The 55,054-nt window shown below is 58.7% G+C and carries 56 protein-coding genes, 1 tRNA gene and 2 pseudogenes; 33 read left to right on the plus strand and 26 right to left on the minus strand.

Annotation, left to right across the window (positions count from 1 at the left end; genetic code table 11):
- Positions 1-101: 101 nt before the first annotated feature.
- From NW830_RS07030 to pstS, 5 genes and pseudogenes are all read right to left on the minus strand, one after another.
- Positions 102-959, minus strand: a complete 858-nt coding sequence (locus NW830_RS07030; RefSeq protein WP_414361521.1) for a TlyA family RNA methyltransferase — start codon at positions 957-959, stop codon at positions 102-104.
- Positions 960-1,066: 107 nt separating this feature from the next.
- The gene (gene pstB, locus NW830_RS07035; protein ID WP_414404628.1) at positions 1,067-1,894 is read right to left on the minus strand and encodes a phosphate ABC transporter ATP-binding protein PstB; all 828 of its coding nucleotides are present in this window, start codon (positions 1,892-1,894) and stop codon (positions 1,067-1,069) included.
- A 66-nt stretch (positions 1,895-1,960) separates the two neighbouring features.
- Positions 1,961-2,860: a phosphate ABC transporter permease PstA gene (gene pstA / locus NW830_RS07040; RefSeq protein ID WP_414404629.1), complete on the minus strand. Its 900-nt coding sequence runs from the start codon at positions 2,858-2,860 to the stop codon at positions 1,961-1,963.
- 6 nt (positions 2,861-2,866) lie between these two features.
- Positions 2,867-3,838 carry a phosphate ABC transporter permease subunit PstC gene (gene pstC / locus NW830_RS07045; RefSeq protein WP_414365798.1) on the minus strand — a complete coding sequence of 324 codons (972 nt, stop codon included), beginning with the start codon at positions 3,836-3,838 and terminating at the stop codon, positions 2,867-2,869.
- 24 nt (positions 3,839-3,862) lie between these two features.
- Positions 3,863-4,939: pseudogene (pstS, locus tag NW830_RS07050) on the minus strand (phosphate ABC transporter substrate-binding protein PstS).
- Positions 4,940-5,344: 405 nt separating this feature from the next.
- Here pstS and rplI point away from each other — a divergent pair.
- The 8 genes from rplI to glmS all read left to right on the plus strand — a co-directional run bounded on the left by rplI (position 5,345) and on the right by glmS (position 14,938).
- Positions 5,345-5,809, plus strand: coding sequence for a 50S ribosomal protein L9 (gene rplI / locus NW830_RS07055; protein WP_414361512.1), 465 nt, complete (start codon positions 5,345-5,347; stop codon positions 5,807-5,809).
- A 137-nt stretch (positions 5,810-5,946) separates the two neighbouring features.
- On the plus strand, positions 5,947-7,704 hold the full coding sequence (dnaB, locus tag NW830_RS07060) for a replicative DNA helicase (RefSeq protein ID WP_414361535.1): 1,758 nt from the start codon (positions 5,947-5,949) through the stop codon (positions 7,702-7,704).
- Positions 7,705-7,835: 131 nt separating this feature from the next.
- Complete coding sequence (locus tag NW830_RS07065) at positions 7,836-8,732, plus strand: universal stress protein (protein ID WP_414361510.1); 897 nt, start codon at positions 7,836-7,838, stop codon at positions 8,730-8,732.
- A 20-nt stretch (positions 8,733-8,752) separates the two neighbouring features.
- On the plus strand, positions 8,753-9,565 hold the full coding sequence (larB, locus tag NW830_RS07070; RefSeq protein WP_414361508.1) for a nickel pincer cofactor biosynthesis protein LarB: 813 nt from the start codon (positions 8,753-8,755) through the stop codon (positions 9,563-9,565).
- Between the two features lie 235 nt (positions 9,566-9,800).
- On the plus strand, positions 9,801-10,634 hold the full coding sequence (locus tag NW830_RS07075) for a TerC family protein (RefSeq protein ID WP_414361506.1): 834 nt from the start codon (positions 9,801-9,803) through the stop codon (positions 10,632-10,634).
- 147 nt (positions 10,635-10,781) lie between these two features.
- The gene (locus NW830_RS07080; protein WP_414361505.1) at positions 10,782-11,729 is read left to right on the plus strand and encodes an ABC transporter ATP-binding protein; all 948 of its coding nucleotides are present in this window, start codon (positions 10,782-10,784) and stop codon (positions 11,727-11,729) included.
- Entirely contained in the window at positions 11,729-12,901 is a 1,173-nt protein-coding gene (locus tag NW830_RS07085) for an MlaD family protein (RefSeq protein ID WP_414361503.1), read from the plus strand. The genes NW830_RS07080 and NW830_RS07085 overlap by 1 nt, the downstream gene beginning before the upstream one ends.
- Positions 12,902-13,090: 189 nt before the next feature.
- Entirely contained in the window at positions 13,091-14,938 is a 1,848-nt protein-coding gene (gene glmS, locus NW830_RS07090) for a glutamine--fructose-6-phosphate transaminase (isomerizing) (RefSeq protein WP_414361502.1), read from the plus strand.
- 8 nt (positions 14,939-14,946) lie between these two features.
- On the opposite strand, the gene kaiC is transcribed toward glmS, so the two are convergent.
- Genes kaiC through NW830_RS07105 form a run of 3 tightly spaced genes read right to left on the minus strand, consistent with a single transcriptional unit; the run spans position 14,947 to position 17,950 of the window.
- Positions 14,947-16,548, minus strand: a complete 1,602-nt coding sequence (kaiC, locus tag NW830_RS07095) for a circadian clock protein KaiC (protein ID WP_414361500.1) — start codon at positions 16,546-16,548, stop codon at positions 14,947-14,949.
- 23 nt (positions 16,549-16,571) lie between these two features.
- The gene (kaiB, locus tag NW830_RS07100; RefSeq protein WP_414361499.1) at positions 16,572-16,874 is read right to left on the minus strand and encodes a circadian clock protein KaiB; all 303 of its coding nucleotides are present in this window, start codon (positions 16,872-16,874) and stop codon (positions 16,572-16,574) included.
- 2 nt (positions 16,875-16,876) lie between these two features.
- Complete coding sequence (locus tag NW830_RS07105; RefSeq protein WP_414361498.1) at positions 16,877-17,950, minus strand: circadian clock protein KaiA; 1,074 nt, start codon at positions 17,948-17,950, stop codon at positions 16,877-16,879.
- A gap of 42 nt (positions 17,951-17,992) precedes the next feature.
- Between NW830_RS07105 and NW830_RS07110 the strand changes: the two genes are divergently transcribed.
- The 5 genes from NW830_RS07110 to NW830_RS07130 are packed head-to-tail and all read left to right on the plus strand — an operon-like array spanning position 17,993 to position 21,926.
- On the plus strand, positions 17,993-18,925 hold the full coding sequence (locus NW830_RS07110) for a nucleoside hydrolase (RefSeq protein ID WP_414361496.1): 933 nt from the start codon (positions 17,993-17,995) through the stop codon (positions 18,923-18,925).
- A 57-nt stretch (positions 18,926-18,982) separates the two neighbouring features.
- Positions 18,983-19,510, plus strand: coding sequence for a CDP-diacylglycerol--glycerol-3-phosphate 3-phosphatidyltransferase (gene pgsA, locus NW830_RS07115; RefSeq protein WP_414361533.1), 528 nt, complete (start codon positions 18,983-18,985; stop codon positions 19,508-19,510).
- Positions 19,467-19,994 (plus strand): crossover junction endodeoxyribonuclease RuvC, encoded by a 528-nt coding sequence (gene ruvC, locus NW830_RS07120; RefSeq protein ID WP_414361494.1) that lies wholly within the window; start codon positions 19,467-19,469, stop codon positions 19,992-19,994. Before pgsA ends, ruvC begins: the two co-directional genes overlap by 44 nt.
- Before the next feature lie 52 nt (positions 19,995-20,046).
- Positions 20,047-20,694 carry an LON peptidase substrate-binding domain-containing protein gene (locus NW830_RS07125; protein ID WP_414361493.1) on the plus strand — a complete coding sequence of 216 codons (648 nt, stop codon included), beginning with the start codon at positions 20,047-20,049 and terminating at the stop codon, positions 20,692-20,694.
- Positions 20,695-20,738: 44 nt separating this feature from the next.
- Positions 20,739-21,926, plus strand: a complete 1,188-nt coding sequence (locus tag NW830_RS07130; protein WP_414361491.1) for a GNAT family N-acetyltransferase — start codon at positions 20,739-20,741, stop codon at positions 21,924-21,926.
- A gap of 128 nt (positions 21,927-22,054) precedes the next feature.
- Here the strand turns inward: NW830_RS07130 and NW830_RS07135 are convergent, their stop codons facing one another.
- A complete protein-coding gene (locus tag NW830_RS07135) occupies positions 22,055-22,729 on the minus strand; it encodes a response regulator transcription factor (protein WP_414361489.1) in 675 nt (224 codons plus the stop codon).
- Positions 22,730-22,867: 138 nt separating this feature from the next.
- Here NW830_RS07135 and NW830_RS07140 point away from each other — a divergent pair, with 138 nt between their 5' ends.
- Positions 22,868-23,608, plus strand: a complete 741-nt coding sequence (locus tag NW830_RS07140; RefSeq protein WP_414361487.1) for a rhomboid family intramembrane serine protease — start codon at positions 22,868-22,870, stop codon at positions 23,606-23,608.
- A gap of 33 nt (positions 23,609-23,641) precedes the next feature.
- The gene (locus tag NW830_RS07145) at positions 23,642-24,232 is read left to right on the plus strand and encodes a Uma2 family endonuclease (RefSeq protein ID WP_414361485.1); all 591 of its coding nucleotides are present in this window, start codon (positions 23,642-23,644) and stop codon (positions 24,230-24,232) included.
- Between the two features lie 49 nt (positions 24,233-24,281).
- Here the strand turns inward: NW830_RS07145 and NW830_RS07150 are convergent, their stop codons facing one another.
- Positions 24,282-25,895 (minus strand): NAD(P)H-quinone oxidoreductase subunit 4, encoded by a 1,614-nt coding sequence (locus tag NW830_RS07150; RefSeq protein ID WP_414361483.1) that lies wholly within the window; start codon positions 25,893-25,895, stop codon positions 24,282-24,284.
- A gap of 310 nt (positions 25,896-26,205) precedes the next feature.
- Between NW830_RS07150 and NW830_RS07155 the strand changes: the two genes are divergently transcribed.
- Positions 26,206-27,240, plus strand: coding sequence for an adenosine deaminase (locus NW830_RS07155; protein ID WP_414361481.1), 1,035 nt, complete (start codon positions 26,206-26,208; stop codon positions 27,238-27,240).
- Positions 27,241-27,291: 51 nt separating this feature from the next.
- The gene (gene yidD / locus NW830_RS07160; RefSeq protein WP_414361479.1) at positions 27,292-27,606 is read left to right on the plus strand and encodes a membrane protein insertion efficiency factor YidD; all 315 of its coding nucleotides are present in this window, start codon (positions 27,292-27,294) and stop codon (positions 27,604-27,606) included.
- Between the two features lie 108 nt (positions 27,607-27,714).
- Here yidD and NW830_RS07165 read toward each other — a convergent pair whose 3' ends face one another.
- Complete coding sequence (locus NW830_RS07165; protein ID WP_414361477.1) at positions 27,715-28,029, minus strand: hypothetical protein; 315 nt, start codon at positions 28,027-28,029, stop codon at positions 27,715-27,717.
- Between the two features lie 131 nt (positions 28,030-28,160).
- On the opposite strand from NW830_RS07165, the gene lepB reads away from it, so the two are divergent.
- Positions 28,161-28,847: a signal peptidase I gene (lepB, locus tag NW830_RS07170; protein WP_414361476.1), complete on the plus strand. Its 687-nt coding sequence runs from the start codon at positions 28,161-28,163 to the stop codon at positions 28,845-28,847.
- A 7-nt stretch (positions 28,848-28,854) separates the two neighbouring features.
- On the opposite strand, the gene sds is transcribed toward lepB, so the two are convergent.
- Positions 28,855-29,826 carry a solanesyl diphosphate synthase gene (gene sds, locus NW830_RS07175; RefSeq protein WP_414361474.1) on the minus strand — a complete coding sequence of 324 codons (972 nt, stop codon included), beginning with the start codon at positions 29,824-29,826 and terminating at the stop codon, positions 28,855-28,857.
- Positions 29,827-29,939: 113 nt separating this feature from the next.
- Here sds and NW830_RS07180 point away from each other — a divergent pair, with 113 nt between their 5' ends.
- Positions 29,940-30,335 (plus strand): metal-sensing transcriptional repressor, encoded by a 396-nt coding sequence (locus NW830_RS07180; protein ID WP_414361472.1) that lies wholly within the window; start codon positions 29,940-29,942, stop codon positions 30,333-30,335.
- Here the strand turns inward: NW830_RS07180 and NW830_RS07185 are convergent.
- Positions 30,332-30,829 carry a DUF533 domain-containing protein gene (locus NW830_RS07185; RefSeq protein ID WP_414361470.1) on the minus strand — a complete coding sequence of 166 codons (498 nt, stop codon included), beginning with the start codon at positions 30,827-30,829 and terminating at the stop codon, positions 30,332-30,334. The two genes, NW830_RS07180 and NW830_RS07185, sit on opposite strands and share 4 nt — an antisense overlap.
- Before the next feature lie 193 nt (positions 30,830-31,022).
- Between NW830_RS07185 and rpsP the strand changes: the two are divergent.
- The 5 genes and pseudogenes from rpsP to cysQ all read left to right on the plus strand — a co-directional run.
- Positions 31,023-31,268 (plus strand): annotated as a pseudogene (gene rpsP / locus NW830_RS07190) (30S ribosomal protein S16); the annotation flags it as partial.
- A gap of 177 nt (positions 31,269-31,445) precedes the next feature.
- Positions 31,446-31,706, plus strand: a complete 261-nt coding sequence (locus tag NW830_RS07195) for a KH domain-containing protein (protein WP_414361468.1) — start codon at positions 31,446-31,448, stop codon at positions 31,704-31,706.
- Positions 31,703-32,806, plus strand: coding sequence for an ArsA family ATPase (locus NW830_RS07200; RefSeq protein ID WP_414361466.1), 1,104 nt, complete (start codon positions 31,703-31,705; stop codon positions 32,804-32,806). Before NW830_RS07195 ends, NW830_RS07200 begins: the two co-directional genes overlap by 4 nt.
- Positions 32,807-32,856: 50 nt before the next feature.
- A complete protein-coding gene (gene hisF / locus NW830_RS07205; RefSeq protein ID WP_414361464.1) occupies positions 32,857-33,618 on the plus strand; it encodes an imidazole glycerol phosphate synthase subunit HisF in 762 nt (253 codons plus the stop codon).
- Between the two features lie 15 nt (positions 33,619-33,633).
- The gene (gene cysQ / locus NW830_RS07210; RefSeq protein ID WP_414361462.1) at positions 33,634-34,437 is read left to right on the plus strand and encodes a 3'(2'),5'-bisphosphate nucleotidase CysQ; all 804 of its coding nucleotides are present in this window, start codon (positions 33,634-33,636) and stop codon (positions 34,435-34,437) included.
- 12 nt (positions 34,438-34,449) lie between these two features.
- Here cysQ and NW830_RS07215 read toward each other — a convergent pair whose 3' ends face one another.
- The 6 genes from NW830_RS07215 to NW830_RS07240 all read right to left on the minus strand — a co-directional run bounded on the left by NW830_RS07215 (position 34,450) and on the right by NW830_RS07240 (position 39,004).
- Positions 34,450-34,914, minus strand: coding sequence for a pentapeptide repeat-containing protein (locus tag NW830_RS07215; RefSeq protein ID WP_414361460.1), 465 nt, complete (start codon positions 34,912-34,914; stop codon positions 34,450-34,452).
- A gap of 131 nt (positions 34,915-35,045) precedes the next feature.
- On the minus strand, positions 35,046-35,819 hold the full coding sequence (locus NW830_RS07220) for a PspA/IM30 family protein (RefSeq protein ID WP_414361458.1): 774 nt from the start codon (positions 35,817-35,819) through the stop codon (positions 35,046-35,048).
- A gap of 187 nt (positions 35,820-36,006) precedes the next feature.
- Positions 36,007-36,078 (minus strand) — tRNA-Val (locus NW830_RS07225).
- A gap of 67 nt (positions 36,079-36,145) precedes the next feature.
- The gene (locus tag NW830_RS07230; protein ID WP_414361457.1) at positions 36,146-36,934 is read right to left on the minus strand and encodes a hypothetical protein; all 789 of its coding nucleotides are present in this window, start codon (positions 36,932-36,934) and stop codon (positions 36,146-36,148) included.
- 230 nt (positions 36,935-37,164) lie between these two features.
- Positions 37,165-38,361 carry an LL-diaminopimelate aminotransferase gene (locus NW830_RS07235; RefSeq protein ID WP_414361455.1) on the minus strand — a complete coding sequence of 399 codons (1,197 nt, stop codon included), beginning with the start codon at positions 38,359-38,361 and terminating at the stop codon, positions 37,165-37,167.
- Positions 38,362-38,410: 49 nt separating this feature from the next.
- Positions 38,411-39,004 (minus strand): TolB family protein, encoded by a 594-nt coding sequence (locus NW830_RS07240; protein WP_414361454.1) that lies wholly within the window; start codon positions 39,002-39,004, stop codon positions 38,411-38,413.
- Between the two features lie 285 nt (positions 39,005-39,289).
- Between NW830_RS07240 and NW830_RS07245 the strand changes: the two genes are divergently transcribed.
- The 9 genes from NW830_RS07245 (at position 39,290) to NW830_RS07285 (ending at position 47,717) form a co-directional block, all read left to right on the plus strand.
- Positions 39,290-40,717, plus strand: a complete 1,428-nt coding sequence (locus NW830_RS07245; RefSeq protein WP_414361453.1) for a DUF697 domain-containing protein — start codon at positions 39,290-39,292, stop codon at positions 40,715-40,717.
- A gap of 288 nt (positions 40,718-41,005) precedes the next feature.
- Positions 41,006-41,140, plus strand: a complete 135-nt coding sequence (locus NW830_RS07250) for a hypothetical protein (RefSeq protein ID WP_414361451.1) — start codon at positions 41,006-41,008, stop codon at positions 41,138-41,140.
- A gap of 49 nt (positions 41,141-41,189) precedes the next feature.
- A complete protein-coding gene (gene glyQ, locus NW830_RS07255) occupies positions 41,190-42,176 on the plus strand; it encodes a glycine--tRNA ligase subunit alpha (protein ID WP_414361531.1) in 987 nt (328 codons plus the stop codon).
- 145 nt (positions 42,177-42,321) lie between these two features.
- Positions 42,322-42,846: an NYN domain-containing protein gene (locus NW830_RS07260; protein ID WP_414361449.1), complete on the plus strand. Its 525-nt coding sequence runs from the start codon at positions 42,322-42,324 to the stop codon at positions 42,844-42,846.
- Positions 42,847-43,171: 325 nt separating this feature from the next.
- Entirely contained in the window at positions 43,172-44,983 is a 1,812-nt protein-coding gene (gene lepA / locus NW830_RS07265) for a translation elongation factor 4 (RefSeq protein WP_414361447.1), read from the plus strand.
- Positions 44,976-45,617 (plus strand): bis(5'-nucleosyl)-tetraphosphatase (symmetrical) YqeK, encoded by a 642-nt coding sequence (gene yqeK / locus NW830_RS07270; RefSeq protein WP_414361445.1) that lies wholly within the window; start codon positions 44,976-44,978, stop codon positions 45,615-45,617. The genes lepA and yqeK overlap by 8 nt, the downstream gene beginning before the upstream one ends.
- Before the next feature lie 12 nt (positions 45,618-45,629).
- On the plus strand, positions 45,630-46,001 hold the full coding sequence (gene rsfS / locus NW830_RS07275) for a ribosome silencing factor (protein WP_414361443.1): 372 nt from the start codon (positions 45,630-45,632) through the stop codon (positions 45,999-46,001).
- A 436-nt stretch (positions 46,002-46,437) separates the two neighbouring features.
- A complete protein-coding gene (locus NW830_RS07280) occupies positions 46,438-46,758 on the plus strand; it encodes a hypothetical protein (RefSeq protein WP_414361441.1) in 321 nt (106 codons plus the stop codon).
- A gap of 47 nt (positions 46,759-46,805) precedes the next feature.
- Positions 46,806-47,717: a histone deacetylase gene (locus NW830_RS07285; protein WP_414361440.1), complete on the plus strand. Its 912-nt coding sequence runs from the start codon at positions 46,806-46,808 to the stop codon at positions 47,715-47,717.
- On the opposite strand, the gene NW830_RS07290 is transcribed toward NW830_RS07285, so the two are convergent.
- The 7 genes from NW830_RS07290 to trmFO all read right to left on the minus strand — a co-directional run bounded on the left by NW830_RS07290 (position 47,714) and on the right by trmFO (position 55,048).
- On the minus strand, positions 47,714-48,865 hold the full coding sequence (locus tag NW830_RS07290; protein WP_414361438.1) for an NAD-dependent epimerase/dehydratase family protein: 1,152 nt from the start codon (positions 48,863-48,865) through the stop codon (positions 47,714-47,716). The two genes, NW830_RS07285 and NW830_RS07290, sit on opposite strands and share 4 nt — an antisense overlap.
- An 81-nt stretch (positions 48,866-48,946) precedes the next feature.
- Positions 48,947-49,885, minus strand: coding sequence for a spermidine synthase (locus NW830_RS07295; RefSeq protein WP_414361436.1), 939 nt, complete (start codon positions 49,883-49,885; stop codon positions 48,947-48,949).
- 27 nt (positions 49,886-49,912) lie between these two features.
- A complete protein-coding gene (gene speD / locus NW830_RS07300; protein WP_414361435.1) occupies positions 49,913-50,371 on the minus strand; it encodes an adenosylmethionine decarboxylase in 459 nt (152 codons plus the stop codon).
- 183 nt (positions 50,372-50,554) lie between these two features.
- Complete coding sequence (gene gmk / locus NW830_RS07305; RefSeq protein ID WP_414361433.1) at positions 50,555-51,208, minus strand: guanylate kinase; 654 nt, start codon at positions 51,206-51,208, stop codon at positions 50,555-50,557.
- A 435-nt stretch (positions 51,209-51,643) separates the two neighbouring features.
- The gene (locus tag NW830_RS07310; RefSeq protein WP_414361431.1) at positions 51,644-52,108 is read right to left on the minus strand and encodes a hypothetical protein; all 465 of its coding nucleotides are present in this window, start codon (positions 52,106-52,108) and stop codon (positions 51,644-51,646) included.
- Between the two features lie 313 nt (positions 52,109-52,421).
- Positions 52,422-53,633, minus strand: a complete 1,212-nt coding sequence (locus NW830_RS07315; RefSeq protein WP_414361429.1) for an acetate kinase — start codon at positions 53,631-53,633, stop codon at positions 52,422-52,424.
- A gap of 59 nt (positions 53,634-53,692) precedes the next feature.
- Positions 53,693-55,048 carry an FADH(2)-oxidizing methylenetetrahydrofolate--tRNA-(uracil(54)-C(5))-methyltransferase TrmFO gene (trmFO, locus tag NW830_RS07320; RefSeq protein WP_414361427.1) on the minus strand — a complete coding sequence of 452 codons (1,356 nt, stop codon included), beginning with the start codon at positions 55,046-55,048 and terminating at the stop codon, positions 53,693-53,695.
- Between the last annotated feature and the right edge of the window lie 6 nt (positions 55,049-55,054).

Below are 55,054 nucleotides of genomic sequence, written 5' to 3' on the forward strand. Positions count from 1 at the left end.
TTGGGAAGGGCTAGGCTTTGGCATGATTTGCTCCCTAGAACCAGAATCAGTCAGAGGGTGCTATCCATCCCCACCGTATAGACCGTGGGGAATTCCGCACCTTACGTTAACCCAGGGCTGAGCTGGCGGCTAGGGGAGCAAAGAGCTGCTTTTGCCTGCTCGCTCAGCTGCTGTAAGGCGCTGAAGGTGGGAAGCGGGATCCCTTCTCCTTCCGCCAGCCAGAGCCAGTACTCGATGTTGCCAGCGGGACCACTGATGGGCGACCAGGTATAGCCCTGCACCCGCCAGCCGCGGGCCACCGCCGCCTGCATTACCGTCTGCAGCACGCGGGCATGGATGGCCGGATCCCGCACGACTCCCCTTTTGCCCACCTGGCCTCGGCCGGCCTCAAACTGGGGCTTGACCAGCAGCAGAGCCTCCCGCGGCGACCGCAACAGCTTCCACAAGGGATCCAACACCTTGGTTAGGGAAATAAAAGAGAGATCCACCACGGCCAGATCCGCCCAGCTGGGGGTGGGCACCTCAGTTCCGTAGAGATCGGCTGGCTGCAGATAGCGCAAGTTGGTTCTTTCCTTGACAATCACCCGCGGGTCGCTTCGCAAAGACCAAGCCAACTGCCCATAGCCCACATCCACCCCATAGACCCGCTGCGCCCCCTGTTTGAGTAGGCAATCGGTAAAGCCCCCCGTAGAGATGCCCGCATCCAAACAAACACGGCCCTGCACCTGAACAGGAAAGGTCTGCAGCGCCCCCTGCAGCTTTTCTCCCCCCCGCGAGACAAAAGCAGGCTTGGACTGGATGTGGACCATGGGATCCCCGCTCACCCAGGCTCCAGCCTTCTCCGCCCGCACCCCATTGAGGAAAACTTCCCCTGCGAGGATGGCGCGCTGGGCCTGCTGGCGGGAAGAGAAATATCCCCGCTCCACCAACCAGCTATCCAGGCGCACCCGCTCGGCCATCTTGCTGCTGTTAACAGCTCCTACCCGATTTTCCAATTTCTCAGGATAGGAGAGCGGGATCCCTCTCGACCAGATCTGGCTTGGCGCCAGCAGAAATGGGCGGGGGATTAGCCAAACCGTCCGCTCACGTATTCTTCCGTCTCGCGATTGGCGGGAGAGTTGAAGATCTTCTCGGTGCGGTCAAACTCTACTAGCCGCCCATAACGGAACCCTTCCTCGTCAACTTCGGTGTTGAAGAAAGCCGTGAAGTCGGACACACGTGCCGCCTGCTGCATGTTGTGGGTGACGATGATAATTGTGTAGCGACGCCCCAATTCCTTCATCAGCTCCTCAATGCGCAGCGTTGAAATGGGATCTAGCGAGGCACAGGGCTCGTCCATCAGGATCACTTCCGGCTGAATGGCCAAGGTGCGGGCAATGCAGAGGCGCTGCTGTTGTCCGCCGGAGAGGGAAAGGGCGCTCATCCTCAACTTATCTTTCACCTCATCCCAGAGAACAGCCTGGCGCAGCGTGCGCTCCACCAGCTCGTCTAGATCCCCCTGGTAGCCATTGATCCGTGGCCCAAAGGCAATGTTGTCGTAGATAGACTTGGGGAAGGGGTTGGGCTTCTGAAATACCAAGCCAACCCGCCGCCGCACCTCAGAGGGATCCACATCTGGGTCGTAGATATTTTTCCCGTGAAAAATGACCGAGCCTTCTACCCTTGCTCCCGGGATGAGATCGTTCATACGATTAAAGCAGCGCAAGATGGTGCTCTTGCCGCAGCCTGAGGGGCCAATAAAGGCGGTGATGTGATTTTTCGGGATCTTCAGGGAAACCTGCTTAACCGCTAGGTGGGAGCCGTAGTAGACGCTCAAATCCCGCGTCTCTAGTTCAACCTCCAAACGGGTGGATTTCTCAGGAGAGTCGGATTTGCCAGAGAGTGGAGAGCGCATAGGAGTACCGAAGGAGATAACGTCACTGCAAAGCCTAGATTGAGTTAAAGCAACACGTGAGAGGGATTAGATGGTGATGGTTTCCTGCCGACGACTGACGATGAGCCGAAAACTGACCGTGGTGATCAACACCAAAATCACCAGAGCCAAAGCCCCTCCCCAGGCAATCTTCTGCTGGTTTTCAAAAGGAACGAGGGCAAAGTTGTAGATCAACACAGCCAGTGAAGCTACCGGTTTCAACAGACCGCTGGGCCAGAGGAAGCTAAACAAAGCAGTGAAGATCAGGGGCGCCGTCTCACCCGCAGCGCGGGCAATGGCCAACGTCACCCCCGTCAGGATCACCGGCAGAGCTGCCGGCAACACCACGCGAAACACCGTCTGCACTCGCGAAGCCCCCAGCGCATAGGCAGCAGCCCGCGTATCTGCCGGCACCAGGCGCAGCGCCTCTTCACAAGACAAAATAATGATGGGCAGGGTCAACACCGATAGAGCCACCCCGCCGGCGAGGGCCGAGAAGGTCTTGGTGGAGAGCACCAACACCCCGTAGGCAAACACCCCGGCAATGATAGAGGGAACCCCTGTCAACACCTTGATGATGAAGCGCAGAAAGGAAGCTATAGGTCTGTTTTGGCCAAACTCCGAGAGATAGATGGCAGCAAACAGTCCGATGGGGAAGGTGATGGCGATAGCAATCGACACCACAATAATTGTCCCCAGCACCGCGTTGCCAAATCCGCCCACCTGATCGCCGGGAGGAGGGGGAAGTTGGGTCAGCGCTTGCCAGTTCAAGCGCTCGATGCCTCTGGTGAAAACGTAGTAGAGGATAAGAACCAGCACGAAAATGGCAAAGAGGCTGGAGAAAACTGTCAGCGCTGTCATTCCTACATCCAAGAAGACGCGCCGCCAGGACTTTGCTCTGCGCTTGAACAAATTGCCTTGCTCTACCGCCTGAACTTGCGTCGTCATGTTCCTCTACTCCCGCGAAGCTGTCAACGCGAACTTGACACGGCGTATCATCAGCTCCGCCGCAATGTTAACTACCAGAGTGATGGCCAACAAAATCAAGGCCACATACATGAGCGCTGCCACCTGCTCAGGGCCTGCTTCTGCGAACTCGTTGGCCAACAGGGCCGGGATGTTGCTGGCAGGAGCCAGGAGCGAGACGCTAATACCGCGGGCATTACCAATTAGCATTGCCACTGCCATCGTCTCCCCCAAGGCACGTCCCAAACCCAAAACCACCGCCCCTAGCATGCCGCCAATGGCCGCCGGCAGCACAACCCCAAAGATGGCTTCCCAGCGAGTGGCCCCCATCGCATAGGCAGCCGCCCGCAACTCCGGCGGAACGGCCACCAGCACTTCCCTGGCAATGGCAGTGATGATGGGGATGATCATGATCCCCAAGACAACCCCTGCCGTCAGCATCCCCGGCCCCACCGGTGGCGTACTGAAAATGGGCAACCACCTGAAGTTCTGGAACAGGAACATCTGAATCGGGCGAAAGAAGGGAATGAAGATAAACAACCCCCAAATGCCGTAGACCACGCTGGGAATGGCTGCCAGCAGCTCCACCACGATGATCAAGACTGTGCGCAAAGACTTGGGCAGAAAGTCCTCACTCAAAAAGATGGAGATGCCGAAGCTAAAAGGAACGCCCACGATCAGGGCAATCAGAGAAGTCACCAGGGTGCCGTAGATCTGGGGCCAAGCGCCGTAGTTGTTCTCAACAGGATCCCAGGTGGTGCCCCAGAAAAAGCCCAGCCCGAACTTCTGAATGGCAGGTAGCGACTGGATCCCAATCTCCAGGGCAATCCACAACAGCAGCAAAGCCGAGAAAAAGACGGCAATCCGCGTTGCCCAGATGAACAACCAGTCGCGCCGGCGCTGGAAGACGGGCCGGGGCCGAAATAGAGAACTGCTCTCTGAAGAAAAAGTAGTGGTCATCTGCCGAGTAGGAGGTACCAACTTTTACGGCGTGATGTTTTCCAGAGCAGCCAGAGCTTTCTGCCGCGTTTCTTCCGGCAAGGGCACATAGCCCAGCGGCTCCGCGAAGGATTGCCCTTCCGTGAGGCCGTAGCGGAGAAACTCCTTGACAGCTTTGGAGGTTTCAGCTTTGGGGTAGACTTTGTAGGCCAAGATCCACGTGTAGCCCACAATGGGGTAGGAGTCTTCCCCGGCGGGATCCGGGTCAACCCCCAACAGCCGCTCGTCAAGCTTGATTCTGGCCAGTGCCGCCTGCTCCGTCTCAACTTTGGGGGTGACGAACTTGCCCGACCGGTTTTCCAGGCGAGCGATGTTCAGGTTGTTGAGCTTGGCGAAGCCGAACTCCACATAGCCAATCGCGCCAGGGATCTGCTTAATCTGCTCGGAAACACCTTCGTTACCGCGAGCTCCTACCCCGGTTGGCCAGTTCACGGAAGAGCCACGACCCACTTTTTGCCGCCATTCCGGGCTAATGGCGTTGAGGTGGGTGGTAAAGATGTCGGTGGTGCCGCTGCCGTCGGAGCGGTGCACAACGGTAATCGGCAAATCCGGGAAAGTCACCCCTGGATTAAGGCCAGCCAGCAGCGGATCGTTCCAGTTCTTAATTTTGCCCAAGAAGATATTTACCAGCGCTAGGCGAGAGAGGCGAATTTCGGGGCCCACGCCGGGGATGTTGTAGGCTGCCACCACTGCCCCCCCCACCATCGGCACGGCCACCATGCCCTTGGGAGGGTTGGCTTCACTCTCGATCTGGCTGATCTCTTCGGGACGCGGCACACTGTCGCTGGCGCCGAAATCGACAGTGCGAGCCACAAATTACCGCCGCCCGGCACCGCTCCCCACCGACTGATAGTTGACTTGGATGTTGGGGTTTTTCTTGCCAAATTCTTGAGCCCAAGTTTGGTAGATGGGAGCCGGGAAAGTAGCTCCAGCGCCGTTGATGGTTACGGTCTTCTGAGCAAATACCCGCTGCCAATTTGCCTGGCTGGCCACAAACCCAGCAACCGTGGCAGAGACGGACTTCAGGAAAGAACGACGTCCCAAGGAGCGCAGCATCAACATACAGAAATCTCCCAGATGAAGATGGTGTCTCGATCCAACTCTGAGTGCTCTAACCTCAGAACCTGCTCAAGCCGGGCTGATCTCAAAAAAACAAGGGATCCCGTTAAAGACCCTTGCCACTCTGGTTCTTGTCGTTAATGTAATATAACGTTTATCCTTTTTGGTTAACGTGAGGTTAAAATCAGGTTATTTCTGTCTGTAGCTAGTCTCCCTTGTCGCTCTTTCCAGGGATCCCTTGCAGGGGAGAATACCCTCGATCGAGGAAACGCAGCGTGAAGACCCCCGGATTCAAGGGCCTACGGCTGGGCTCTGGGACCGGCTGAGTTTTCCGAGCTCTTTAGGCTGACATCAGCTTGGCAAATGCTTAGAATGGAAGACTGGCGAGAAAATTCAGTGCTTTCCTCCATGGCTAAACGTAACGTGCAGGTTATGCTGCGCCAGGCGGTCCCGGGCTTGGGCAGCCCAGGGGAGGTGGTGAGTGTCAAGCCTGGCTATGCCCGCAACTACCTTTTCCCGCGGCAGATGGCGGTGCGGCTTACGCCTGGGCTTCTCAAGGAGCAGCAGATGCGTCGGGAGCAGGAGGCTGCCCGCAAATTGGCGGAGAAGCAACAGGCGGAAAACTACAAAAAGGCTTTGGAGACCATCGGTCGCTTTGTCATCCGCAAGAAGGTAGGCGAAAAGGATTTGCTCTTCGGGCAAGTGACCACCACCGACATTGCCGAGGTGGTGCTGGCCACCAGCGGCCTGGATATCGATCGCCGCAACATTCTGCTCAACGAGGAGATCAAGAAAACCGGGGTTTACCTGGTGCAAGTGAAGCTGCACCCAGAAGTAACAGCCACGCTACGCATTCAGGTCACGCCTGAGTGAGAGAGAAATCCCAGGGGGCAATGGGAGATAGCAAGTAAAGCTTGGCCTGGCCGCTTAAGGTGCTCGGCCAAGCAGCTGGCGAGTGTGGAGCTGGGTTGGTTTTTCTATCCTGGCTGGTGGTGATTGGCGATTACGACCTGACAGGTGGGGATCGACTTCCGCCGCAGAACGTAGAAGCTGAGGAGGAGATCCTGGGGGGCATTCTCCTCGATCCCGAGGCAATGGCGCGGGTAGCGGAGTTCCTGCGTCCCGAGATGTTTTACCTCTCGGCCCACCAGGAGATTTATCGAGCCGCCCTGCACCTGCACAGCCAAGGCCAACCCACCGATCTAATGACGGTTTCTGCCTGGTTGGCAGATCACCACCTCCTCGAGCGAGTGGGCGGGACGGCGGCAATTCGTCGCCTGGTGGAGCAGACAGTTAGCAGTGTCAACATTGACCAGTACGCCCGCCTGGTGGTGGACAAGTACATGCGCCGCCGGCTGATTCAAGTCAGCAGCAACTTGGCGCGTCTGGCCTACGACACTAGCCAGCCCCTCTCTCAGCTCCTGGATCGGGCTGAGCAAGAGGTGTTCAGCCTCACCCAGGAGCGAGTGCAGCGCAGCCTTGTTCCGGCCTCGGAAGTTTTGGTGAGCCTCTTCTCCGATTTGGAGGAGAAATTCCAAAGTGGGGCCCAGTTCCCCGGGATCCCGACCAAATTCATTGACCTCGACAACCTAACCCAGGGCTTGCAGCGGTCGGATCTGGTCATCCTAGCCGGCCGTCCCTCGATGGGAAAAACCAGCCTGGCCCTTAATATTGCCCAAAATGTGGCTGCCTACGTCAAGCAACCGGTAGCCATCTTCAGCCTAGAGATGTCGCGGGAGCAGCTGGTGCAGAGGCTTCTAGCCAGCGAAGCCCGCATTGAGAGCAGTCGTCTGCGCTCAGGGCGCATCAGTGAAAACGAGTGGCAGCGCCTGGGTCAAGCCATTGGCTTTTTGTCACAACTGCCTTTGTTTATCGACGACACACCCAATTGCACTGTTACAGAAATTCGCTCCAAGGCGCGGCGTCTGCAGGTGGAGCAAGGGGGGACATTGGGACTGGTGTTGATCGACTACTTGCAGTTAATCCAGGGATCAGAGTCCGACAACCGGGTGCAGGAGTTGTCGCGCATTACCCGCGGCCTCAAGGCGCTAGCCAAAGAGCTGAGGGTGCCGGTGCTGGTGCTGTCTCAGCTTAGCCGGGCGGTGGAGTCGCGCTCGGACAAGCGGCCGCAGCTAGCAGATTTGCGAGAGTCGGGTTGCCTGGCCGGCGACACCCGCGTGAGGGACGTAGATCGCGGCAAGATCTGGCGGCTAGATCAGCTGGCAGCCCTGCCGCCTTCAGCGGAACTACCGCGCCTGCTTAGCCTCAACGGGCGCGGGCGCTTGGTGCCCCAACAGCCGGTGAAGGTATTTTGCAGTGGGCGACAGCCCACTTGTCTTCTGAGAACCCGCCTCAACTTCTCCATTCGCGCCACTGGCAACCACCCCTTCCTGACTCGGGAAGGCTGGAAAACCCTCGACGAGCTGCAACTGGAAGAGGAGGTGGCGGTGGTGGTGCAGGAGGGATTGATCTGGGATCCAGTCGTCTTCATCAGCGAGCCGGGGGAGCCGCAGCCGGTTTACGACATTGAAATGCCCCGCCACCACAATTTTGTGGCCAACGGTCTGCTGGTGCACAACAGCATTGAACAGGATGCCGACGTGGTGATGATGATCTACCGCCCAGAGTACTACGATCCCAACACCAGCGATCGCGGCATTGCCGAAGTGATCATCGCCAAGCACCGCAACGGCCCCACCGGCACCGTGCGCCTTTTGTTTGAAAGCCAGTACACCCAGTTTCGGAACTTGGCAGACCCCTATCGATAAGCAAAAGCTGCGGCAGAGGTGGATCCGGACTCCCTTTCAAGGGCAGGTCTAAGCCTGCGAGGTGTTAGCCTGAGATTGCCCCTGCTGGAGCAGGGCGCCGTTGCTGCCTACCCCCCTCTGCCCAAAGCCATATGTTCAAAAGCCTGCTGATTGCCACTGACTGCCGAGATGGACTGCAGCGTTTTGGCAAATGCCTGGAAGAGCTTCACCTGAATGGGATTGAACGCGTTGCCTTCGTGCACAGCATTGCCTGGCAGGACGACGACATAGGCCTTCCCGAAGACATCACCCCCGCCGTGCAGGCGCAACAGGCTCGCCTGCAGGAGGTGTTGAGCGCCATTCCTGGGGGGCTGGAAGTCAAGGTCTTGGTACAGGCGGGCAAGGCGGTGGATCTGATTTTAAAGGGGATCCAAACCTACAGCTCCGACTTGCTAATCACCGGCATGGGGATCCACAACCTGCTCACGGAAAAACTGTTTGGCAGCACCACTGTGGAGCTGCTGCCTAAGTTAACCATCCCCTTGCTGGTGATGCGACCGCAACTGCTGGCCGTCTTTACCCTAGAGGAGTTGCGTCTGCGCAGCCGCCACCTCCTTCGCAGCCTCCTGGTACCCTTTGACTTTGAAGAGCCGCGCCGGCAACTGCTTGAGCGTCTTGGTCAACTGCTGCCGGGAACTTCCCAGTGCCAGTCAGTTACCCTGCTCTATGTAGTGGATCCCAGCGCCCGCCGCAACCAGGGCATGGCGGTGGAGGTGCTCAAACGCAAGGCTGAGGCCGACTTGGCTCAGGTAATCGGGCCGTTGAACGAGCAGGTGCAGCCGCTGCAGGTGCGGGCCCTGGTACGGGTGGGATCGCCGCTGCAGGAGATCCTGGCCACTGCCGCTGCTGAGGACGTGACCGCCATTGCCACCGCCTCTCCGCGGGTGGGCAGCTTTTGGGAGTGGTCGGTTCGCAGCCTCACTGGCGAGATCCTGCGGCAAAGTTGGCATCCGGTGTTGTTTTTCCCACGCCGGTCTTTGGCCCAGTAGAGCTGCTCAATCCCCTAGCTATGGCCGACCCAACCCAAAGCTTGCGAGAACTGTTGCAGGCAGTGGCTCAAGGGAGGCTCTCTCCCGAACAAGCCCTGCAAGCCTGTCGCTTTCTGCCCTTCGAGACCGTGGGAGACTTCGCCCGCCTGGATCACCACCGTCCTTGGCGCACGGGCTTTCCCGAAGCAGTGTGGGGGCCGGGCAAAACCCCTGAGCAAATTGCCCAGATCCTAGAACGGCTCCACTGGCAGGGATCCCTGGCTTTGGCCACCCGCGTGGAGGCTTCTACCTATGACCAGATCCGCCGCTGGCTGCCCCAGGCGCAGTATTCTCCAGTGGCCCGTCTGTGTTGGCTCCCGGCCCAGCAGGCACCCCGCTATCCCGGTCAGATTAGTGTCATTTCCGCTGGCACCGCCGATGTGCCGGTAGCTGAAGAGGCCGCGCTTACCGCCGAGCTTTGCGGGTTTACGGTCAAGCGCCTTTGGGATGTGGGGGTAGCCGGGATCCATCGCCTGCTGCACCACCGCGCTGCCCTAGAGGCCGATGTGCTGATCGTGGTGGCGGGCATGGAGGGAGCCTTGGCTAGCGTAGTGGCCGGCCTGGCGGACTGTCCGGTGATTGCTGTGCCCACTAGCATTGGCTACGGGGCCAGCTTCCAGGGCTTGGCCGCGCTGCTGACCATGCTCAACTCCTGCGCTGCCGGCGTGGGAGTGGTGAACATCGACAACGGCTTTGGGGCGGCCATCCTAGCTGCCCAGATCCTGCGCTGTGGCCACCGCCTGGCATCGCGGTTGCCCTCCCCTGCACCTCCTGGAGAGAGCAGAGAAGGTTAAGAAATGTAAAACGATCCCAAGCCGGACAGGCTATACTCAGGCCATGCTAGGGCTTTGGAGGGGAGGTTGTGGCCAAAAATTGAGGGAGGGATCCCTTCTCCAGGTATCTTTTGTTAGGTGTCTTTGGGGCGCTTCCTCAACGACCATAAAAATCTCCTGGAAGGGGTTGTCGAGAGATCTGGGATAGCGGTCTGGAGTTGGCTGCACCGAACAACAATTTTTTTGACTGGGGTACGTGAAGCTTGCTGCTATGTCAATCGAGGCAATAGGTACCACTGTTGTTCAAGGGATAATTCAGTCCTTCACTTGGACGGACCTCTTTTTGGTGGTGGTCTTGGTGTTTTTGGAAGCGGCCCTCTCTGCAGACAATGCTGTCGCCCTCGCGGCTTTGGTCAAGCATTTGCCCACCCCTCAGCAACAACACCGGGCCCTACGCTGGGGCATCGTAGGTGCCTACAGTTTTCGCATCGCCATTGTGTTTGCAGCGGTTTGGTTGGTCGAGTACCCCCCTGCTCGATTTTTGGGGGCCTGCTACCTGCTCTGGCTGGCCTGGCAACATTTTCGCGGGCAGGAGGAAGGCCCGGCGCAGGACCTCACCCGCCAGGCCAATTTTTGGCAAACCCTGGTCATGGTGGAGCTCACCGATCTCGTGTTCTCGTTTGACAGTATTGCTGCTTCTGTAGCTGTCTCCCGCAAGGCCTGGGTGATTATCCTGGGGGGCATCCTCGGCATTACCCTAATGCGCTACATGGCCTCTTTGTTTTTGCGCTGGCTGGATGAGTTTTCCCGTCTGGAGGATGCTGCCTTTGCCATCATCGCGCTGGTAGGGATCCTCATGCTGCTGGAGGTGTTCTTCCCCCAAATTGAGATTCCGGAATGGGGGATGGTGGTGGCTGTGCTGCCTTTGTTTATCTGGGGCTTTTCGCAGCGTACCAGCTCCTGCGCGGCAGCCGAGGAACAGCCCCTGGCCCTGGCCGATCTCAAGGAGTTCCACCGAACCGAAGGGATCCCTGCCAGCCTAGCCCCCCTGCCTGAGGCCGAGCCTGCTCCCGAGCTACAGCCGGACTAAGGAGCCTCACGGACAGCTTGTTCCGGATCCCTGGACCTGGGAGGTCTGGTGGCTAAGAGACAAAGGCTGGCAGGTGCTCCGTAGCCTTAGCTGCTGGAGGCAACAGCAGCAAGTTGTTCGCGTAGTGCGACGGCTCTTAAACTAGCAATGGAACGCAAGCCACGGGAGGGAGGCACCCTGACCTTGCAGTTCTGCTGGAAGTGTTGGGCGAAGTGCTTCAGAAAGGACATTGGCACCAGCCTGAACGGCCAACAGCCGCCGCCAGCGGAGAGTCCCCAACCCCAGTCTGGAGCGGGGAAGGGAGATCCCGTACCCTTGGTGGAGCTACGGCAGGTTTCCAAGCGCTTTGGAACCACGCTGGTGCTTGACCAAGTCGATCTGAAGGTGCATCGGGGCGATGCTCTGGGGCTAGTGGGGCCTTCTGGCACCGGCAAATCAACTCTGTTGCGCATCATCGCTGGCCTGACAGAGCCGGACGCTGGCGAGGTGTTCTGGTGCGGCATCCCCCTGCCGGAGATTCAGCTCCACCACCGCACTCCCCCCTTGCGGGTAGGCATGGTATTCCAGCAAGCGGCCCTCTTCGACTCCCTGACGGTGGAGGAAAACGTCGGGTTTTTGCTCTATGAGCACTCGCGGCTGCCAAGGGCACGCATTCGAGAGCTGGTGGCAGCCAAGCTGGAAGCAGTGGGGCTGGCGGGTAAGGAGGACAGCCTGCCGGAGGAGCTCTCGGGGGGGATGCGCAAGCGGGTTAGCTTTGCCCGCGCCATCATGGAAGATCCTTCGCTGCCCCAAAACGAGCCCCAACTCCTACTCTACGACGAGCCCACAGCGGGCCTGGATCCGATTGCTTCCACGGTGATCGAAGATCTCATCCGGGATCTGCAGCGGGTGAAAAAAGCTTGCGAGAGCTACATCGTGGTGACCCACCAGCACAGCACCATCTACCGCGCTACCGACCGCATCGTGCTCTTGGCCCAGGGGCGGGTGCAGTGGGAGGGATCCGTGCAAGAGATTGAGACAAGCGACAACCCCTTTGTGCGGCAATTTTTCAGCGGTAGCGTAGAAGGGCCAATTCAAGTGGCAGGGCAGGTGTGATGCGTTCGCGAGCAATCCGAGAAGGGGCCGTGGGCCTGTTGATCCTGGCAGGGGCACTGGGCTTTGCTGGGCTGTTTTTGTGGATCTACAACTTGCGCTTTGGCAGCCGCGGCTTCCAGTTTACCGTCACCTATCCCAACGTATCTGGCCTGGCGGAAGGCTCCAGCGTGCGGCTGCGGGGGGTAGCCGTGGGCCGGGTGGAGCGCATCCTGCCCCAGGCGGCCCAGGTGGAGGTGCAGGTGGCCATCGACCAGCCGCTGGCCATCCCCCGCGATGCCCTGTTTGTTACCACCCAGACAGGGCTAGTGGGGGAGACGGTGATGGACATCCTGCCGCGGACGGCTGTTCAGGTAGCAGGATCTCCCTTGGCGCCCGACTGCGACCGCAGCCAAATCATCTGCAATGGCGATGTGGTGGAGGGCACAGCGGGGGTAGATTTTGGCCAGTTGTTGATCCAGCTGGATCAACTGGTGCGGCGCATCAACAGTGACGAGCTCTTCGATACCCTCAACGCTACCTTGGAGGAAGTCACCCGCGTTGCCAACAGCCTGTCCAGTCTCTCGGAAAGCGTGGAAAAGCGGGTGGAGGAGCTGGATTTATCGCAATTTAGCGCTGCCGCCGCGGCTATCCGGGAGACGGCTGTGGCGGCGAAGGGAACAGCTCAAAGTTTGCAAGCAGCTGCTGACCAGTTTGCCCTGCTGGTGGCCCAGAACCGCCCCTCCCTCTATGCTGCCCTGGCCAATATCCAGCAGGTCAGTGCCGATCTACAAGCCATGTCAAGCGCGGTTCGCCCCCTGCTTACCGATCCCCAACTGCAAGAGAATGTGCGCCAGCTCCTGGCAGGGGCGCGAGTAGCGGCGGAGAACGCGGCCAAGGCCACTGAGGATCTGCGGCAGATTACGGCTGCCCTCAACGATCCGGGCACCCTGGCCACCCTGCGCCAAACCCTAGACTCGGCCCGCATCTCCTTTCAAAATGTGCAAAAGATCACTGCTGACATTGACGAGCTGACGGGGGATCCCCAGTTTCGCCGCGCTCTCCGGGAGCTGGTGCTGGGGCTGAACAACTTGGTCTCCAAGGCCCCCGCAGAAGACGGGATCCAGCCTGCAGCAGCCCAAGGGTATCGCTTCCGTTTTGCGCCTGTTTCCTTTTGCCGAGGGGGCTGCCTCTAGCTCCCCAGAAGGGCAATAGCAGCCTGCCTGGCCTCCCCCTCTGGCAGGAGCTTAACAACCAGTCCGCCGCTTCCACGCTGGCCACCCGCCGGCGGCCGCAGAAACCATTGATGGGTTCCCGAAGCTGGGGTAGGCTTTGCCAATGGGGTGCTCCCCACCGCTGACGCGAGCAGGGTTGAGGTGTGAGGAATGTGTGGCATTGTCGGCTATGTGGGCTTTCAGTGGGCTGCCCCCATTCTGGTGGAGGGCTTGCGCACCTTGGAGTATCGCGGCTATGACTCCGCCGGTATTGCCACAGTGGATCCAGAAGAGGGCTTGAGGATTGTGCGGGCCACTGGCAAGCTGCACAACTTGCTGGTGAAACTCACTACCAACATGCCCACAGCCAAGGTAGGGATCGGCCACACCCGCTGGGCCACCCACGGCGGTGTCAGTGAGGAAAATGCCCACCCCCACTGTGATGCCCGCGGCCGCATTGTGGTTATCCAAAACGGCATTGTGGAGAACTACCTGGAGCTGAAGGAGGAGCTTCTGCAGCGAGGGGTTGCCTTTCGCTCCCAGACCGATACCGAAGTCATCGCCCAACTCCTCGGCTTCTACACTGAGGAGCTGGGATCTTTTGAGGTGGCCTTTGCCAAGGTGATGGAACGACTGCGGGGGGGAAATGCTGTGGTGGCTTTGGATCGGGAGGTGCCGGATCGGCTAATCGCCGCCCGCTTGGGTAATGCGGGGGCTGTAGTGATTGGCGAAGGAGAAGGGGAAAATTTTGTTGCCTCGGATCTGCCCGCCATCATCCGCCACACCCGCAGGGTGGTGTTTCTGGAAGATGGGGAGATGGCCATCCTCACTGCCTCCAGCGTGCGCTACCTACGCATTACCGGCGAAGAGCTGCGCAAACCCCCCCTCACCGTGGCCTGGGATCCCGTCTCGGCGGCCAAGGGGGGCTACAAGCACTTCATGCAAAAAGAGATCCATGAGCAGCCGCGCACCATCACTGAGACGCTGCGGGGGCGGACGGATCTGGAAAGGGGGCGGGTGAACCTGGAGGGACTGGCCCTGACGGAGGCGCAGCTGGCCCAGGTGGAGCAGATTCATGCCGTGGCCTGCGGCACTGCCTGGCATGCTTGTCTGGTGCTCAAGTACTTCATTGAGAGCCTGGCTCGCATCCCGGTGCAGGTAGACTATGCTTCCGAATTTCGCTACCGCCAGCCAGTGCTGCGTCCCCACGACCTGCTTGTAGCCCTCACCCAGTCCGGTGAGACGGTGGATACGCTAGCAGCCATGAGCGAGGCCCGCACCCAAGGGATCCCCACCCTGGCCATTGTCAACGCCATTGGCTCCCAGGCCACGCGCCTGGCGGATGCGGGGGTCATCTACCTCCACGCCGGGCCGGAGATTGCCGTTGCCTCCACCAAGGTGTTTACCGGCATGCTGGTGGCAGGGTACCTGCTGGCCCTGCAACTGGCCCAGGCCAAAGGGATCCTCAGCCCCGCCCAGATCCGATCCCACCTGCAAGCTCTCATCGAGCTGCCGAGCAAGATTAGCCTCCTGCTAAAAGACGCCGCCCTCTACGAGCAGTTGGCCGAGCAGTACCACCACGTCACCGACATGCTTTATCTGGGCCGCTGGGTCAATGCCCCCATTGCCCTGGAGGGGGCGCTAAAGATGAAAGAAGTCAGCTACATCCACGCCGAGGGCTACCCAGCAGGGGAGATGAAGCATGGCCCCATTGCCCTCATCGACGAGCGCATGCCGGTGGTGTGTATTGCCACCCGCGATCCCGTCTACGAAAAAATGCTCTCCAACATCGAGCAGGTGCGGGCGCGGGGCGGGCGAGTCATTGCCCTGATCAATCCGGAAGATACCCAGGTCCGGGAAAAAGCCGACCACGTCATCGAGGTGCCCAGCACCACCCCTCTGCTGGCCTCAGTTTTGAATGTCATCCCCCTGCAGTTGTTTGCCTACGCCATGGCCCTCCGCCGGGGGGCTGACGTGGATCAGCCGCGTAATCTGGCTAAGTCAGTTACGGTAGAATAGCTGCTCCTTTAGTCGAGCGATTGCACATTTTGCACAATTCGAGAAAGCTCACTTCTCTCATCCACACTGATTCGAGTCGGGGAGCCACTGATAATCCGCTCGTAGCCGCGGAAGGAATCGCGAATTTCAATACCCGAATTGGAGATGACGTACTCGCGGATGCCCTTGTCGTGCCAGGATCCCCGCATCTTGAAGACGTTGAGGGCCCGCGCCATCTCGCCCCGAATCTCCACATACTGCAGCAGAATAATCGTGTCGGTAATGGTGGAGATGTGGGACTCGGTGATGGAATGGGATCCCATGAATTGGTCAGTAGTATTGGTGAAAAAGCCAGTAATCTCCTCCTGCTTGGCTAGGCTAGTTACACCAATTACAAACTGCCGAAAAGCGTCTTGGCTCACGCCCCGCGCCAGCGCTGAGAGGGAGTCGATGGCCATGCGGGAAGGCTTGAAAGCCATCATCTCCGCTTTGATCCGCTGCAGGTGGTCTTCCAGACCGGCCGACTCCGGGTAGGTGCAAATGATCTTGAGGAGGCCCTGCCGTTCAAACCCCTCCAGGTCAATGCCCCAGGAGGAGGCATTGCGGGAAAGCTGCGCCCGCGACTCTTCATAGGCAAAGAGGAGGCAGCGCTCTCCGTTCAGGCAGCCCCGCTCGAGAAACTTGCTCACCAGCGAAGTCTTGCCGGTTCCCGTGGCACCGGTGGCCAGGATAATTGAGTCCTTGAAGAAGCCGCCGCCGCACATCTCGTCTAGCTTCTCAATCCCAGAAGAGATGCGCACATTGGAGGAGCGCTGCGTGAGTTGCATCGCCCCCAGGGGGAAGATGCTGATCCCCTCGTTGGTGATGGTAAAGGGATATTCCCCCTTCATGTGGGTGGTGCCACGCAGCTTCAAGATCTCAATGGTGCGCCGCCGCTTCTCGCCCTCCAGGATGTTGCGCAGGATCACCACGTTGTCGGAGACAAATTCCTCCACCCCGTAGCGGGCAATGGGGCCGTACTCTTCGGTGCGCTCGGTAGTCATGACAGTGGTGACGTTGGCCTGCTTGAGGCGGGCTGTTAGGCGGAAAAGCTCCCGCCGCACCACGCCGGCAGGCTCGTATTGCTGAAAGATGGCTGTTACCGAGTCGATGGCAACCCGCTTGGCCTTGTATTTGCGGATGGCATATTGAATGCGCTCGATGAGGGCTGATAAATCGAAGTTGCCGCTTACTTCGTAGCCCTCTGGATCCGGGGAGGCATCCAGAATGAAGAGCTGGCCTTTGTCAATGAGGGCCTGCAGATCCCAGCCAAAGCTGGAGGCGTTGCGGATAATGTCAGCAGGGGTTTCCTCAAAGGTAACGAAGATCCCTGGCTCTTGGTACTTGACAATGCCGTTGTAGAGAAACTGCAAAGCAAACAGCGTCTTGCCAGTGCCCGAGGTGCCGCTAACCAAGGTGGTGCGCCCCAGGGGCAGCCCGCCATGGCTGATGTCTTCAAAACCTTCAATGCCCGTTTGCTTTTTGGGGATCCCGCGCAGCTCGGGGCTGCCGTTGCGGCAGCTGGGTAGGATCCCCTCGGCAGCAGGGTTCTGCAGGTTTTCCGGCTCAGAGGGTCCCAATGGCTGGCTCATCCCACTCTCTCCCGTAATTTGTCTTAATCCTCTTCGTCTGCTTCTTGGCAGAGCAGATCTAGGCCGATGAGCACCTTCTCGCGGTTGGACAAATCGCCAATAATCTTGCGCACCGGCGGCGGCAGAATTTTGGCCAAGGTCGGTGTTGCCAAGATCTTATCCTCCTCTGCCAGCTGCGGGTTCTTCAAAACATCGATCACCTTCAGGCTGTACACACCGCGGAACTCCTTTTCCAGGATGTCTTGCAAGGTGTTGAGGGCGCGCAGAGAAGTGGGGGTGTTGCCCGCCACATAAAGCTTTAGGACATAGGCTTTGGGACTGGACATAGTTAGGGATCCCTGGGAGCAGGCTTGGGAAGGGAGCGGCGGTACATTTCGCTTAGGTGAGCCATCACGTCGATAAGGGTAAGGCGGTAATCCAGCAGGATCTCTTCGCTGCGACCTTCCAACCTTAGTTGCTTAGCAAAATCCTCCATTAGGTTCATGTGCAACTCCAGCAGTTGGGCAGCACCGATGTCGGCAAAAAAAGCAAGCGCCACCAGCTCGTCAATGCGGGCGTTGACCGTCTCAGGAGACTGAAAATACTCCAAGACAATGGCCTGGTAAAGATTGCGCAGCCGCCGCAGGAGGGCCTGTTGCTCTGCAGGGGGCAGGTGGCGATAAAACAGGGCGGGATCCCGATGGTAGTACACCCCAGCATAGCCCAGCCGTTCTCTCAGCTTTTCTGCCAGCCGCTGCTGCTGCCGGTGGCTGTGGGCTAGGTAGGACTGATCCTCAGGGTGAGGCTGGGCTGGCGGTAAGCTGCAGAGGGGAGAAACCTGGAGAAAGAAGGCAATGGCCCGACTGATGAGCAGCTCCAAGGTGGAAGGGGAAGCCGCAGTCGGGGGGCAAAGCAGCTCTTGGGGGGAGACTAGGCGAACTAGGGTGGCGTTATGGTAGAAAAATTGCTCTCGCTTTAGCCAAGCTCTAGCCTCGGGGGAAAGGGGCTCTGCAGAGGGGTTGGCCGCGTTTTCGAGTTGGCTCTCTGGTGTCTCCGCAACTATAGCCACCACTGTTGGCAACAGCAACCCCTGCCTGCAGAGCTGGTGGCCTAGCTCCTCCAGCAGGGGTAGCCGCTCCAGCGCTACCAAGAACACTAGGCAGTCTGGATGGCTCTCCTCCCGTTGCAGGGCTTCTAGGAGAGACTGCGGATCGGGGAAGACCTCAATGACAAACCGGTCTGGCGACAGCAAAGCCTCTAGCGCCAGCTGCTTTTCCTCGGCTGGCTCCCATGCAAGTAAGAAGCGAATGTGCAGCGGATGGGCGCTGGGCTTCAACAGGATATAACGATTAAGAACCGTCTCTGAGATCTTAAATCTTTCTAAACCTGCCTGAAATCTACCTCGACCCCCAGCGCTAGCCACTCAAGAGGCCTACACTGGGGGGTGGATAGCTTCTAGGACCTCATGCTGCCTTTGATTATCGATTGTGACCCTGGCCAAGACGATGCTGTAGCCCTGCTGCTGGCGCTGGCCTCGCCTGAGCTAGAGGTACTGGGCATTACCACGGTAGCTGGCAATGTCTCTCTGGAGAAGACCAGCCGCAATGCCCGGCAGATCTGCGAGTTGGCCGGTTGTCCGCAGATGGGGGTCTACGCCGGCTGTCCCCGCCCGTTGTTGCGCCCGTTGAAAACGGCTGAGGAGGTGCACGGCAAGAGCGGGATCGACGGGGCGAATTTGCCAGAGCCGCAGATGCCGCTGGGATCCCGGCACGCCGTGCAATTTCTCGTTGAGACGCTGAGGGGGGCGCAGCAGCCGGTTACGGTGGCGCTTCTGGGCCCGATGACCAACCTGGCGGTGGCCCTAGTGCAGCAGCCCCAGATTGTGGAGCGCATCGGACGGCTGGTGTTCATGGGAGGATCCGCTTTTGAAGGCAACGTTACTCCTGCTGCCGAGTTCAACATCCTCACTGATCCCCACGCTGCCCAGATTGTCCTCAGTGCCGGGATCCCCGAAGTGGTCATGCTCGGCCTCAACGTCACCCAACAGGTCCTCAGCACCCCAGAGCGGATTGAGCGCATCCGCGCCCTAGGCACCCGTGTTGGGCAAACGGTAGCCAACATGCTTACCTTCTACGGCAAGTTTGATGTCCAGCGCTACGGCCTGCCAGGAGGGCCCCTGCACGATCCCTGTGTCATCGCTTACCTGTTGCAGCCGCAGTTGTTTGAGCTCAAACCCTGCTACGTAGAGGTGGACACCGTCAGCCCGCTCAACCTGGGCCGGACAGTGGTGGATCGCTGGGGCCTTAGCGGCCGCCCGGCCAACGTGCAGGTGGCCTTTGGGGTGGATGCAGAAGGATTCTACCGCCTGCTCACCGAGCGCCTGGGCCGCTACCGCTAGGTGAAAGAGGAAAAGATGAGCCAGACTCCCCTAGCTCTCTTTGGCAAACCGGCGTGGTTGAACTTGCCCACTGCCATTACTCTACTGCGGCTGGCAGGGATCCCCTTTATCCTGTTGGGGCTGCACCTCGGATCCCCCCAGGGGGAAAGACTAGCCTTCTGGGCGTTTTTGCTAGCGGCGGTAACCGATTGGCTAGACGGCCAGCTGGCCCGTCGCTATGGCCTAGTTACCGACTTGGGCAAGGTCTTGGATCCCTTGGTGGATAAGCTGCTGGTGCTGGCGCCGCTATTGGGCCTAGTGGAGCTGGGACGGATCCCTGCCTGGGGGGTCTTCTTGGTGGTGGGGCGAGAGCTGGCCATTGCTGGGTGGCGAGCCAACCAAGGTCAGGTTCGCGGCGCCAATCTCTGGGGCAAAGCCAAGACAGCTGTCCAAATTCTGGCCATTTCCCTGCTAATTCTAAATTGGCCGGCTGGGATCCCCTGTTTTTGGGTAGCGGTGGCCCTTACCTTAGTTTCGGGGCTGATCTACCTGCGCAGCAACCATGCCGCCGCAACTCCCTCCTCTACAAAAGACCCTCTGGCCTGACAACCTCCCCGAGCAGCGCATCCTTGGCCTTGACCCAGGCTTAGGGAGGGTGGGTTTTGGCTGTATCCTGGCAAGCTCCGACGGCCTCCAGTCCTTGGACTATGGCGTAATCAGCACTCCTGGGGATCAGCCCCTCCACGAAAGGCTGCAGACTCTCTACGAGGATTTAAGGGAGCTCCTGCGGCAGCTGCAGCCTCAGCAGGTGGCCCTGGAAAAACTCTTTTTCTACAAAATGGGCAACACCATTCCCATTGCCCAGGCGCGGGGGGTAATCCTGCTCGTCTTGGCCCAGCATCACCTGGCGCCGGTGGAGTTTACCCCTGCCCAAGTGAAGCAAAGCCTCACAGGCTACGGACGCGCTGACAAACAGGCCATCCAGGCTGCCGTGGCCCGCGAGCTCAACTTGCCCAGCCTGCCCCGCCCCGACGATGCTGCCGATGCCCTAGCTATTGCCCTCACCCTCTGGCACCACCGCTTTGCCTAGGGCTCTTTTGGGATCGCTAGACTAGATTAGGAGCGCAACCTGCAAAAGCCCTATGCCTTTCTCTTCTGTGGACGTTCGCGAGCTGCCCCTATTTCCCTTGCCAGAGGTGGTGCTGTTTCCGGGCCGTCCCCTGCCGCTGCACATTTTTGAGTACCGCTACCGCATGATGCTCAACACCATCCTGGAGACGGATCGGTGCTTTGGGGTGCTGATGTTCGATCCCCAGAAGGGATCCCCTGTCCAAGTGGGCTGTTGTGCGGAGGTCGTCCAGGTGCAAAGGCTGCCAGACGACCGCATGGATATTTTGACCGTGGGACGGCAGCGCTTCCGCGTGCTGAACTACAGGCGAGAAAAGCCTTTCCGGATTGGATTGGTGGAGTGGATAGAGGACGAGCCCCCTCAGGGCGATCTCCAAGACTTGGTCAATCAGGTTTCTACCCTGCTTCAAGATGTGGTACGCCTCTCCAGCAAACTGATGGAACGGGAGGCAGCGCTGCCGGACCCGTTGCCCACTAACCCTACAGAGCTATCCTACTGGGTTGCCAGTCACTTCCATGGAGCCCCTCGCGAGCAGCAAGCGCTGCTGGAAATGGTTAGCACAGAAGCTCGGCTGTGGCGGGAAGTCGAGATCCTGGAAGCGACCCGCAAGCACCTAGCTGCTCGCACTGCCCTTAAGGACCTCTTTTCCAAGAGTTCTTGAGCTAGCCTCGGAGAGTTGAGGTTGCCAAAAAGCGGAGCAGGTAAATGTCGACGGGCTTGCAAGTGCGCTGGTGCCACGATATCCGCCAGATCCCCGCTTCTGCCTGGCACGCCCTGCAGACGGAGCGCACCTCTCCCTTTTTGGAATACGAGTGGCTGTACAGCTTAGAGGCTTCCGGCTGTGCCAGCCCCAAGACGGGTTGGCTGCCTTGTCACCTCCTGGTGGAGGCAGGGGGGCAACCGATTGCGGCGGCCCCCTTGTATTTGAAAAGTCATAGCCAAGGCGAATTTGTCTTCGACCAGGAGTGGGCTGCGGTTGCCGCCCAACTGGGAGAACGCTACTACCCTAAGCTCATTGGCATGGCTCCTTTTACGCCGGCCACCGGCTATCGCATTCTCGTCCATCCAGACTACTCGGAAGCAGAAGTGTGGCCCTTGATGTTGGCTGCCATCGATCGCTTCTGCCAAGATAACGACATTTCTGTGTTTAGCCTGCTCTATGTGGATTTGGAGTGGCGATCCCAACTAGAAGCTGATGGGTTTACTCCCCGAATTACCCACAATTACCAGTGGCACAATCCTGGCTATCGCTCTTACGAAGATTTTTTAAGCCAGTTCAATGCTAACCAGCGGCGCAATATCAAACGAGAGCGAGCCGCAATGGAAAAAAGTGGCATAGAACTCAAGATCTACACCGGTGAGGAAATTACGCCACGCCTCCTCTCTCTCATGTACGACTTCTATAGCAATACCTGCGCTCAATTTTGGAACTGGAGCAAATACCTTAACCGCCGTTTTTTTGAATCCCTCTATCCTAACTACTGCCAGCGACTGGTGCTAGTAGCCGGGGAGCGAGACTCGCAAGTGATAGGAATGTCTTTCTGTGTTCGCAAAGGGGATCGCCTCTTTGGGCGCTACTGGGGCTGCCGGGAAGAGGTGAAGTTTTTGCACTTTAATGTTTGCTATTACGAGCCCATTGCCCTGGCCATCCGGGAAGGGATCCGCAACTTCGACCCCGGGGCTGGGGGATCCCACAAGATTCGGCGGGGATTTCCAGCCACCCCCGTGTATAGCTACCACCGTTTCTACCGCCCCAGGCTAAAACAGGTTCTGATTCCCTATCTGAACCGCGTCAACCCTCTCATGTTGGCTGAGCTGGAGAGGGTAAATCAAAACGAGGTTCCCTTTCGAGAAGATGTTTTGCCCTCCTTGTCAGCCTTGACCCAGAGATAAGGGGCCCTTTTGGGAAATGGGAAGGGGGCGTATCTAGCTTGTCTTGAGCCCTAGGCTCTTTGCTCCAGCAGCAGGGAAGTTGGGGACAGGCACGCCAGGATCTTAGAGCGCTTGGAAGTCCTCTAGGTTTACCACTGGATAAGCTTTTTCTGAACGGCTGCCATACACAGGGCAACGCGAGCGTTGATTTCATCCTCAGATCCAAAAATATCGAGCTTTTCTTTGAGCCTTTGAATACAGTTTTGTACAGTCTTTTTGCTGGTGTGGATGCGGTCAGCAATAGCCTGGTCGGTGAGGGCCTCCTTGCAGAGCAGGTTCAAGACCTCGATTTCCCGCTCCGTTAGCCTCGTTAGGCCCCGCAACTCTCGCGGCATGCGCAATTCCCCGTTGAGAGCACTTTTGGCTCCTTCCAAAAAGACGCTGCGCCGCTCCATTTTGTTGACGGCGGCAAATCCACCCTGGTGCTTGCTAATTAGGTCCACCAGGGGGGTTAGCAGCAAGGGCTCGCTGGAGTAAACCATCACGTTAAGGGTGGGGTAGTTCTCGAAAATATGGCGCAACAACTCTAGACCTGGCTCAGCAGACTGCTCGCCGCTGCTTTGACCATAGAGCAAGTCGGCCACCACCAAGTCTGGCTGCTCCCGCTGCAACCGCCGGATGGCGTCCATCGGATTGGAAACGGCAATACACTGGGCCTCGGCTGCAATCCGCTGTAGCCACTCGCAATTGTTTTGAGCAACCTCAGGATGATCCTCGACCACCAAAAACTTGAGCGGGGCAGTTCGACTCTCAACTTCAGACATCGATTCCTTCCTTCAGCTCCCCTGCTACACCTTGCAGTCTAGGGATCCTACCAGCAAGCTACCCCAGTGTAGCCTTAAGTTTGGCTGGGAAAGGCATATCCAGCTAGGCTAGAGAGTGATGTCGACCGACCCCTAACCGTGGTACCCCTGCAGGATCGCAACCCAACCACCCGCACCGCCTACGTCACCTACACCCTAGTGCTTATCAATATCCTGGTTTTTGTGTATGAGCTTACCCTATCGCCGCGAGAACTGGTAGTTTTTTTCCGAGAGTGGGCAGTGGTGCCAGCAGAACTGACGGCCAGCTTTCGGGGGGAGGCTATCTCTTCGCTGCGCCCCGAATGGATAACTCTATTTACCTCACAATTTTTGCATGGGGGCTTTCTGCATCTCGGCGGCAACATGCTCTTTTTGTGGGTCTTTGGCAACAATGTTGAGGATTGCCTGGGCCACGTGCGCTACCTCATTTTTTACCTAACTTGTGGAGCCTTGGCCGCCCTAGCCCAGTGGTTTTTCGATATGGAGTCCACCATTCCCTCTCTAGGAGCAAGTGGGGCCATCGCAGGGGTGTTGGGAGCTTATATCTTGCGTTTCCCGCAGGCGGAGATCCTAACTCTGGTACCCCTGGGCATTTTTACCACAACCGTCTACATTCCTGCCTGGGTATTCCTAGGTTTTTGGTTTGTGCAACAGGCGTTTTATGGTATTGCCAGCTTGCAGACTCCTATCAATATTGGCATGGAGGGTGGAGGGATCGCCTACTGGGCCCATGCAGGCGGCTTTGTGTTTGGGGCCATCTTAGGGCCGCTGATGGGTTTGTTTTCCGGCAAGAGCCCCTACGACTACCAAGCCACTCTGCGACAGCGCGACAGAGATTAGATCATTCAGAGGCCAGCTTGATAGGAGCAAATTATGGTCAGTCTGTCTGCCAAGCCCCTAACTCTGGAAGAGTTTCTGCGGCAGCCAGAAACTCAGCCCGCCAGCGAATTCATTGAGGGAGAGATTATCCAGAAGCCCATGCCACAGGGAAAGCACAGCCTACTGCAGGGGGAGCTAACTTCTTTTATCAACGCAAACCTCAAACCCAAACGCCTCGGATGGGCATTTCCAGAATTGCGCTCCACCTTTGCCGGCTATGCAATTGTGCCCGATATCTCTGTCATTGCCTGGGATCGGATCCCTGTGGATGAGGATGGCACCATTCAAAACCTCATACCCTTTTGCCCAGATTGGGTGATCGAGATTCTCTCTCCCGATCAAAATCAAACGAAGCTGGTCAAAAAAATCTTGATTGGCTTGGCCCACGGCTGCCAGATGGGGTGGATCGTAGCTCCCGAAGAAAGGGTCGTTTTCGCCTATCCTGCCGGACAGCAGCCAACAGTGCATGAGGATCCGCAAGAGATTATCCCCGTTCCCGCTTTTGCCCAAACGATCCAACTGACGGTTGGAACGTTGTTTGGCTGGATGCGAGTTCAAGCCAGTGGAGAAAAAAGCCAAGGCTAGCTACGCCAGCGGCGTGTCCTGCCGACGAGCTGCCCCAGCTTCCTTCTCCTCAATTTGGCTCAGGGGTGTAAAGGGCAGGGGCTTGGGCAACTGCTGGACCAGCGGAGGCCAGTTCCTGCCGCAGTAGAGCCACCAGGGCATTGGTGGACTGGTCGTAGAGGCTGGTCACCAGCTTGGGATACAGCCCAATGCCAATGACAGGGATAAGCAAACAGGCAATGATGAACACCTCCCGCGGCTCGGCATCCACCAGTTCTTCGTGGGCGGTGAGCTCTTTGTTTTCTGGCCCAAAGAAAATCTGGCGCAGCATTGACAGCAGGTAGATGGGAGTCAGGATCACCCCGACAGCTGCTAAGAAAACCACCACCAGCCGGAAGGGAAGGGAGTAGGCATCGCTGGTGGCCATGCCGATAAAGACCATCAGCTCAGCCACAAAGCCGCTCATGCCAGGCAGGGCCAGAGAGGCCAGCGAGCAGGCGGTGAACATGGAGAAAATCTTGGGCATCTTCAGGCCAACGCCGCCCATTTCCTCCAGCTCCAGCGTATGGGTGCGGTCGTAGGTGGCCCCCACCAAGAAGAATAGGCTGGCCCCAATTAGCCCGTGGGAGATCATCTGCAGCATGGCGCCGCTCATGCCGGTCTCCGTCAGGGATCCAATCCCGATGAGGACAAAGCCCATGTGGCTAATGGAGGAGTAGGCAATCTTGCGCTTGAGGTTGCGCTGGGCAAAGGAGGTGAGGGCGGCAAAGATAATGTTCACCACCCCCAGCACGATTAAGACCGGCGCAAAGTAGAGATGGGCATCCGGCAGCATGCCGGCGTTCATGCGCATTAGGGCATAGCCCCCCATCTTGAGCAGGATCCCGGCCAGCAACATGTGAACTGGCGCCGTGGCTTCGCCGTGGGCATCGGGCAGCCAGGTGTGCAGGGGGAAAATGGGCAGCTTTACTCCGTAGGCAATCAGGAAGGCCCCGTACAGCAGCACCTGCAAGTTTAGCGGATAGGCCTTATGGGCCAGATCCGTCATGTCAAAGCTGATGGGATCCCCGTAGAAGGCCATGGCCAGGCCCGCCACCAGGATAAACAGCGAGCTGAGGGCAGTGTAGAGAATGAACTTGGTAGCCGCATAGAGGCGGTTATACCCCCCCCAAATAGAGAGGAGCAAATACACCGGGATCAGCTCCAGCTCCCACATTAGGAAGAACAGCAACATGTCCTGCACGGCGAACACCCCAATCTGCCCGCCGTACATGGCCAACATGAGAAAGTAAAATAGGCGCGGCTTGAGGGTAACCGGCCAAGCGGCCAAGATGGCAAGCGTGGTTACAAAAGCTGTGAGCAAAATGAGCGGCATGGAAAGGCCATCTGCCCCCACCGACCAGCTCAAGCCCACCTGCGGCACCCAGGGGTAACGCTCCAGCAATTGCAGCCCGGCCTGAGCGGGGTCGTAGCCGACATAGAAACCCGCTAGCAGAATCAGCAGGTCAGTGACCGCAACAAACAGGGCAAACCAGCGGATCCGCTCTGCCAACTTTTGGGCATAGGCGCGGGTGCTGGGATCCCCGGCCGGCGCCGGGATCAACGGGATAAAGAGAGCAGCTACCACCGGGTAGACGATGACCGTGGTTAGCCAAGGAAACTCGTACAAGCTAGGCAGCGCCATGAAGGGAACCTCGGTTACGCCAAGTTCATATTGGGGAAGGGACGTCAGCTGCAGCAGACCTCCCTCTCTTGGGAGGCCCCTGAGTCTCTTCACTCAACAACCCCCAGGACTATCTTAAGGCGCTTTCCCAGTTGCCCCCCTTTGCTTCTAGCCGGGATCGCTGCTCCAGAAAACTGCATCCCCGGGGAGGGATAACCTCCCTGGCCATGCGCGCTCGTCCCTGGACAAGGCTACCGCCGCTAGAGTAGAAGTAGTTCTTAACAATTCAAGCCAGATCTGTCTCCTGCAGACAGCTAGGAGAGGCTCAAAGATGGCACTGCATGCGGAGTTGCACCGCCACCTGGGCGGCTCAGTTGTTCCTAGGATCCTATGGCGCTATTTGCACCGCCATGGCTCTCCCTTGGCGGAGCGCTTTCCCGACTACGCCGAATTTGAGGAATTTTACACCCGCCCCCGCAACACCCTGGAGGAGTACCTAGAGCTGCACACGCTGGTGGAGCAGGTGCAGACCCTAGAAAGCTTACCCTATTTCATCTACCGCCTCATTCGAGGGGCCTATGTCTTTGAAGACTTGGCCTATCTAGAAATTCGCTACACCCCCTACCTGCGCACGGACCCCAGCCTCGACGAGGCAGATCGCCTCAAGCAAATGCGGCAAGTCATTGAGATAGTGGGGCAGGCCTGCCAGCAGCGAGAATATCCCATCATCACCACGCAGATTGTGTGTTTGCACTCCCGCCTGCCTAGCCACATCAACCGTGCCATGGTTGAGGCAGCCGCTGAGTCGGAGTATGTGAGTGGCATTGACCTGGCCGGCGGAGATAAGGCCTACAGAGAGCGGCTGGACGAGTGGATTGAGCTCTTCAAGTATGCCCTGGCCCGCGGCCTCAAAACTACTGCCCACCTCTATGAGACGCTGGATGGCTGCTATCCAGAGCTGCTGCCCTACGTTCTGCGGATTGGCCATGGTATTCAGATCCCTCTCCACTACCCAGAGCTCCTGCCAGAGCTAGCACGGCGGGGCCAATGTCTGGAAGTTTGCCCTACCACTTACTTGAAGACAGGGACGCTGCCCAGTTTGGAGCCTCTCAAGATTGTCTTCGACCGCTGCTTTGCGGCAGGGGTGGATATTGCTATCTGCACTGACAACGCTGGCCTGCACAATGTGCGCCTGCCGTTTGAGTACGAGAACCTACTGACCCACGACATCATTGATTTTGAGCAGCTCAAGCGTTGTCAGGAGGCGGCTTTTCGCCACGCTTTTGCCTGGCCTTACAAAGAGTACCCAGCCTTGTTGTTGTCAGAGCTCCAGCGGTCGGCATCAGCTTCCTTGGCAGCTTTGTAGACCAGAGTGGGATTGCTTGCTTGACGCCTCCACCCAGGCAGGGGCTTGCTCATGTTGGAACATCTCTTGACCCGTGGCCTGATTGTCCTAATCCGAGGTTACCAGGTGGCCATCTCCCCTCTGCTACCACCTGCCTGTCGCTACTACCCCACCTGCTCCCAATACACCCTGGAAGCGGTGCGGCGCTACGGTGCCATCCGAGGCAGTTGGCTAGGGATCCGCCGCCTCTGCCGCTGTCACCCTTGGCATCCGGGGGGCTACGACCCGGTGCCCGACTTGCCAGGATCCGCATCTGACGAAACCTGTCGCCCCCGCCGAGATTGGTCCACCGTTGGACTCGTAAAGGCGCTGTCAAGACGCCCCTAGACGGTTGCTAGTTCCGCTTACTGACTGGCTTTCGGCACTGTCCGGGGTAGCGGGACGGAGGGTTACCAAGGTACTCTGCTGGGTTTTGCTGGCTCCCCCTTTCTTTTTCTAGCGGGATCCCTCCCGCAACAACACCAAAATGACTCCGGCAATAATGCTGATGGTGGCCCCAGCAATGAGGCTGGTGGCTAGACGTTCTAGCCGTTCTCCGATGCTCTGAGCGGTGTCGAATTTAAAAGTCAGTTTTTCCAGGTCGCCTGACAGTTTCTCGACGCGCTCCGAGAGCTTTTGGGTATCTCCTGCAAGCCGATCGATCCGATCCAGAATCTCCCCTTGTTGTTGGCTGAGGCGAGCTATTGCCTGGCTGTTGGTCTCAGCCAAGCGCTCGAGCCGCTCCAGGCGCTCTTCTGTTGAAATCGTCATGGGGGCTCACAGCAAGGCACCAATTCTATGCTACCCTCCGCTATCCAGTACAAGCTGAAGGGGACGGCCTCCCATTCTGTTGAGCTGGGTGCGATAATCTTGAGAGCGGGCAGTCTTGTGCACTAGCCGCCATGCCGTCCAAAGATCCAACTTCTCCGCCCAAGGCCGAGTCGTCAGCGAGGAAAACCCCTGCCACCTTGGAATCCCGCACCTGGTGGCAGACCCAGCGGGAGAACCTGCTGACAGTAGTGCTGGCGCTCCTGTTGGCCTTTGGCATTCGCACCTTTGTGGCGGAGGCGCGCTGGATCCCCTCGGATTCCATGCTGCCCACCTTGGAAGAAGGGGATCGGCTGGTGGTGGAGAAGGTCAGCTACCGCTTCAGCGCCCCCAGACGCGGCGATATCATTGTCTTCTACCCACCTGCCAAGCTGAACTTCGACGGGGCCTACATCAAGCGGGTGATTGGCCTGCCAGGGGATCGCATTCGCATTGCCGAGGGCAAGGTGATCGTCAACGGCATTCCGCTCCAGGAGAACTACATCTACGCTCCCCCCGACTACTCCTGCCCCGGCGAGCGCTGCCCTGGTGTGCCCAACCAGGGATCTGAATTTGTTGTCCCTCCTAACTCTTACTTTGTCATGGGGGACAACCGCAACGATAGCCAGGACTCACACATCTGGGGCTTTTTGCCGAAAGAAAACATTATCGGCAACACCATCTTTCGCTTTTGGCCACCTCACCGCCTGCGCTTTTTCACCCCGCCCACCTATCCTGAGCTCTCTGCAGCGGCAGCTCAAGCCTCAAGCCTATCCCCGTAGCAACCTCCTAGCAAGGCCGCTCAAGGACATACTCTACCATCTGAAACAAAGCCTGGCGTGCTTCAGAGTCCGGCAGAACCTCCAGGGCCTCGGCCGCCCGTTGGGCATAGTCGCGCGCCAACTGGCGGGAGCGCGGGATCCCCTCACTTTGGTAGACCCACTCCAAGACCTGCTGGAGATCCTGGGGCTCGGCCAGCTCTCGGAGGATGAGCTCCCGCATCTGCGGGAACTCCTCTAGAGCAAACAAAACGGGTGCTGTCAGGTTGCCTTGGATAAGGTCGGATCCCACTGGCTTGCCGAGCCTCTCTGCCGAGGCGGTGAAATCCAGCAGATCGTCTACGATTTGGAAGGCAATGCCCAGGTCGCGGCCGAAGTCAAAGAGGCGATCGGCCACCTCGGGACTAACCCCGCTCAGGAGACCCGCTGCCTTAGCACTGCCAGAAATCAGGGAAGCGGTTTTGTAGAAGGTTTTGGCCAGGTACTCTTCCAGGGATACGTCGGGATCAAAGCGAGAGAGGCTCTGGCGCACCTCTCCCTCTGGCAGGTCCATGATGACCTTGGACAGGAGCTTCACTACCTCCAGATTGTCCAGGTTGGCCAAGTACCAGGCTGCCTGCCCAAACAGGTAATCCCCTGCCAGCACCGCCACCCGGTTATCGAAAAGGGTGTTGACTGTGTTGACGCCGCGCCGCACCGTAGCAGTGTCAATGACGTCGTCGTGCACCAGGCTGGCGGTGTGGATCATCTCGGTAATTTCCGCCAGGCGCCAATGCTGGGGGGTGATCTCCCCATCGGGCGTAGTGGCCCGCGCAATCAGGAGCACAATTGCCGGTCGGATCCCTTTCCCCCCCACTGAAAACAGATGTTCAGCAGCCATGGCCAGAATGGGGTGTTTGGCGCTAACTAGCCGCGCCAAGTTCTGGCGCAAACGCTCTAGATCCGCTTCTACGGGGCCAAAGGGGGAGAGTACAGAGGTCATGAAGCCAAGCAATGAGAGGATTTACAAAATTTCATATCTCCCCTTATTGTAGAGCACCTCCACCTGCTTGGGGAAAGCAAGCGGTATCATGCAGACAGTTCTCTACCTCTTTTATGACCGATCCTATCCCCCCGCTTCAGACTGGCTCTACTCCTCCGCCCCCTGGAGAACCCGATTGGGAGGAGGAGTGGGAACTAGCGCTGGAGCGCCCCCCCCTCTCGGGGCGGGCCCAGCCTCACCGCCACACTCCCCAATCACGGCGCAAGCTCATTCACCGCCTGGCTCGCATTGAGGGGCATGTGCGCGGGATCCGCGCCATGATTGAGGAGGATCAACCCTGCCCGGATGTGCTGCTACAAATTGCCGCCGTCAAGGGAGCCCTGGATCGGCTGGCGCGGCTTATCCTCAACGATCACATCCGCCACTGCATCCGCCATGCCGTTGAGAGCGGTAACCTTGAGGTGGAGCTGGAAGAGTTGCAGCGGGCTCTGGATCACTACCTCAGCTAGGGCATGGCGGCGGTGTTGCTGGCAGGAGTCTGGGCATACCGCTGCAGCAGAGCGGCACTTTTCAGTTGCCACTGCAGGCCCATGAAGGCCCAGTCGAGGAACTCATTGATCTCCTCCTGGCTAAACTGCATGGCCTTGCCGATTGCAAAAATCAGGTCCTCTTCCTTTTCTCCCAGCTCATTGTTGACCACCGCCATCGCTGCCAGATCGCGGAGGATTAAAGCTCCGGCTGCATTGTGTAGAGGGGGAATCTGGCCAATGTCGAGGATTGGGCCCGTCTCCTCCGCCAGGTAGCCCTGAGCGACCTCTTTGTCAATGCCCATTCCTTCAGCAATCCGTAGAAAGAAGTGGGTTTCCTCTTCATCTAGATGGCCGTCCGCGCGGGCTACTGCAATCAGGGCTTTGAGGTAGAGCTGGCGCTGCTCTTCGGTCAAGTCGCTGTAGGTAATCATGGAACTGTGGTTAGCCTTGGGTTTCCTCTTCAACTTTGCCATGAAGATCCTTCTCTGGGCTTGAGTCGGCACTTTTGCTGGTAGGGGAGAAATTGACTAAAATAGAAAACCTGTGTTGATCGACCAGCCGACTCAGCCTCTAGGAAGAGACCTGCAGCAGTGGCGAGGTGGTCGATTTCTGTTTCCTAGACAACTCCACACGGCTTGCGGAGCATCTCCAAGGAGCAGATACCCCATGGTTAAGTTGCGGCTCAAGCGTTTTGGAAAAAAGCACCAACCCAGCTATCGCATCATTGCTATTGACAGTAGGTCTCGCCGAGAAGGTCGCCCGCTGGAGGAGTTGGGCTACTATAACCCACGTACCAAGGAGACGGTTCTGGAGACAGCGGGCCTACTCAAGTGGCTGCGGCGCGGTGCCAAGCCCACGGATACGGTAGACAGCCTCCTTAGAAAGGCTGGCATCTATGAGATGTTGAAGGCCGGTGAGGGTGGGGTGGTGGCCTCGATTCGTATTCCAGCCATTGCCAAGTCTGAAGCCGGGCTCCCTCCCGAGGAATCTGGCGAGAGGGCAGAGCAGGCAGAGGAAACACCTCAGCCTGAGGAGGCCACTGAGGTCTAGGTTCAGCTACGCTGGCGGTTAGGTTGAGTTTTGCCTCCCATGCCAGATTACGAGACCCTTGCCCATCTTTTGATTGAGCCGCTCCTTAGCAGCGGCCCCCTGCAGACAGATGTGGAAACCACCTGTGGAGGACGCAAGGTCTGGTTGCGGCTAGCCTTTGATCCCAAAGATCGCGGTCGGGTGTTGGGGCGAGGTGGGCGTACCTTGCAGGCCATTCGGCAGGTGATGACAGCGGCAGCCCAGTTGGCAGGGCAATCGCTGTACATCGACATCTACGGCGAGTCAGGAGAGCGAGAATGAGCCAGATCCTGACCTTCTTGGGGAAGGGGGGTACAGGCCGAAGCACTCTAGCTGTGGCCGTGGCGCGGGCAGCAGCCCAGCAGGGGCGGCGGGTGCTGCTAGTGGGCCATCAGGCGGGGCCGGGGTTGGAGATGCTTCTAGGTGGGATCCCACTTTCTGGCGAGCCGGTAACCATTGCTGCCAATTTGGACGTAGTGCAGCTGCGCACAACCCAGCTTCTGGAGCGGTACTGGACGGCGGCCAAAGAGCTGGGAGCTCAATACCTGCGCACTCCCCTTTTCCAAGAGATCTACGGGCAAGAGCTGGGGGTGTTGCCAGGGATGGATCAGGCTCTGGCTCTGGAAGCCCTGCGCCGCTACGAGGCCAGCGGTCAATACGACTGCATCCTCTACGATGGCCCAGGGGATCTGACCACCTTGCGGGCTTTTGGCATCCCGGAGGTGGCCAGTTGGTACTGGCGGCGAGCTTCCCAGGCTTTCCTCCAATCCGATTTGGCCAAAACTCTCCTTCCCTTCGTCGAGCCGCTGCTACGCTCTGTAACAACACTGGAGTTCTCGTCCTTAGAGGATTTGCTAACTCGCCTGGGGGGGATGACTAACCTCTTCGAAGAGGGGCGCCGTGCTCTTGCCAATCCGCGCCGCGTGTTGGCCCACTTGGTAACCACCCCGGATCCGATGGCCGTGCAGACTGCTCGCTACCTCTGGGGCAGTGCCCAAATGGTGGGACTGACAGTGGCTGGCCTCTGGGTCATGCCGCTGGTTCCTGGAGAGGTGTCGGCGGCTGAGTTTTCTCCTCTGCCGGTGCGCACCCTGCCGCGGCGCCAGGGATCTGACTGGTCAGCGTTGGAGGAAGCGGTAAGTGGGATCTTTGCCGTGCCCGAAGTGCCGCCGCCAGTAGCCATCGACGAGGGATCCGGCACTGTGAAGCTGTTTCTTCCCGGCTTTAGCAAGGCCCAAATCGAGCTGAGCCAATCTGGGCCAGAACTGACCATCACTGCCGGGGATCAGCGGCGCAACTTGTGCTTGCCCCCCACCCTGGCAGGCCGGCAGGTAAGCGGAGCCAAGTTTCAGGAGCCCTTCTTGATCATCAGCTTTGCCTAGAGATCCCGATTGCTAGTGGCAGCCGCGGGGCAGAGTTCTAGAGAGGGGGCATGTTGGCCAAGCGGATCATTCCCTGTTTGGATGTGGCGGCGGGGCGGGTGGTCAAAGGGATCCAGTTTGCGCAGCTGCGCGATGCCGGCGATCCGGTGGAACTGGCCCAGGCCTACGACCGGGCAGGAGCCGATGAATTGGTCTTCTTGGACATTACTGCCACTCACGAGGAGCGGGGGATCTTGCTGGAGGTAGTGCAGCGCACAGCAGAGCAGGTGTTTATCCCCCTCACGGTGGGAGGCGGGATCCGGGATGTGGAAGGTATCCGGCAACTGTTGCGGGCCGGGGCCGACAAGGTGAGCCTCAACTCGGCGGCGGTTCGGGATCCAGATCTCGTTACCCAAGCCAGCCGCCGCTTTGGCTCCCAGTGCATCGTGGTGGCCATTGACGCCCGTGCTAAACCCCAAGGGGGGGGATGGGAGGTGTATGTGCGCGGTGGGCGGGAGCCAACAGGGCTGGACGCGGTGGAGTGGGCCAAGACAGTTGCCGAGCGCGGGGCAGGGGAGATCTTGCTCACCAGCATGGACACCGACGGCACCCAAGCTGGCTACGACCTGGAGCTGACGCGGCGGGTGGTCGAGGCAGTGCCGGTGCCAGTGATTGCCTCAGGAGGAGCAGGAGGGTGTGCCCACATCCGCCAAGCTCTCCAAGAGGGGGGGGCAGAAGCAGCCCTGTTGGCTTCGCTGCTCCACTACGGCCAGCTGACGATTGAGCAGATCAAAGCTGACTTGGCTGCCCACGGTATTCCGGTGCGTCGCTAGCTTTGGGAGGGATCTGTGCAGACTCCAGAGCTGGCCGCTCTCCTACCCAAGGTGTGCCGCCTGGCAGAAGCAGCAGGGCAGGCCATCTTGCTCTTTTATCGGCAAGGATCGCTGCAGGTCGAACGCAAAGCAGATGCCTCCCCCCTAACTGAGGCGGATCTGGCTGCCCACCGCCTAATCTTGCAGGGCCTGCAAGATCTGACCCCTGCGATCCCCGTGCTGTCGGAAGAATCCGGCGGCATTCCCTACGGAGAGCGCCACCAGTGGCAACGGTTCTGGTTGGTGGATCCCCTAGATGGCACGCGCGAGTTTCTCGAAGGCAGCGGCCAGTTTACTGTCAACATTGCCCTTGTCGAGGCAGGGATCCCCATCTTAGGCGTCGTCCATGCCCCAGCGCTGGGTCTTACCTACAGGACTGCGCGAGGGCTGGGGGCCTACAAAGGCGATGAACCCATCCGCGCCCACCCGCCCGCCCAGCCGCCTTTGCGGGTGGTGGCTAGCCGCTCCCACAGAGACGCGGAAACAGAGCGGTTTCTGGAGCGGCTGCAACGGCGCTACGGTTCTCTCGAAGTCAAGTCCGTGGGCAGCGCCCTCAAGTTTTGCCTGGTGGCCGAGGGATCCGCCCACCTCTACCCCCGCTTTGGCCCAACCCTGGAGTGGGATACGGCTGCTGCCCACTGCCTTGTCGAGCAGGCCGGGGGAAGTGTCACAGATCTGAAGGGGGAGCCCTTGCGCTACAACAAGCCGGACTTGCACAACCCACCCTTCATGGTGGCAGCTGCGGGCGCAGCCTACCTGTGGCAAGACCTGCTCCCCTGAGGCAAACGGTAGCTACATCCCCATTTCAACAGGGTTGAACCCCTCCGGAAACTTGGTGTACTCGTCGTAGAGGGCGCCGCGAAAGCGGGTGTTGGTGATGACGGCTCCGCGCAGATCGGCGCCAAGGCGCAGATCGGCCCGACTGAGATCGGCCTCGCTGAGATCGGCTCTGAGCAACTTGGCTCGGTAGAGGTTGGCCCCCCGCAGATCGGCCTTGACCAGCTTGGCCCCGATGAGGTTCACCCGCCGCAGCTTGGCTCCGCGCAGGTCAGCCCCTGAGAGATCCGCCCCTGACAAATCTGCCTCGCGCAGGTCCGCCCCACTTAAGTCTGCCTCCCGCAGGATGATCCCCCTCAAGCTGACACCACTCAACTGAGCCCCGCTCAGGTTGGTTCTAGAAAAATCCCGCTGGCCAGAGGCATAAGCCTGCAACAGTTGCTTGGCATCCAGGAGAGGCTTGATACTCGCTGTTGTCATTGCTGCTTGGTCTCTTGCAAAAACGTAGGACGGCTATGCTAGCCCCGCTAGAGGCAGACCAATGGACCCTTGGCCTAGCTTACTACATCTCCTGGCTTGGGAAAGCCCAACCCCCCTCAGAGGAGGAGTCTTCAAAGCTGATCAATTTCGCGGCGCAGACTTTCTAGCTCTGCATCTACCTTGCTCTCGCTAGTGGCAGCAGATGGCTCTCGAGGCAGAGCCTTCTGCTCTCCGGCGGTCAATTGGCCCTGTATTGCTGCCTTCAGCATCCTCAGCTCGTGATCCACATCCGCTCCACCTGCTTCTAGGGCAGCAAACTGCTGTTCCAAGTTGTCTACTGCCAGCTCCGCCACTGCCGCTGATTGGGCTTCCAGGGCGTTTACCTTCTCTTCCATCCGCTCGAAGGCAGCAAAGGCGCTAGTGGCGTCCACCCGTCCAATGACCTGGTTAATTTGCTGGGAAGCCTTGGCCGCCCGGGCCCGCGCAATGAGCATATCCTTCTTGGTCTTGGCCTCGGCAATCTTGCTCTCTAGCTTGGTCATGTTGGTTTTCAGGAGCTCTACCTGCCTGGTTTGCTCATCCAACTGCCGTTTTAGACTTTGGGCGGTTTCGGCAAAGGTTTTCTTGCGCACTAGCGCTTCCCGGGCCAGCGCCTCGTTGTTGTTGCGCAAAGCCAACTCGGCGCGCCTGTGCCACTCCTCCACGCTTTGCTGCGCCTGCTCATACTGCCGCTCCAGGCGCTTCTGGGCAGCAATGGCCTGGGCAACTGCCTGCCGCATTTGGTAGTGATCCTCGGCCATGTCCTGAATGGTTTGGTTCAGGATCTTCTCTGGATCTTCGGCGGCGTTGATCAACGCGTTGAGGTTGGCTCTAATGATTCGGCTGACCCGCTCGAACAATCCCATTGGTCGTTTCCCCCTGTTGCAGTTTGACCTAATGCTACCCTTGCCACTCCGGTGCCTTCCAGGGTCTCTACTCCAGTATAGGGATCCCTAAGCCAGAGAGAACTCTGCCTCTGGGGAGTAGCGGGCCCTTGAGAGCCCGCGGCACCTCCGGATCCCATCCCTGCGGCCTTTACTAGCTGGCTGGTGCTGGGCTGTGCTGGAATCGAACCAGCGGCTCCCACCGTGTCAAGGTGGTACTCTACCTCTGAGTTAACAGCCCTAGTGCCTAAAAGGCAGTAACTAATCATATCACCGAAAAAGGCGGCGCGGAAGCCCTGTGGGGGAGTTTACAGGCGCCAGTTGGCGGACTTGATCACGTTGCGAAAGTCGTGGATCACTGCTTCGCAGCGGCGAAAAAAAGCCAGTACCCAGTCCTGCAGCACCTTTTGCTGAGATTCGTCCAGCTCCTTGAGGGTGCCCCGGTAGTGGATTTGGCCGCTGCGCTCGATCTCGAACTGGTTGAGCCACTCGGCTAGGGATCCCTGGCGTTCTACCACTTCCTGCCGCGCTGCCTTCCAGTAGTTGACGATCACTGCCTTGCCCAAATAGCCGCTCGTGATCTGGCAGAGGCGATTGAGAGATTGCACGAAGACATCCATCTGCAGGCGGCTGCCTGTCGCTGCTGGCTGGGTTGCCTCCTCCTTTGCTGTGGGCTTGCCTTCTGCCAGGGTGGAGCTGGGTTGGGTAGGGTTCCGGACGGCCTCCGCCTGGCTGGTCAACAGGCGCAAGGTGGCCAGGCCCTTCGGCGTATCCTGTTGCAGCTCGGCTCGCAGGCGGTTAACGGCCAAGGTGTAAACCGGCATCACCAGCTCGTCATTGACCGCCACCAGCAACACCCACTCCGGCCCTAAGGGGTAGACAAAGACCCGTTGCTCGGCAAACTGAAAGTCAAAGTAGTCAAGGCCTGGGGGCATGGTTTCCAAAACCTGAAACAGCCCTTCGACAAGGGCTTGCTGCTGCCGGCTGTCCAAGTTTTGAAAAGAGCGATAGAAAAAAGGGCGGCCTGTCCGACTCAGGAGCGCCACCCCCATCACCCCCCGGATGGACAAAAAACTCTCGAGCGTTTCCTTCTCCATGCCCCTCAGGAGCCAACTCGGCCAACACAACTCCTATCCTGGCTCAGATTACCCGACACCGGCTGGCTACAGCCCATGACTCCTGTCTTTGCCAATCCTTGCCCAGTACAGGGCTTTCCGGCACTCTGACGCAGCGACCCCCTCGTCTGCAAAAACCTGATGAAACTGGAAAAAGCTGCGGCAAGGAAACCACAGCTGTTGCTAGCTAACGCTGTTGCGAACCTGCAGCTCTAGCTCCCCTCTCCTAGAGAGCACTGGGACAAAAACTCCCCAATCCGTCCTATCGCCTCCTCCAGCCGGGATCCGTCCACCACCAGTGCAAAGCGCACATAGCCTTCGCCCCTGGAACCAAAGCCAGAGCCCGGCGACAGGGCAACGCCGGTAGTCCTCACCAAGTCCAGACAAAACTGGGCCGAGGATCCCCGATAAAACTCGGGCAAAGGCGCCCACAGGTACATGGTGGCCTCCGGTAGGGGCACGGGCCAGCCGATGCGGTGCAGAGCGGCCACCGCCAGATCTCGCCGCTCGCGGTACACCTGCCGCCAGTGATCCAAGAAGCTATCGGGAGCCGCCAAGGCCGCCGCTGCCCCCCGCAGAATGCCCTGGTACTGATGGAAGTCAATGGTGGACTTCACCAGGCGCAAAGCTTGGATCAGCTCGCGGCTGCCGATGGCATAGGCCACCCGGAACCCACCCATGTGGTAGGACTTGGAGAGGGAAAAGAACTCGATGGTGCGGGTCTTGTCGGGATCCGCCTGCAGCGCCGAAGGGGCCACCTGGCCGTCAAAACGCCAGTCCACGTAGGGGAAGTCATGGGCCAGGAGGATGTCGTGCTGCTGACAAAACTGCAGCGTCTCCTGCCAAAACTCCGGGGTGACGGTGGCGGTGGTGGGGTTGTGGGGGTAGCTCAGCACCAAGAGGCGGGCCCGGCGACAGATCTCTGCTGGGATCTCGTCCCACTGGGGCAGGAAACGGTTTTCCACCCGTAGAGGCAAGTAGTAAGGGATCCCGCCCGCTAGATGGATCCCACCCACATGGGAGGGGTAGCCAGGGTCGGTAACCAAGGCAATATCCCCGGGGTTGAGCAGGGCCAGCGGTAGAAGGGCTGTGCCCTGCTGGGATCCAATCAAGGGCAGCACCTCCGTTTCGGGGTCAATGGCTAGGCCGAACTTCCTCTGGTACCACTGGGCACAGGCAGCGCGGAACTCAGCGGTATCGTGAAACAGGGTGTAGCCATAGGTGGAGGGATCTGCCAGGGCCCTCTGAATGGCTGCCAGCGCTTCCGGAGGCGGGGGCAGATCCGAGGATCCCAGAGACAGGTCGATAACATCTACGCCCCGGCGCCGCGCCTCCCACTTGGCCTGGTCTAGCTGGTCGAAGACATTGGAGCGCAGCGGCTCAAGGCGTTGGGCAAAGGTAGCGAGCATGCGACAAATCCAGAGGGGCTAGGGCGGCAATCCAAGCAGCGGGCTCTCTTCAGGGATTACTGGGATTGTTGCCGGCAGGGGAGGAGCTGGGGGCAGAGGGCCGCGTGGCCGCTGCCGGGCCGCGGTCAAAGATCTCGATGTGCCACTGTCCTCGACCGTTACTCTCAAAGGCAATAAAGCGGCCATCGCCGCTAATGGTGGGGTTGCGCACATCCCCTGGCACCCGGCTGCTGATGTTCTCAACCCGACGGGTTTCGCGGTCGTAGAGAAAGATCTCCGATTTGCCCAGCGCATTGGACACGTAAACGATGTAGCGGCCATCGGCACTGATGTCGGGCGAGCTGGCAGCCACGTCGCTGGAATTAAGCCCGGGCAAGTCCACCAGCCGCCGCTCCACCATGTCGTAGAGAAAAATATCCTGACTGCCGCTGCGGGCTGAGGAAAACACTAGGTAGCGACCATCCCCACTCAAAGCAGGCTCCCCATCGGGGAAAATGCTGTTGAGCCCGCTGTTGCTCAAGCTAGGAGGTGGGGTACGAAAGCCTGGGGGGCTACAGCCCAACAGCACTAAGCCCAAGCTGACCAGGCCTACCCTTTCCAACCCCCTGGCTCGGCTGAACCCAATCCAGCCCTTGGTCAGCATAGTATCGCTTTCCCAACCCCTTTTTTCCATCATACCTGGTTGACCAATTCCGGCCAGGCTAAGGTTGGTTCAGAACCCCCCAGCAGTGGAGGTTGGCTGCAGCCGGTTTGGAAGCGGGTACCCTTACCGTTGAGCAGGTGTGGGAGGAGAGCTGGGCTGCAGCCAGGATTTCTGGGGCCGCGCCGTTTAGTTGCCTTGAGCTCGGCTTTTCTGCATCGTTGGTATTGTTGATTGTTGAATCTGCCTCTTTTGGGTTGTTCTCCGCTACCACTGGGCGCTACGGCTATGGCTCGCCGCAACACTCTGCAAGACGATCTCCATTACCAACAAGCCAAGCGCAGCCTGCGCCAGTGGGTGGCCCAACTGGATCTGCGCCCCCAAGAGATCGCGGGCCTAGAAAGGGAGCTGGAGAACTTGCAAGCGCTCTTGGACAAGTTGGAAACTGAGGTGATCCACATCGCTGCCTTCGGCCTGGTGGGGCGAGGCAAGTCCTCTCTGCTCAATGCTCTCCTAGGGGAGCCGGTCTTCCAGACAGGGCCTACCCATGGCACCACCCGCACCCAGCAAACGGCAGCTTGGAACATCAGTTGGGAAACTCGTCCCCACTCCTCCTCTGGCAAGGCCCTGCAGGGATCCCACCTGCCGCCGGCCTCAGTGCAGTCAGTTCAGGTTAGCCACTGGCAGGGATCGCGTCTGGAGCTGATCGACACCCCCGGTCTGGATGAAGTAGACGGCCAAGAGCGGGCGCAGCTGGCCCAGGAGGTGGCCCAGCGGGCGGATCTCATCCTCTTTGTGGTCTGCGGGGATCTGACGCGGGTGGAGTTTGAGGCCCTAGCGACTCTGCGGGAGGCAGGCAAGCCCCTGCTGCTGGTGTTCAACAAAATTGACCAGTACCCAGAGGCGGATCGCCAGGCCATCTACGACAAGATCCGCAACGAACGGGTGCGGCAGCTTCTTTCCCCTGACGAGATTGTCCTGGTGGCAGCCTCGCCGCGCGTGCCACGCCTGGTGCAGAAGCCAGATGGCAGCTTTGGCGTGGAGATGGAGATCGGTCCCCCCCAAGTCGATGCCCTACGCCTGAAAATCCTAGAGGTCTTGCATCGGGAAGGGCGCTCCCTGCTAGCTCTCAATGCCCTCCTCTTTGCCGACCGCGTCAACCAGAAAGTCATCGAGCGCAAGCTGCAAAGCCGCGCCCACCAAGCCCAAGATCTCATTGCCGCCGCCGCCCGCACCAAGGCTCTGGCCGTCGCCCTCAACCCCATCACTCTCCTCGATACCCTGGGGGGGCTGGCTTTGGATATTGCCCTCATCCTGCGCCTGGCCCGCCTCTACGGCTGGCCCATGAGCACCGCCGGAGCCACACAACTGCTGCAAAAGATTGTCCTCAGCATGCTCAGCCTGGGAGCAGGAGAATGGGTGGCGCTGCTGGGGCTGGGATCCCTGAAAACCCTGCTGGGGGGATCCCTGCCCTTTAGCGGGGGATTCTCCCTAGGGGCCTACGGTTCGGTAGCCCTGACGCAGGCGGTCTTGGCCGGTTTTTCCTGCTACGCTCTCGGCGAGGCGGCCCGTCGCTACCTGGCCCAGGGAGCCAGTTGGGGACCGGAGGGGCCCAGGACGGTCATCGCCCAGATCTTGGCCGATTTGGACGAGGCCTCCATTACTGCCCGGCTTCGTGAAGAGATCTGCGCCAAAATTGGTTTGGCGCTGCTGTAAGAGCCCCTTGCTCCAGTCTTGGCATCCTCACCCTGCCCCCTCTCTACGACGTGGCCCGCTACCTGGGATCCGCCACATCTAGAAGCAAGACCAACCGCAGCTAGAAAAAGACGGCATCGACGCCCAGGGCAGCTTCCTGGTGGGAGGGCAGAGCCGCAGCCTTGATTATCTCCAGTCGGGAATTGCCTTCAAGAGACACAGCAAGCCCATCTTGGACCCACCCTCTCCTACGCACTGGAGGAGGCGGCCCAATGGGCCCTGAAGTCCAACCCCCCTCGACTTGGTCGGGTGCCGGCCAATTCGCTCAAAGTCACCCACCGCCTCTGCCTGGCCAAAATGGGCACGCTGTGGGAGAGCGCCCTCCAACAGGCCTTTGACGGGGATTCCACCGTTCTACCTGTTTGGGAGGAGCTGATTGACTAAGCAAGGGAGATGCCTTGGTAGGATGGGGAAAGCTCTCCGCCCTATCTCTATGTCAGCCCAAACCTTTCAAGACCTAATCCTACGCCTGCAGCAGTTTTGGGGGGAGCAAGGCTGCCTCATCCTCCAGCCCTACGACTTGGAAAAGGGGGCGGGCACCATGAGCCCCCACACGTTCTTGCGCGCTCTAGGGCCGGATCCCTGGCGAGTGGCCTATGTGGAGCCCTGCCGCCGCCCCACCGATGGGCGCTACGGCCAAAACCCCAACCGTCTACAGCACTACTTTCAGTACCAAGTCCTGATCAAGCCCTCCCCCGACGACATCCAAGAGGTGTACCTGGACAGCCTACGGGCTTTGGGCATCAACCCGGCAGAGCACGACATTCGCTTTGTGGAAGACGACTGGGAATCCCCTACCCTCGGCGCCTGGGGCGTAGGCTGGGAAGTTTGGCTAGATGGCATGGAAATAACCCAATTTACCTACTTCCAACAAGTAGGCGGGCAGGATTGCCACCCCGTTTCCGTAGAAATTACCTATGGGCTGGAGCGCCTAGCCATGTACCTGCAGGGGGTGGATTCGGTTTTCGATCTCTGCTGGAGTGAGCACCCTTCCCTGGGCCGTATTACCTATGGGCAAATCTATTTCCAAAATGAGGTGGAGCAATCCTATTACAACTTTGAGTACTCGGATCCCGAGATGCTGTTGGAGTTGTTCCGCCTCTACGAAGCTGAAGCCAAGCGCTTGATTGAAATCACGCAGCAGAAGCTAGAGAAACCGGTGACTCCCAAGCAGCCACCGGTGTCGCTGCTCTTGCCTGCCTACGACTACGTGCTCAAGTGCTCCCACACCTTCAACCTGCTCGATGCCCGCGGCGTCATTGCCGTGGCCGAGCGCACCCTCTACATTGGGCGCATCCGCAACCTGGCCCGACAATTGGCAGAGCTCTACCTCAGCCAAGTGGATCGCTTGAAGTTCAGCCCTGCTCTGCCCCAGCCGGAACCCAACTTAAGTTGCCAGGAAACCCCTTTGCTAGGCTAGGAACCGGAGCCAAGGGACCCTCTTTTGGCTATGATAGAAAACTGACATCAGCCACCTTTGCCCTGTTGCAACCCTCTTTGCGTTAAGCTAATCAGCGCCCTCGTTTTCATTCTCTTTTCCTGACCAGTCGACCTTAACTAAATTTATGTTTCGCTATCCCGTTACACGGGTTTCCATCTTTGTTGATGGAAACAATATGTTTTATGCTCAACAAAAAATTGGCTGGTTCTTTGACCCCCGCCGCATCTTGGATTACTTTGTCAGGTCACAACCCAATGTCGAGCTGGTCAATGCGTTTTGGTACACCGGCATCAAGGATCCCAACGATCAAAGAGCTTTCCGAGATGCCCTGATCAACTTGGGCTATACGGTGCGCACCAAGCTCCTCAAGGAATACCGAGATGAAGAGTCGGGCCGCTACTCCCAGAGGGCTAATCTAGATATCGAGATTGTGATCGATATGTTCAACACGGTGGGGCAATACGACCGGCTCATCCTATTTAGCGGCGACGGTGATTTTGAGCGGGCCGTTGAGCTGTTGCGCTCCAAAAACACCACGATTACCGTTGTCTCCACCGAAGGGATGATTGCCCGCGAGCTGCGCAACGCTACCGACCGCTACATCGACCTCAACGACATTCGCCCCTATATTGAGAAGTTGGACAAGTAGTCGTTGAGTATACGTGCTGGACTGCAAGACCTAGACAATGCTGGTTCCAACTCCAACAGAGGAATTTCTACAAGCGTAGCTTCCCCCTGAGCTAGAAATACCTCCTACCCCAAAAGTAGCGCTGGCAGGCTCGTCTCCCTGTCCGCTCCCCAAGCTGGTGGAGGGGCTAGATCCTGTCCTTGTGCTGTTGAGATCCTCCTCGCCTTGCTTGCGCCAGCGGTGCGGAGTACGCCGCGCAGTGGGGTTAACCTCCGAACAACCCTGGCTTAGCCAGAGGGGCAGACAAGCTAGCATTGTAAAAAATCTTTGCCCTGGCTAGGTTTCTATGACTGACGTTCCCGTCTCCCGCATTCGCAACTTTTCCATCATTGCCCACATTGATCACGGCAAGTCCACCCTCGCCGACCGGCTGCTGGAGGCAACTGGCACCGTTTCAGCCCGCGAGATGAAGCCGCAACTTCTAGACAACATGGAACTGGAGCGGGAACGGGGCATCACCATCAAGCTGCAGGCAGCCCGCATGAACTACCGGGCCCAAGACGGCCAGGACTACGTCCTCAACCTCATTGATACGCCAGGGCATGTGGATTTTTCCTACGAGGTCTCCCGCTCGCTGGCTGCCTGCGAAGGAGCGCTCCTGGTGGTGGATGCCTCTCAAGGTGTGGAAGCCCAAACTCTGGCGAATGTCTACCTGGCCCTAGAAAACAACTTGGAAATTATCCCCGTCATTAACAAAATTGACTTGCCCAGCGCCGACCCAGAGCGAGTCATTGCTGAGATTGAGCAGGTGATTGGTCTTGACTGCAGTGGGGCTATCTTGGCCTCTGCCAAAGTGGGCCTTGGAATCTCAGAGATCCTTGAGGCTATTGTGCAGCGGGTACCCCCGCCGCGGGATACGGTGGCAGATCCCTTGCGGGCTCTGATTTTCGATAGCTACTACGATCCCTACCGCGGTGTGATTGTCTATGTGCGCATCATGGATGGGGAGGTGAAGACGGGGGATAAGATCTGTTTTATGGCCTCTGGCCGCGAGTACGAGGTTACTGAGTTGGGAGTGATGCGCCCCCACCAAGAGCGGGTTGAGTCTCTCCATGCTGGGGAGGTGGGCTACATTGCCGCTGCCATCAAGAGCGTTGAGCATGCCCGCGTGGGGGATACCATCACTCTCGTTCATCGCAGGGCTGCTGAGCCCCTGCCCGGCTACAAAGAAGCTAAGCCCATGGTTTTCTGCGGCCTCTTTCCCAGCAACTCGGATCAGTACGCTGAACTCAAAGAAGCCCTGGAAAAACTCAAGCTCAACGATGCTGCTCTCCACTTTGAGCCGGAAGTTTCCCCTGCCATGGGCTTTGGCTTCCGCTGCGGTTTCTTGGGTCTGCTGCACATGGAGGTGGTTCAGGAACGGCTGGAGCGGGAGTACAACCTGGATTTGGTGATTACAGCCCCAACGGTGGTCTACCAGGTTACCCTCAACAATGGTTCGGTAATCCAGGTCGACAATCCCAGCAAGCTGCCTCCTCCCAACGAGCGCGTTAGCATTGAGGAGCCCATTGTCCGGGTGGAAATGATTTTGCCGGAGGAATTCGTTGGCCCAGTGATGGAACTGTGCGAGACCAAGCGCGGCACCTTTAAGGATATGAGGTACCTGGCTCAGGGCCGCACGACGCTAGTATACGAACTGCCTCTGGCGGAAGTGATCACGGACTTTTTTGACCAGTTAAAATCTCGCACCCGCGGCTACGCCAGCATGGACTACCAGATGGTGGGCTATCGACCTGACGATCTGGTGCGCTTGGATATTCTCATCAATGGCGAGGTGGTGGATGCCCTCTCCACGATTGTGCATCGGGACAAAGCCTTCCAGGTAGGCCGATCCCTGGTGGCTAAGTTGCGCGAGCTGATCCCACGCCACCAGTTTGAGGTGCCCATCCAAGCGGCGGTTGGCTCTCGGGTGATAGCCCGCGAAACTATTCCTGCTCTGCGCAAAAATGTTTTGGCCAAGTGCTACGGGGGCGATGTAACTCGCAAGCGCAAGCTTCTGGAAAAGCAGAAGGAGGGAAAAAAGCGCATGAAGGCGCTGGGAACAGTGGATGTGCCCCAAGAGGCATTTATGGCGGTGTTGAAGTTGCAAAATGACTAACCTAACCTTGCGGCGAGAGGAGGTGTTGGCCTGGCTGCAGGAGCGGCTGCCTCCTCCTCGCCTGCGCCACATCCTAGGAGTCGAAGCAATGGCCCGGCAACTGGCAGCTCACTACGGGCTGGATGAGCAGAAAGCTGCTTGGGCAGGCCTACTGCACGACTTGGCTAAGTCTTTCCCAGCAGAGGAGCTGCTACAGCGAGTAGCTCGGGAGCGGGAGCTAGACGAGATTGAACGGGCTGAACCCCACATTCTCCACGCCGAGGTGGGATCCCTGTTGGCACAGGAACAGTTTCAGGTGCAGGATGAGGAAATCCTAGCGGCTATTGCCAACCACACCCTGGGGCGGCCCGGCATGGATCCGCTAAGTTGTGTGGTTTTTGTGGCCGATGCTCTGGAACCCAGCCGCGGCAACAGCCCAGAGCTGGAGCAGTTGCGACGTCTGGCTTTTGTAGATTTATCTAAAGCTGTGGTAGGTGTTTGCGATCTGAGCCTGAGATTTTTGCTAAACCGGAATCAGGTGGTTCATCCACGCACACTCATGACTCGCAATCATTTCCTGCTCCATCCTTTGCACAAAAAGGATTTCCAGAGGCCTGCATCCCCGGTTCATCCAGTCGTTTCAGGAGGGTCTTAGTTGCTACAGCTCATGCCTAGCCGTGCCAGGGATCCCATCTATCGCATGGCGCTGACTGCAGCTCGCGCAGCGGAAGAAAAAAAAGGTGGTGACATTGTTCTGCTGGACGTATCCCAGGTTTCCACACTGGCAGACTACTTTCTTCTGGTCAGTGGCTACTCGCTGACGCAAGTGCGTGCCATTGCCCGGGCAATTGAGGAAAAGCTCTGGGAGGAGTGGCAACAGAGGCCGCGCCGCATTGAAGGTCAAGACTCAAGCTCGTGGATCCTGATGGACTATGCCGATCTCATCGTTCACGTACTGATGCAAAACGAAAGAGAGTACTACGACTTAGAGTCTTTTTGGATCCAGGCCCAGCGAGTTGACTTGCCTTTAGCAGGGTAGTGACCTAGCTTCAAAGGTTGACTTTTTGGGCCTTGGGCTTTTCCGGTTTTCCAAGGCCTTAGTCAGCTGTCAAGAAATATGTGAGACATGTAAAGTTTTCAATAGTTCCACACTTTCCTACATGGTTGCGTGCTAGCATGTTGACCGAGGAGTGATCGGCTAAGATCTTTCTAGGGGCAGACGAGTTTCTATAGTCTTTGTTAAAATCCTCCCTCTGTACTTCCCAAAATACCAATAATTTCTTCTTGGCAACAGATACTAGCAAGTTGCGGCGGGGATCTTAGCCAATGAATTGACAGTGACTTCCCGCAGGTGGGGACCTGGGTCTACTGCTTAGATACGAGTCCCCTGCCAAGAGCAGGGGGAAGGGGCAGCTAGCACCCTTTGCAGCAGAGACTTTGTTGAATGCTTGTTTTAAGATAGGAGGGAAACTCCGATGGAAAAAGTGTTGGTGAATATTGTCGAGTACCTGGCATTGTCAGAACTGGAAACTTTCCTCTGCACTGAGCACCCCCATAAGCAAGTGTTTCATGATGCTAGAGAGCGAGAATCGCTAATGCAGCAGATTCTCAACCGGGTTCCTCCTGTTTATAGGTGGCTGGCTGCCGATGAATGTCCTAGCCGCGATCAGCTTAATCCCCGAGAACTGGAATTGCTCCGCTCGGTGGTGCGGGAGGTGGTCAAGCAGAAGCTGCAACAGGACTCTTTTGAGGATCCCTACGTAGGAGCAGCTATGTCGGAAGTGTTCTACGGGTAAGCTACACTGCAAAGGCAGGGCATCAGCCTATTGCTTCTATTCTATTCATGCTGCCTGTCTACTATTCTGAGACTTTTCTCAGCCACAACACAGGTCCCTTTCATCCGGAACGGCCAGCACGCTTGCGAGCTATTTCTAAGGCTCTGCAGGGCTCCCCTTTTGCCAGCCAACTGGAGTGGCGGGATCCCCCTTTGGCTGAGCTTTGGGAGCTGGAGCGAGTCCACCCCCCTTGGCATATTCAACGGGTGGCGGAGCTGGCTGCAGCGGGTGGGGGTTACCTCGATGCCGATACCATCGTCTCTCCAGGCAGCTTTGAGGCAGCGCGGCGGGCAGTGGGAGCCTGGATTGCTGCTTCGGCCTCAGTCTTGGCTACAGGACAGCCGGCTCTGGTGCTCTGTCGTCCTCCTGGGCATCACGCCGAGCCAGAGCGGGCAATGGGGTTTTGCCTCTTCAGTAACGCCGCCATTGCAGCTCTATGGGCCCTGGATCAGCCGGGGGTTAAGCGGGTAGCCATTTTCGATTGGGATGTGCACCACGGCAACGGCACCCAGGCGGTAGTAGAGCGCCATCCCCAGCTGGCCTATGCCTCCATCCACCAGTTTCCTCTCTACCCTGGCACAGGACGGGCGGAGGAAACCGGACTCCACGGCAACCTCTGCAACGTGCCTCTGCCTGCTGGGTCGGATTGGTCGGCCTATAAAAAGGCTCTCGATGAGAAGGTTTTGCCCTTCCTGCGCGCCTTCCAACCGGATTTGCTGCTGGTGAGTGCAGGCTTTGACTGTGCCAAAGGGGATCCCTTGGCCAGCATGCTGCTGGAGCCAGAAGATTTTGGCCGCATGGCCCGCCTTTGCCTGGAGGAGGTGACCCGCAAGACCGTCTTCGGCCTAGAAGGGGGCTATGACCTGGAGAACCTGGCCCGCGGCTGGCTGAGCCTAGCTCAAGCTTGCCTGGGGGGTTAGCCTTTCCATTTCACCTTAGGCAGGATTTGCCGCACATCCACCCGGTCTTTGTACTTGAGGGCGAAGTTAAGCAGCGAATCCAATAGCGAATCTGACAGGTAGTGGGGCTGAAGGCCTAGATCAAGAAGCTTGGTGTTTTTGGCGTTGTAGTAGTGCTCTTCCAACTCAACGCGGGGGTTCTCCAAGTGTTGGATTTCCACCTTCAAGCCCATGGCAGCTGCCGCCTTTTGCACCATCACGGCTAGCTGCTCGACACTAAATTGTTCCGTAAACTGGTTCATCACCCGAAACTGACCTGGCTCAGGAGGATTGGCGATGGCTAGCTCCACACAACGCACAGTGTCGCGAATATCCAAGAAGCCACGCGTCTGGCCTCCTTTGCCATAGACCGTCAGCGGATGGCCTACTGCTGCCTGGACACAGAAGCGGTTTAGAGCCGTACCGAACACCCCATCGTAGTCGAGGCGGTTGATGAGGACCTCGTCCATGCCTGTTTCTTCCGTGAGCACGCCATAGACCACCCCTTGGTTAAGGTCTGTAGCCCGCAGGCCCCAGACGCGGCAAGCAAAGTGAATGTTGTGGCTGTCATGCACCTTGGAGAGGTGGTACATGGATCCCGGCTGCTTGGGATACGGCAGGGTATCCTTGCGGCCGTTGTGCTCGATGGTGATGTAGCCCTCCTCGATGTCAATGTTGGGGGTACCGTACTCACCCATGGTGCCCAGCTTCACCAGGTGGCAGTCGGGAAATTCTTCCTTGATGGCATAGAGGATGTTGAGGGTACCCACCACGTTGTTAACCTGGGTCATCACCGCATGTTCGCGGCTGATCATCGAGAAGGGAGCGGAGCGCTGCTCGCCAAAGTGCACAATCGCCTCTGGCTCAAAGCGGCGCATGCAAGAAATTAAGGCCTGGTAGTTGGTAACGTCACATACAAAAATGGGAATATCCTTACCGGTCAGTCCCTTCCAGCGATCAACCCGCTGCTCCAACGAGGCAATGGGTGTCAGGCTAGCAACCCCCAGTTGCAGATCCCAAAGCCGGCGGATGTAGGAGTCGAGGATAGCCACCTCGTAGCCCCTGTTGGATAGGTGCAGAGCCGTTGCCCAGCCGCAGTATCCATCACCACCAATAACTAGAACTCTCATCGCGGAAGCGGAATTCGCCTGTTCAAGAATCTACCAAGTTATGGCACCAAAGACAAACACCTCAGGATCTCATCGGGGGATTTAGTCGACCTGAGGAGGGTTGTCTAGGGTGTAGACGATGGTCTCAGTGGCAATGGCGCGGCGCACATAGGCAGGGACTTGGTAAAGGCCCAGGAGAGTGATGCCATCGAGGAAGCGCAGTTCCCCTCGACTGGGATCCAAGTGCTGGGCCAGGAGCTGGTCAATTTGCTCCGGATCTGGCCTGGAGAGAATGGGAGCCTGAGCTGCCAGGGCAAATCCGAGAGGCTCACCATAGGTAGGGGCGTAGATGGTGTAGGTCTGCACAGCAGCAAACACTGTTTTCAGGGTGTGAACGATGCGGGTGTGCTGCCACAACTCCAGGGGGCTTGTCGGCCCAGCCTGGAGGACAAAAGCCCCACCAGGCTGCAACTTGGAGCGGATCTGGCGGAAAAACTCCTGGGTAAAGAGGCGGTAGGCAGGGCCCCCTTCCACTGGATCTGAGAGGTCGGAGAGGATGGCATCCCAAACTGGCTCTGTCTCCTGGACAAAGTCGAAAGCATCAGCAATGACTACCTGCACCCGCGGATCCTCAAAGGATCCCTGGTGCATTTCTGGCAAGTGTTCCCGACAGGCCTCCACCACCTCTCCGTCGATATCCACCATCACTACCTGCTCCACCGAGCGCCAGCGCAGCACCTCCCGCAGCGTTGCCCCTTCCGCGCCCCCCAGCACGAGCACGCGGCGGGGGAGCACACCCCCCTGGACAACCTGCAGAAGAGCTGGGTGGACAAGTGCCTCATGGTAGAGGAACTCGTCCAGCGTAGTGGACTGCCAATGCCCATCCAGCATCAAGCCCTTGCCATAGGCCCCCGTCTCGGCAATCAGCATTTCTTGGAAGGGGGTCTTTCGGTGGGCCAGAACGCGGGTAATGGCAAAGGCAGTGTAGCTCCAGGGGGTGAAGTACTCCTGGGCCCAGAAGCAGCTCCTTGGCGGGTTCATGGGTAGCTCAGCAAAAGGGATGCAATCTCAGCGCCTTCGTCTAGCTGTCTCACAACTGAGTGCCTCCGGCAAGGACGTCACTTCCTCAAGGGGTGCCGGCTCCGTAGTTCGGCGAGGTAGCTTACGCAGCGAATGCCGTCGTGCTTGAAAAACCTCAATCAAATATTCGCAGGCTGCTTCCGGCCGCGTATGGCGGCCGCAGGTAAACACATCCACCGCTGCATAACCCACTTCGGGCCAAGTGTGGATGGAGATGTGGGACTCTCCCAAGAGGGCCAGTGCTGTGATCCCCTGCGGCTCAAAGGGATGGCAAAGCTCGCCCAAGAGGGTGGAGTTGGAGCGTCTAGCCGCCTCCCGCAAGGCTTGCTGCACCAGGGAGACATCATCCAAGAGGTTGGCCGGGCAGTCGTACAGCTCTAGGATGCAGTGGATCCCGATTAGAGCCAGAGACCTATCCCCTAATTGGCCAGATAGTGTGTGTACCATACTATCCCCTAATTGGCCAGATAGACGACAAAAGCCGTGCAGGCAGAAAGCACAGTTTTACCATTGTCTCACAAATTTAGGAGGATTACAAGGCCGAGCAGCCTTCTTCTGGCCTGTCGAGCCAGGAGCGTGAGTTCTTCCAGCCTGAGGAAAATCAAGCAGACGGGTAGAGGGGCAGAGCTGCTACGTCTGGCCCTTCCCTGAAGACGGGGGATAAAGCAAGGCCTCTAGCTCCTGCAAAGCCCGCTCTAGGTCATCGTTGACAATGACGTAATCGAATTCGTCTTTGGCATCCAATTCCTTGCGAGCCTGCTGCAGGCGGCATTCAATGCTGTCTTCGGAATCTTGGCCCCGCTGGCGAATGCGGCGCTCAAGCTCTTCTAGAGAAGGAGGCGACAGGAAAATACGAATGGCATCTGGGCAAAGTTTCCTCACTTGGCGAGCTCCAGCCAGCTCAATTTCCAGCAGTACATCCTGACCCTGGCTGAGTTTTTCAAAGACAATCTGGCGAGGGGTGCCGTAGAAGTTGCCTGCATACTGCGCCCATTCCAGTAACTCGCCAGCTTCAATGAGACTGAGAAACTCCTCGCGGGTGCGAAAGTAGTAGTTGACCCCTTCCTGTTCGCCGGGACGAGGGGGGCGGGTGGTGACTGAGACAGAAAAATACAGCTCAGGGTGGCGCTGGCGCAGGTGGCTGACCAGGGTTCCTTTGCCTACCCCACTAGGCCCTGTTAAAACCACTAGGCGACCGCGAGGAGGGGAGGGCTGGGGCGATCCCTGGGACTGCCTAACCTCAGAGGAACCTGGCAAAGATAGGAGGGTAGGAGAAGCGGCCATAGGCAGCAATTGGCAGAGGACGGCTGGACAGTTGGCTGGTTTTGTTTGTTTTAGGATATCTTACTCTTCTCCTCGCAGGCTGGTTGTGATTCCTCCGCCACGCCGACCTGGGCAGTAAGGAATGGGGTTGGCAAGGGTTTCCGGCTAGATAGCCGAGGGGAGAGGGTGTCCCAAAGCGGTTGACAGCGCGGGGTGCAGCAGGCCGCTTTCGCAGCCATCGCTGGTGAGGCGTTTGGAGAAAGCTAATTCGGAACTGAGCATGGCAATCACCCGCGCAGCGGCGACGGGAGGGCCAAAGTTCCTGGGAACCGAGCAGCCTCCCGCAGCCTGAGGTGGCAAGTCAAACCGCCGATCACCCTTGACTGGCAAGGCCTTTCTGGGTAGAGATTTCTGCTGGACCGGCAAGTTCTATTGGGGCTTCAGGGAGGCTCCCCGTTAGAGCACGCCGTTAAAGGTAAAGCTGCCGCTGCCCAGCCGCTCCTGGCGATCGAAAACGCTGATGGTAAGTTGATGGGATCCCGTCTGGGTAACGGTAAAGCGGTTCTGGGTCAGGGTAAGCCCTGTTACTGTGCAGGCGGTGGCTCCGACAAAGCAGCCGGGCAATTGGGAAGCGTCGAAAACCCCCAGGGTGACAAAATTGCCTAGCGGAGTAGTAACGGCAGCCAAGAAAGCGTTGGATCCGCGGATCCCGGCAGGGGCCTCGACGCGGAAGGAGACCACAAAGGTGGGGGTTTGCCCTACGGAGACGGTGCGTGGCGAGAGATCGGTGATGGTGAGGGAGGGAGGCGGTATCGGCGTCGGCAGGGGGGTGCTGCCGGTCGTCTCCCCACATCCTGCCAAACCGACGCCTAGGAGCAACAGCAGAGGGATCCCTCTGCGCAAGCGCTGTGCAGACTGCATAGTTGCCCGTGACTTTGAAATGGGCCTGGTTTCGAGTTTAACCGCTGGGGGTGCGGAGGTGGATAAGCCCCGCCCTGTAAGAGTCAGGGCCGGGGGTAGGAGGAAGGGACTACACGATTTGAAGCGTTCGCAGAGCGTGGCGTAAGCGATTGAAGCCGGCCCTTCATGCATTATTAGGAGTGCAAGAGGAGGTCACGGCATCCCTCAGCCCCTCTCTTGGGGAGCAGATCTCCTACCCACGGCCTTGGCCCCATAGTCGGGGGAGGGTCTTACGGAGCCAGTTGTTGACAAGGAGAAAACCTGCCTAGAATGCCTATTCCCCTTGCAACAGTTTTTGGCAGGCGGTGGCAATGGCCCAGTCTTCCTGCGCGGAGATAACCAGCACTCGCACTGGCGCATCAGAGGTGCTGATGTCGCAGTTGCGCGGGGATCCAGCATTGAGAACTGGGTCGATTTGAATCCCCAAAAAGCCCAGGTTGGCACAGGCTGCTGCCCGTACTGGCGCGGCGTTTTCCCCAATGCCGCCCGAGAAGACCAACGCATCCAGCCGATCCAAGCTCATGAGCATGGCCCCAATCTGGCTGCGCAGGCGGTGGACAAAGAGGTTAAAGGCCAGCTCGGCGCGGGCATGGCCTGCCTGCATGGCTTCCAGGATAACTCGCATGTCGCTGCTGAGGCCGGACACGCCCTTCAAGCCGGATTCCCGGTTCAAGATGCAGTCAAGCTCCTCCACGTCCATGCCCCGTCGCAACTGATGGATCAAAATCCCCGGATCCACCGAGCCGGAGCGGGATCCCATCATCAAGCCCTCTAGGGGGGTATAGCCCATGGTGGTGTCGACACTGCGGCCCCCGCGAATGGCTGCCAGAGAACAGCCATTGCCCAAGTGGCAGGTGATGAGCCGCAACTCCTCTAGAGGCCGGTTCAAGATCTCAGCGGCACGGCGGGCGCAGTGCTCGTGGTTGATGCCGTGAAAACCATAGCGGCGGATCCCCTGCTCGGCCCAGGCGTAGGGAAGGGGATAGAGGGCGGCTGCCGGGGGCATCTGCTGGTGGAAGGCGGTGTCGAAAACGGCCACCTGCGGGATCCCGGGCAACAGCCGGCGCAGGAGGCGAATGCCCTCAAGAGCAGCAGGGTTGTGGGCTGGGGCCAGGGGGCTTAGCTGTTCGATGGCTTCTTCCACCTCGGGCGTGATCACGGTGGGCTGGTGGTAGAGGGATCCCCCATGCACCACCCGGTGGCCGATGGCGTTAATCTCCGTTGCCCCTGCCAGCAGGGATCCCTCGCCTTGCCAGAGGCTTTGGAAGAGAGGAGCCAAATCACCAATGCCGGCTGGGGGGGAAGGGGTAGGAAAAGGCTCCCAGGGGCCATCCTGCCGCCGCGTTTGGATGAGCGCCTTGCCAGGTTGGTAGGCAAAGTCCACCTGCGCCTGCCAGAGGGGGGTGGTCTCCACCTTGCCTTCAACAGTTGCAAAGAGAGAGACTTTGAGGCTGCTGGAGCCGGCGTTGAGAACCAGGATAGGCACGGGATCCCTCCTTGTAGGTTTCAGGCTAGCTGGCCATTGGCTTGGGGAGGGTAGGGAACTCAGGCCGTTTGCGCTTGGCGCACTAGCCCTGTTGCCGCCAGCGCAGCCAAGGCGCGATCCCGGTAACGACCGTAGCGCTCTTGTTTACTGCGAACCTTCTGCCCCTCCAGCTCCGGCAGGAGGCCAAAATTGGCCGGCATGGGCTGGAAGTACTTGGGATCGGCGCTGCTGATGAACTGAAATAGGGATCCCATCATTGTCTCTGGGGGCAGCGTGATCAAAGGCAGCCCCAGGGCCAGGCGGGCGGCGTTCTGCCCGGCCAGCCACCCTCCCGCCACAGCGCAGGCGTAGCCCTCGGTGCCCACCAACTGGCCGGCAGCAAACAGGGTTGGCCGGCGGCGAAATTGCAACGTAGGCAGCAAAAGCCGCGGCGAGTTCAAAAAGGTATTGCGGTGCATGACGCCAAAGCGGACAAACTCCGCCGCTTCCAAGCCGGGAATGAGGCGAAAGACCCGCTGCTGTTCTCCCCACTTCAAATTGGTTTGAAAGCCCACCAAGTTCCACAGCTTGCCTGCTTTGTCCTCCTGGCGGAGCTGCACCACCGCATAGGGCCGGGTTCCCGTGCGCGGATCCACCAGCCCCACCGGCTTCAAGGGACCAAAGCGGAGAGTATCTTTGCCGCGGCGGGCCATTTCTTCAATGGGCAGGCAGCCTTCGAAAAACTTGCGCTCCTCTTTTTCAAAATCCTTGAGGGGCACCTGTTCTGCCTCCACCAGCGCCTGCCAGAAGCGCTCGTACTCCGCCTCCGTCATGGGGCAGTTGAGGTAGGCCGCTTCCCCTCTGTCGTAGCGGGAGGCCTGAAACACCACTGCCCGGTTAAGGGAATCCCCAGTAACAATGGGGCTGGAAGCGTCAAAAAAACTTAGGTATTCCAGGCCCGTGAAGGCTTGCAGCGCCTTGGCTAGGGGCTCACTGGTCAGCGGGCCGGTGCAGAGGACGGCTATCCCTTCCGGGATCTCGGTTACCTCTTCCCGACGCAGGGTGATGAGGGGGTGGTTGGCAATGGCCTCCGTCAGGGCCTGGCTAAAGCGAGCCCGATCCACGGCCAGGGCTCCCCCGGCTGGCACGGCGTGGCGATCAGCGGTGGCGATGACCAGGGAGCCCAGTTGGCGCAGCTCCTCCTTGAGCAGCCCTGCCGCCCGATCACTGGCTAGGGCCCCAAAGGAATTGCTGCACACCAGCTCGCCCAGTTGATCGGTGTGGTGGGCTGGGCTTTGCCGCACAGGGCGCATCTCCGAGAGGATGACGGGCACCCCCAACTGGGCAATTTGCCAGGCGGCCTCCGTCCCTGCCAGCCCTCCGCCCACCACATGGATGGGAGCCAGGGTTAGCGAGGGGTTTGGGGAGTGGTGCATCGCAGC

The sequence above is a fragment of the Synechococcus sp. OH30 genome (assembly GCF_047462175.1).
Taxonomy (GTDB): Bacteria; Cyanobacteriota; Cyanobacteriia; order Thermostichales; family Thermostichaceae; genus Thermostichus.

What these genes read in the sequence shown, in the direction of transcription:
- NW830_RS07030 (WP_414361521.1), bottom strand. Translation starts at nt 959, where the DNA reads ATGGCCGAGCGGGTGCGCCTGGATAGCTGGTTGGTGGAGCGGGGATAT.
- pstB (WP_414404628.1), bottom strand. Translation starts at nt 1,894, where the DNA reads ATGCGCTCTCCACTCTCTGGCAAATCCGACTCTCCTGAGAAATCCACC.
- pstA (WP_414404629.1), bottom strand. Translation starts at nt 2,860, where the DNA reads ATGACGACGCAAGTTCAGGCGGTAGAGCAAGGCAATTTGTTCAAGCGC.
- pstC (WP_414365798.1), bottom strand. Translation starts at nt 3,838, where the DNA reads ATGACCACTACTTTTTCTTCAGAGAGCAGTTCTCTATTTCGGCCCCGG.
- rplI (WP_414361512.1), top strand. Translation starts at nt 5,345, where the DNA reads ATGGCTAAACGTAACGTGCAGGTTATGCTGCGCCAGGCGGTCCCGGGC.
- NW830_RS07065 (WP_414361510.1), top strand. Translation starts at nt 7,836, where the DNA reads ATGTTCAAAAGCCTGCTGATTGCCACTGACTGCCGAGATGGACTGCAG.
- larB (WP_414361508.1), top strand. Translation starts at nt 8,753, where the DNA reads ATGGCCGACCCAACCCAAAGCTTGCGAGAACTGTTGCAGGCAGTGGCT.
- NW830_RS07080 (WP_414361505.1), top strand. Translation starts at nt 10,782, where the DNA reads ATGGAACGCAAGCCACGGGAGGGAGGCACCCTGACCTTGCAGTTCTGC.
- NW830_RS07085 (WP_414361503.1), top strand. Translation starts at nt 11,729, where the DNA reads ATGCGTTCGCGAGCAATCCGAGAAGGGGCCGTGGGCCTGTTGATCCTG.
- glmS (WP_414361502.1), top strand. Translation starts at nt 13,091, where the DNA reads ATGTGTGGCATTGTCGGCTATGTGGGCTTTCAGTGGGCTGCCCCCATT.
- kaiC (WP_414361500.1), bottom strand. Translation starts at nt 16,548, where the DNA reads ATGAGCCAGCCATTGGGACCCTCTGAGCCGGAAAACCTGCAGAACCCT.
- kaiB (WP_414361499.1), bottom strand. Translation starts at nt 16,874, where the DNA reads ATGTCCAGTCCCAAAGCCTATGTCCTAAAGCTTTATGTGGCGGGCAAC.
- NW830_RS07110 (WP_414361496.1), top strand. Translation starts at nt 17,993, where the DNA reads ATGCTGCCTTTGATTATCGATTGTGACCCTGGCCAAGACGATGCTGTA.
- ruvC (WP_414361494.1), top strand. Translation starts at nt 19,467, where the DNA reads ATGCCGCCGCAACTCCCTCCTCTACAAAAGACCCTCTGGCCTGACAAC.
- NW830_RS07125 (WP_414361493.1), top strand. Translation starts at nt 20,047, where the DNA reads ATGCCTTTCTCTTCTGTGGACGTTCGCGAGCTGCCCCTATTTCCCTTG.
- NW830_RS07130 (WP_414361491.1), top strand. Translation starts at nt 20,739, where the DNA reads ATGTCGACGGGCTTGCAAGTGCGCTGGTGCCACGATATCCGCCAGATC.
- NW830_RS07135 (WP_414361489.1), bottom strand. Translation starts at nt 22,729, where the DNA reads ATGTCTGAAGTTGAGAGTCGAACTGCCCCGCTCAAGTTTTTGGTGGTC.
- NW830_RS07145 (WP_414361485.1), top strand. Translation starts at nt 23,642, where the DNA reads ATGGTCAGTCTGTCTGCCAAGCCCCTAACTCTGGAAGAGTTTCTGCGG.
- NW830_RS07150 (WP_414361483.1), bottom strand. Translation starts at nt 25,895, where the DNA reads ATGGCGCTGCCTAGCTTGTACGAGTTTCCTTGGCTAACCACGGTCATC.
- NW830_RS07155 (WP_414361481.1), top strand. Translation starts at nt 26,206, where the DNA reads ATGGCACTGCATGCGGAGTTGCACCGCCACCTGGGCGGCTCAGTTGTT.
- yidD (WP_414361479.1), top strand. Translation starts at nt 27,292, where the DNA reads ATGTTGGAACATCTCTTGACCCGTGGCCTGATTGTCCTAATCCGAGGT.
- NW830_RS07165 (WP_414361477.1), bottom strand. Translation starts at nt 28,029, where the DNA reads ATGACGATTTCAACAGAAGAGCGCCTGGAGCGGCTCGAGCGCTTGGCT.
- lepB (WP_414361476.1), top strand. Translation starts at nt 28,161, where the DNA reads ATGCCGTCCAAAGATCCAACTTCTCCGCCCAAGGCCGAGTCGTCAGCG.
- sds (WP_414361474.1), bottom strand. Translation starts at nt 29,826, where the DNA reads ATGACCTCTGTACTCTCCCCCTTTGGCCCCGTAGAAGCGGATCTAGAG.
- NW830_RS07180 (WP_414361472.1), top strand. Translation starts at nt 29,940, where the DNA reads ATGACCGATCCTATCCCCCCGCTTCAGACTGGCTCTACTCCTCCGCCC.
- NW830_RS07185 (WP_414361470.1), bottom strand. Translation starts at nt 30,829, where the DNA reads ATGGCAAAGTTGAAGAGGAAACCCAAGGCTAACCACAGTTCCATGATT.
- NW830_RS07195 (WP_414361468.1), top strand. Translation starts at nt 31,446, where the DNA reads ATGCCAGATTACGAGACCCTTGCCCATCTTTTGATTGAGCCGCTCCTT.
- NW830_RS07200 (WP_414361466.1), top strand. Translation starts at nt 31,703, where the DNA reads ATGAGCCAGATCCTGACCTTCTTGGGGAAGGGGGGTACAGGCCGAAGC.
- hisF (WP_414361464.1), top strand. Translation starts at nt 32,857, where the DNA reads ATGTTGGCCAAGCGGATCATTCCCTGTTTGGATGTGGCGGCGGGGCGG.
- NW830_RS07215 (WP_414361460.1), bottom strand. Translation starts at nt 34,914, where the DNA reads ATGACAACAGCGAGTATCAAGCCTCTCCTGGATGCCAAGCAACTGTTG.
- NW830_RS07220 (WP_414361458.1), bottom strand. Translation starts at nt 35,819, where the DNA reads ATGGGATTGTTCGAGCGGGTCAGCCGAATCATTAGAGCCAACCTCAAC.
- NW830_RS07230 (WP_414361457.1), bottom strand. Translation starts at nt 36,934, where the DNA reads ATGGAGAAGGAAACGCTCGAGAGTTTTTTGTCCATCCGGGGGGTGATG.
- NW830_RS07235 (WP_414361455.1), bottom strand. Translation starts at nt 38,361, where the DNA reads ATGCTCGCTACCTTTGCCCAACGCCTTGAGCCGCTGCGCTCCAATGTC.
- NW830_RS07240 (WP_414361454.1), bottom strand. Translation starts at nt 39,004, where the DNA reads ATGCTGACCAAGGGCTGGATTGGGTTCAGCCGAGCCAGGGGGTTGGAA.
- NW830_RS07245 (WP_414361453.1), top strand. Translation starts at nt 39,290, where the DNA reads ATGGCTCGCCGCAACACTCTGCAAGACGATCTCCATTACCAACAAGCC.
- glyQ (WP_414361531.1), top strand. Translation starts at nt 41,190, where the DNA reads ATGTCAGCCCAAACCTTTCAAGACCTAATCCTACGCCTGCAGCAGTTT.
- NW830_RS07260 (WP_414361449.1), top strand. Translation starts at nt 42,322, where the DNA reads ATGTTTCGCTATCCCGTTACACGGGTTTCCATCTTTGTTGATGGAAAC.
- lepA (WP_414361447.1), top strand. Translation starts at nt 43,172, where the DNA reads ATGACTGACGTTCCCGTCTCCCGCATTCGCAACTTTTCCATCATTGCC.
- yqeK (WP_414361445.1), top strand. Translation starts at nt 44,976, where the DNA reads ATGACTAACCTAACCTTGCGGCGAGAGGAGGTGTTGGCCTGGCTGCAG.
- rsfS (WP_414361443.1), top strand. Translation starts at nt 45,630, where the DNA reads ATGCCTAGCCGTGCCAGGGATCCCATCTATCGCATGGCGCTGACTGCA.
- NW830_RS07280 (WP_414361441.1), top strand. Translation starts at nt 46,438, where the DNA reads ATGGAAAAAGTGTTGGTGAATATTGTCGAGTACCTGGCATTGTCAGAA.
- NW830_RS07285 (WP_414361440.1), top strand. Translation starts at nt 46,806, where the DNA reads ATGCTGCCTGTCTACTATTCTGAGACTTTTCTCAGCCACAACACAGGT.
- NW830_RS07290 (WP_414361438.1), bottom strand. Translation starts at nt 48,865, where the DNA reads ATGAGAGTTCTAGTTATTGGTGGTGATGGATACTGCGGCTGGGCAACG.
- NW830_RS07295 (WP_414361436.1), bottom strand. Translation starts at nt 49,885, where the DNA reads ATGAACCCGCCAAGGAGCTGCTTCTGGGCCCAGGAGTACTTCACCCCC.
- speD (WP_414361435.1), bottom strand. Translation starts at nt 50,371, where the DNA reads ATGGTACACACACTATCTGGCCAATTAGGGGATAGGTCTCTGGCTCTA.
- gmk (WP_414361433.1), bottom strand. Translation starts at nt 51,208, where the DNA reads ATGGCCGCTTCTCCTACCCTCCTATCTTTGCCAGGTTCCTCTGAGGTT.
- NW830_RS07310 (WP_414361431.1), bottom strand. Translation starts at nt 52,108, where the DNA reads ATGCAGTCTGCACAGCGCTTGCGCAGAGGGATCCCTCTGCTGTTGCTC.
- trmFO (WP_414361427.1), bottom strand. Translation starts at nt 55,048, where the DNA reads ATGCACCACTCCCCAAACCCCTCGCTAACCCTGGCTCCCATCCATGTG.